The organism is Ferrimicrobium acidiphilum DSM 19497 (assembly GCF_000949255.1).
GTDB classification, from domain to species: Bacteria; Actinomycetota; Acidimicrobiia; order Acidimicrobiales; family Acidimicrobiaceae; genus Ferrimicrobium; species Ferrimicrobium acidiphilum.
In genome coordinates this window covers 1-53790 of the sequence record NZ_JXUW01000020.1, presented here as the reverse complement: position 1 = coordinate 53790, position 53790 = coordinate 1, and the positions used below count along the sequence as shown (strand labels likewise).

Below are 53790 nucleotides of genomic sequence, written 5' to 3'. Positions count from 1 at the left end.
GGTTCCCCGCACCAAGCTCTTGGCGCAGTTCGACCTCGGCTCCTCGACGATGAGCCAAGACACCCTTGCTTGGCTTGCGCGTGGCGACTTCGTAGAGAGTGCTACCTCTGTCGTACTTATCGGTGGACCAGGAACAGGAAAGACCCATCTCCTTATTGGAACCCTTATCGCCCTTGCGGGTATAGGGAGACGGGTGCGCTACGTCAATGCGAGTGCCCTGGTCAACGAGTTAGCTGAGGCAGAAGACGAGAGGAGGCTGAGCCGACTGCTTGAACGCTACGCCCGTTATGACGTATTGGCAATCGATGAGCTCGGTTACCTCCATCTAGATCGTCGCGGAGCAGAGCTTCTCTTTCAGGTGATCACCGATCGAGAGGAGTCCTCCTCGCTCATGGTAGCTACGAATCTACCCTTTGGGGAGTGGGCCAGTATCTTCACCGATGCTCGTTTGGCAGCAGCTGTGGTGGACCGTATCACCTACCGATCCAAGATCATCGAGACAGGTATAGAGTCCTACCGATTGAGGTCGACTACCAATGCAACCTGAACCACTGGAACACTCCGCGAGGTCGGGACCGACAAACCCCGTGCGTTACGATAGCGTTACGATATGAGTGTTATCGCCTGTGCATGGTGTGGCCTTCCCTTCGAATCCTCTGGCCGAGGCAAGTTTCACTCAAATAGCTGTCGCCAGGCGGCCTATCGGGCTCGCCAGAGTTCGGGTACTCCCAGCTCTGAGCCCAGTGCCCGACGCATTGAGATCGTGTATGAGTGTCCACGCTGTGAGAGCCGTTACCTCGGTATTCGCAGATGTCCGGATTGCAATCTGTTCTGCGCTCGGATTGGACCCGGCGGGATGTGTCCACATTGTGACGAACCGGTCGCCCTCAGAGACCTTGAGAGTTGACGTACCTGGTGTGCTCAACACAGGCACTGCTTTCTGCTGATGTCCGGTGACATTGGTTGGCCGTGCTGGCTCACAGGGACCAAATGGTTCTGGGTGTAGTACACGACTGGTGACACTCAGCTGAGCTCACATTGGGCCGGGCGCGAAGCAACCTTGCCTAAACCTGTCTGACAGGTACCGGAGGTGGACCAAAGGACCCTCATCGAGGTTACGAGTCTTCACCGAAGCCCGGACGGTCATAACCCCTTCCAATATGTGCGAACTCAAGGACCAACCAGGTTATGATGCACGACTGAGGGTGGGGCCAAATACCTCAACTGCACTGGGGCCAAATAGGTCGATTGTTTTCACCCGGGCCTCCGTAGGACCTGGGGCGGTTGAGCCGACCACAATAGACCCCTAATCAAAGCAACATTCAATGAATGATGCACGCCCAGGAGCAAGTGATCACAAGACTCGCCACGGTCGAAGTGAACACAGATATCAAGCTCCCGGTTAGAAGACCACTGCGGCGTTGATCTCTTCGGCGACGAGCTTCACCCGACTGAGAGTTGGTACCTCATTGTCCAACGCCCAGGACTCCACCAGTATTGACTGAGGCCGAGTGATCATCACCACTGCTCGTGACGCAGAATTCGTTGCCTTCCGGGTCGCTCATCACAACCCACCCATCTCCCCCTGCATCGCGATGGTCATCAACCAATCGAGCGCCAAGTCCGTGAATCCGGCCGATCTCCTCGTCGTGTCGGCTATTCGCCGGAACCACGTCGAGGTGGACACGATTCTTGGCTTGTTTGGGCTCTAGTGTCCCTAGCCAAAGTTTCGCTATGAAACGGGAATTGTCAATATTTGGCCTCTGTTGAGCCCATTGTACGTCTACTCTCTTCGGAAGCCGTCAGCACACTTGATGGAAGGAGCTGTTATGGACCCTAGTAACTATCCATCGTCTTGGGAGTCAGTTAGGCACAGGTAATCGCAATTCATTTGCTTGTTTGTAGTGCCTCCCCTCCGAAGAGGTCGTTGATGGCGATTGGTTCGTCACACGAGGGACAGTATCCCCCTATTCCTACTCGGGTCATGAAGATGTGACAATCCTCGCAGCGTTGTTCTCCAAGCGAGCGGCTACCGCAGCGGTTGCACTCATAGACGGTGAACTCTCGACCCTAGGTCTCAGTATCAGTGTGTGCGCGAGGAGTGAAGAGAGTTTAAGTTAATGGAATGAGGGCCGTAAACTGGGTCTTTCTAGATAAGTGGTATTCCGGTACCAAGTTCGGCCAGGAATCGGCGAGCCGTTGAGCGTTTTGAGGAGCTTGGCCGGATTGTAGCCATTATTCGGAGAGGTCTAGGCGGGTCGCCCCGGGTTTTACGGAACGCCGGGGCGGTTCAGGAGCTCAACAGGTCGATTCTCGCCATGAGCTGGGGTATGTTGCGCCAGCACCTTAGCAAGGCAGCTACCGCTATCGAGCCATTACAGGTCACAATCACCAGCTGTGCATACACAAGCCTGGGTTGCTCTGATTGTGAACACGGACAGGAGAAATCGCGAGAACCAAGCCAACTTTTGTTGTATCTCGTGTGTGCATACAACCAATGTAGCCAACAATATATTTGCTGCAGGACTTGCGGTTATAGGACGTGGAGGTACACCGCACGCTTGGTCTAACAACACACCGGACAGCGAACCATGAAGCGCCAGCCACCAGATGCCGCGTAAGCGACTCAGGAAGCTACGTTCGTAAGGACAGGTAGGAAGTCGCGCTGAGTCCCATTATGGGAAGGGCACTGTAGCGGCTCTTTTAGACAAGTGGCCAAGGATAGGGGCGTTCGTCGACGTCTAGATCCATGAGCGTGCCCATTGAACATAGGACACGGAGGCGGTGTACTAGCGTTCTACGTTCTCGATCGGATAGAAGTTCGCGAAATTCGGGATCCAAGCTATCGGCCGCTCCGGCCATGGCAACAAGGAGCGATTCGCTGATTGAGGCACCACCGAACTCCCAGATGACGGTTCGCAACTTGGGTTCATAGTGGAAACAGAGCGCGTTGTCGATCCCCCAGAGGTGGCGCTCGCGGTCGATCAGGATGTGGCCCGCTTTACGGTCGGCGTTGTTGGCAACCATATCGAAGGCGGCTATTTCTATGAAGCTCTCCTGCAGATCCGGCTCTTCAAATAGATCGAAGTAGTGGCGGTTGAAGTCTGCGTCGATGAAGCTTTGAAGTGATCCCCTGCCAAATGGGAGGTCGTTCCTGATGACGATCGGAGGGATGAAGTCGAGTCCTAGCTGGCGTGCAAGCAGGTAGCTTGCCCGTTCTCGACGGTAGAGGCCAGCGCTAAAGTCCCACAGCGGCCGCTCTAGCGACTCTGGTTTGTAGATACCGAGGCCGCCTTCCTCGAGCTCCACCAGCAGCGCACCATTTGAACTCGCCTCGATCCGTCCGAGGACTGTTACCTTGCAGGTGGAGAGCTCGTACTCGTCTGCTATAGGCTCGGGGCTCGATGGCCGTTGGTTCTCGGGCATGAGTGTCCTTCTGGATCGAGTGGGTAGCCACACAGTGGGCACGGCGGACGCCCTCGCTCCACCAATCGAGTGGCGGTTATGGCGAACTGTGCGGCTTGCTCGCGCGTGATAATAAAGCGTGCCGAGTCCGGCTCCTCGTCTTCGGCGACAAGTTCCTCAAGCTCCACTTCGATGAGCTCGGTAATCGAATCCACCTCGATTTCAATCGATCCGACGACCCATTGCGGAGTTAAATCCCCGATGAGCACTTGATCTCCGGCGAGTTCGTGTGGACGGGGTAACTCCTCCACCGCCGCTGCGAGTCCCTGTATTAGAGCAAGCACCTGGGTCTTCTCAACCTTGACGGTTAGAATCAAGCTCCCAGAGCCAGCCTGCAAGAGGAAGACGCGATGGCCAGGCTCTCCCAGTGTCCCTACGGTAAAGTGGGTTACGGAACCGAAGTCGATCGATTCGCTCAAGCTGGGTCTCCTCCAATCATCGATCCTGTGTTGAGAGAGTCTAGGCTAAGCCCAGACTGGCTGATGACGAAGGTCGTCATCGACGCAGTGGCTACTGAGATGCGATGCATCTGATCTACATGCATTCCGAGCGCGTCGGTGGCGAGGATCTTGATAGGGTCAGCATGTGTGAAGCCAACTACGGTTTCTCCGGCATGTTCGCTGCGGATGGTGTCAATCAGGTTAGTCATGCGCTCCAGAACCTCGCGAATCGATTCGCCCCCAGGAAAACGGAAGTTGCCGGCTTGGGCCATGAGATCACGCCATGCGGGTTTACGATATAGCTTGGTGAGTGTTGCGCCGGTCCACTCCCCAAAGTCGCATTCGATCAGGCGTGGCTCAATTACTGCAGCTTGCTTGAGACGCTGGCTAAGAGGTTGAGCGGTCTCTTGTGCACGTTCTAAAGGTGATGTGAAGATTGCGGAGACTGTTCCGAAACGCGCTGGGAGTTGTTCAGCAACTGCATTCGCCTGTTGGCGGCCGTAGTCGGAGAGGTGGAGCCCAGCAGCTCTACCGGGAAGGATCTTCCCGGTAGTAGGTGTGGTGCCATGGCGTACAAGAATCAGTCGAGTTGGGTTGGTAGCCAGTTTCTATAACCTCTCCACGATCATCGCCATACCCTGGCCGCCACCGACACACATGGTCTCAAGACCGTAACGTCCGTTGGAGGTGGCTAGGCCGTTCAACAAGGTGGTCATGATCCGCGCTCCGGTCATTCCGAAAGGGTGCCCAAGTGCAATAGCGCCACCATGTGGATTGAGCTGGTCTTCGATCGAGATATGAGCCTCGCGTGCCACCGGGAGTACCTGTGCAGCAAAGGCCTCATTCAATTCAACGATATCCATCTGCTCGATGGTCAGGCCGGTGAGTCTGAGCACCTTAGCGATCGCCTCAATCGGTCCAACACCCATAATCTCTGGTGCCAATCCCGATACGGCGCTCCCAACGATCCGAGCAAGAGGAGTGAGACCGAGCTCATTGGCGACCCTATCGGACATGACGACGACCGCAGCGGCGCCGTCGTTGAGAGGACATGCGTTGCCCGCGGTCACCGTTCCGTCGGGTAAGAACACCGGTTTGAGGCTGGATAGTTTTTCAAGCGTAGTGTCTGGCCGCGGACCGTCGTCACGGGTGAGCACCGTCTGGTCGGCCAAGGTAATTGGGAGGATCTCTCGGTCAAAGAAACCTGATGCCAGGGCGGCCGCTGCACGATCCTGAGAAAGTTTAGCGTACTCATCCATGGCTTCGCGGGTGACGTTGTACTGCTTGGCAACGTTTTCAGCGGTCAGTCCCATCGGGATGTACATCTCGTTGATATAGTCCGGGCGCGACTGGTCGGTAAAACGAGGATTCATATCCTCGGGGTCAAAACCCTTCAGCGAGCATCTCGTTGTACTCTCCACCCCGCCGGCTATGAAAACCTCCCCCTCCTCAGCCTTGATAGCGTGGAAAGCCATGCGAATCGACTGCAGCGAAGATGCGCAAAACCGATTGACCGTGGTCCCTGGTACAGTATCGGGTAGGCCGCCGAGCGCCGCCACGTTACGGCCCAGATTCATGCTTTGCTCGCCGTGTTGAAGTGCGGCACCCCAGATCACATCGTCGATCCGGCTTGGATCGAGTGACGGTAGTCTTCTCATTAGCTCGGCTATGACGAGTCCAGAGAGGTCATCGGGTCGTTCACCTACCAGTGATCCCTTGAAGGCTCTCCCGATTGGTGTTCGTACGGCTGCGACGATGACGGCTTCTGACATGGTTCTATGCTCCTTTTTTGTAGCGATTCAGTTTTGCTAGGCCCAGACCGTCTGTGCCATAGCTAAAGAGTGAATCTCCAATGACGGCCATTATGCTTCGATCAGTGCGATGCTGCCATCGCCTCACATAACCGAAGGATGCGAGTGGCGTGTCCAGTTGCCTTGACCGAGTATAAGGCATGGGCGATGGTTAGGTCGGGGTTGAGAATAAAGGTCGAACGGATTACTCCTATCACCTTGCGTCCGTAGTTCACCTTTTCTCCGTAGGCACCCCATCGAGTCATCACGTCCTTGGTTGGATCCGAAAGTATGTCAAAACCAAGCTGGAAACGCTCGGCAAAAATGCGGTGACTGTCAATACTGTCTGGAGAGATACCTAGTAGTCCAATGTTGAGACTCTGAAGTTCGCCACCGATCTCGTTGAGATCAGTGGCCTCAAGCGTACATCCAGGGGTCATATCCTTGGGATAGAAGTAGACGATACTGACCTTGCCGGCTAGGGACTCGAGACATATCTGTGATGAGTATTGGTTTGGTAGGCAAAATGAAGGTGCTCTGTCACCAGCTGCGAGTCTCACGGAGGCGGTCATAGCTCCAGGCTAGCGCAAGCTGAGCTGTTCGTGTATTCGGGATCTAGGCCACTGCCCGGCCAGAGAAGATTCATCGCTGCTTGTTGACAACATGCTGGGATCGTCGGAGAAGTCGGCTACTATTCTCTCATGAGTGCGCTCTACCTAATTCCAGGAGTTCTGGTGATTTGCTTCTATCTCCTCGCTGTAGGAGTATTCGAAGGCCGCCGCAGGAAGACAAGTTTCGCGGTCACTCTCCGTGAGTATTCACCGTCTGAGCGGCGCCAGTGGCGCAGATCGGTGCGGGAGTTTGGTAGACAGAGTGTTTCAGCGCCTCACTCCCATCTAGGGATTGATGACGTGCCTACGGTTTTCTTACTTGCTGAGAAAATGCGACTCGAATCCGCTGAACGGATGAGACCATTTGTTCTCGTCATGACATTGGTGTTGCTCGCTGGTGAGGCTTCTATCATGCTAGCACAGGGTCTTTGGGGGTTTGGAGTTGCTGATCTTGTGGGAGGGGGAGTTATCTGTTTGGTGGCGTTGACAAGAACATCGCGAGAGCGCCATCGCCAGAGCTCCCGACGGGTACCAAAGTCGATCAGAACCTATAAGCAGGCGTTGGCGTTACGAGGTAGATAGAGACAGTTGCGAAACGCTGAGCTTGGCTTTCAGACTCTGCTCTACTAACAGAACAAGGTTTGCGACGGAGAGAACCACGTCACAAGATAGCCACTCGGCCGAGTGCGCTGCTTTAACTAGGACCGTCTTTGAGTCCGTCTTAGCGCGCCACCACCATGGCGTTGTCTTACCGCGATAGGGCGTTAAGTTGTTGCGATCGTTGTCGTCTCCGGTGGCGATCGAGGGCGACGGTAGGATGGAGGAAGAAAAGATGGAGGTTCCTCATGTCCTTAGCGTTACTTGAACCAGTAAAGTCAGTATTGGTGGTGACAGCGCATCCAGATGACGTCGATTTTGGTGTCGCCGGCTCAATCGCCGCATGGCGCAGGCAGGGGACAGAGGTAGCGTATTGCATCGTCACCGATGGAGATGCCGGTGGCTTTGACCCTAATATCCCGCGATCTGAAATCCCAATGATACGGCGGCGTGAACAGCAGGCTGCCGCGAAGGCCGTCGGTGTTGACACCGTCGAGTTTCTCGGCTTTCATGATGGTTCGCTCGAGGTGTCGATGCGACTGCGACACGATATAACCGCGATGATCCGCCGCTTCCAGCCTGAACGGGTACTCTGCCAGTCCCCGACACGTAATTATGCACGCATTGGGTCATCGCATCCGGATCATCTGGCAGCTGGCGAAGCAGCTTTGTGCGCCGTGTACCCGGATGCACGTAATCCATTCACCCACCAAGATCTGCTCGCCAAAGGCCTTGAGGCGCATACTGTTCTCGACGTAGCGCTGATGGCCTATCCTGATCCAACACATTATGTTGATGTGACTGATACCTTTGACGCCAAGATCGAAGCCATTGAGCAGCATAAGAGTCAGCTGCCTGATCCGGCAGGTATGCGCGATATGGTTCGTGGATGGCTCGCAGCTGGTGCTGAGACCGCAGGACTCAATGACGGGCGGTTGGCTGAGCTTTTCTTTTTGGTGAAGACGGCGTAGCGCGAAAAGGGGGAATAGGTCAATGACGACACAGCTCAAGCCAGATCTCTTGGCTCATATTGGATCGACTCCACTTGTTGAAGTCGAGGAGGGGATTTACGCAAAACTTGAGTACCTCAACCCATCGGGATCTATCAAGGCTCGTATCGCTAAGTATATGGTGGAACGCGCTGAAGAGTCTGGCCAGCTTCAGCCTGGTATGACGATCGTAGAGGCATCTAGTGGCAACACTGGCAATGCGTTGAGCATGGTAGCGGCGGTCAAGGGTTACAAGATGATCGTAGTAATGCCAGCGGGCCTTAGTAGTGAGCGTATAGCTATCTCGCGAGGTTTCGGTGCCGAAGTTCGCGAAGTGGGCGATTTTCATGTAAACGGTGCCCTGGAGGAGGCTCGTACTCTGGGTGCCCAACCTGGCTATTACTTTCCAGGGCAGTTCGATTCGGAGGCGAATATTGAGGAGAATCGAGAGGTTTTCGGGCCCGAGATTCTAGCTGACCTTGGCGTTGGGCGTCTCCCAGATGCCTTCGTAATGGGCGTGGGTACCGGCGGTACCTTGATTGGCGTCGGTCAGTGTCTACACGCCGCCAATCCGGCCTGCTGGCTTGTCGGTATGGAGCCGGATGAATCGTGCACGATTCTCTGCGGGGAGGTCCACCATCACAAGATCGAAGGGATCGCTGACGGCTTTGTCCCCGGAATATTCCAGCGACATCGTGAAGAGGTTGATGAGTTGGTGGCGGTTACGAGCCTCGACGCCATCACCGAGATGTATGCGTTGGCAAGACGTGGATTCTTCGTTGGCCCAAGCTCGGGAGCGAATGTGGTGGCTGCCAGACGGCTTAAAGCGCGTCATCCCGAGTTTGCTACAATTGTGACCGTACTCTGCGATGAGGGTGAGAAGTACCTAAGCGAATACTATCGGATCTTCGGAAATCAGCGGTAATCCGGCACCAAGATCGACCAGGAATCGATAAGTCGTTGAGCGCATCTGAGGTGATTGGCCAGATTGGGACCGTCATGTGGAGAGTTCTAAACTACACAACCCGTGAACGGGCAAGAGGGGACAAGGGGTTCTCCCTGGTGTCTTACTTATTGGGTTAGTTGGTTCCGGTTACGAACCAAGTGCGCTAGAGATATGCGTTGTCACCGGGGTAACCGTAGCTAGCAGTGACCAGTCAGGCTTACCAGCGCTAAGGAGTACTCGAATGCGAAAGTTCGCAAAGTTCGTCATTCCAAAGGCGATGCGCTTGATCCGCTTAATGAGGTTGTTCATCGACTCTGTCGGTCCATTGGTCACAAAGGACCTATGCCAGGCCAGGATCTCATCATGCCAGCTTTTCAAGGTTCTCCCAAGTAGCTGGACCTCGGGTGGTCGTTGGTTGTCGGTGAAGTCACTGATGAGCGCATCGAGGTGGTCTCTGGCGAGATCTGGGTCACGATAGGTATAGAGCTCTCGTAGGGACTCCTTGGCTCGCCAGCTGGTAGCTACCTCGTTATCTGGATCTCCAGCCTCAAGGAAGCGAGTAAGTTTATCGTTGGCACCCTCGGTGAGCTTCTCCTTGGCCATATTAAGGAGTCGCCGGATGCGATAGAGCGGATCCCCACCTCTGCCTCTGTGACCAAGGATGTTCTGTTGTACTCGTCTCCTCGTCTCATCAAGGCGAGTGTTGGCGATCTTTATGAGGTGGAATGGATCGGCGACCAGGACAGCATTGGGTAACGCCTCTTTAAATACCGCCCTATAGGAACCAGCCAGGTCAAGGGTTCCCCACTTGATATCATCACGCCACTCCCTGGGCTGGCTGGCTATCCACTTCTTTGGCTCCGCACCTCCTTTACCAGGAACTACATCGAGAAGGGTTGCGCTCATAACGTCCACGATTGAGGTAGACCACTTCTGGGTCCGATAGCGACCCTCGCGATAGAACAGGGTCTCATCTAATCCAAGTGCACGAACCTCACCAAAGCGATTTGGATCCTCAACGAGGGGAGTCCCATAGGCAATTACAGCATCATTGATCGTGTGCCAGTCACAATCGAGCTCTCTGGCTACCGATGACACCGATCGTCCGTCTCTACCAACCACCCGGGTTGCGAATCTAGCTGCCCTATCGGTGAGCTTTAGCCTTGGGGCTGCGATCCTAGTGTCCACATCACTCCATGACGGGGCGATGCAGGTCTCATCCTTGCACACCCACCTGCGTTTGTGCCAGATGAGCCTTACGGGACGGCCAAAGCTTTGTAGATCAATCAGCTCTACTAGTGAGCTTCCTTTGGAATAGCTCATCCCATTACAGACTGGGCATTTTGGCCGCTCACCCAGACACTCGATATGGACCCGAAGGGGTGTCTTTGAATCTTCGTCACCCAGATCCTCGACACCAATCAAATTGACGTCCTTTAGACCGAGCAAGATCTCTGCAATGCGGATAGGATTTTGTTCCACAGGGGTCCTCCAGTGATGAGTTGTTACTAATCCCATTCTGGCAGAGCCCCTGTGACCCTCCCAAACTCACCCCTAGTGCGTGGCTATACCCGACTAATTTCCCCACTTAAATCCGAAGTCCCGCTTATCCTCGACGATCGCGGCCACGAGCTCCTCAGCTGATGCTGTGGTGGCATCCACGCCACCTGCCTTTCTCCAACGCTCATAGGTGCTCTCACAGATCCCTACCTCGCGTACTGCGACAGAGAGGCTAACGCCAGCGCTGTTGGCCTCCGCGATGAGGGTTACGGCTTGTTGGCGCTCTGGGAGAGGGATTAGTCGTCCCTGTCCCCCCAGAACGCCTGGGCTTTTCCCCGCAGCACCAGCAGAGCTGCCGTTTCTGCTAGAGCTTTCTCCTTACGGGCAAGCTCTCGTTCCAAGACGATCACCTTTGCCCGTTGGGCTGCCAAGTTCGCACGGTACTCCTTGGCAGCGATGCTCGAGCGGTCATTGGCCTCTTGACAGGCCACCTTCCAGCGCATCAGATCCTCCGCTAAGATCCCCTGCTCTCGCAGGTAGGTACCGAGCTCGAGTTCGGTCATGGACTCGGTTCTAAGAACAATCTCGTACTTTGCCTTCGACGAGAGCGTAACCGAGGGGTTACCAGACGCAGAGAACTTGCCAACGGCACCGGTTCGCTTCAGTGACGCGTTCCACGTGTAGAGCGTGTTGGGTGGAATCCCTTCAGCATTCGAAAGCTTGGTGATCGCACCTTCGGGAGCATCCCCACCGTCACCTAACTCTAGGAGCTTCCTCAGTACTCGTTCCTTCTGATCCCTTGGGTATACCTTCTTCATGACTCCTCTATCCTCGCCCTATGTATGACTGTAGTGGACCTACCAGCAAGGGGTCTGATGGCTAGGGGTGACTATAGGGAAATGGTTACCAAACGACCAGCTGAACTATTCGGACCCCTCTTAGAGGGAATGCTCGCTTCCGTAAAGGAGCAAGAAGCTGAGCGGCTACGTAAACATCGTGAACGACTGCGCGTGACAGTTGCCCCTCCGCTGGCTCCACAAGATCAGAATCCGCACCTACCAGGAGATAGTCAAACAGACTCGACAGGAGCGGTCACAGGAGCGGTCAAAGAAGAACCCGAGGGGTCCGACCACCCCTAGCCGACAGAGTTGCTCAGTAGTACTCATCGGCTGAGGGTGTTGAAAATCTAGCAGTTATGCCGAGTCGGGCGATTGAACTTGGATCGGGCGATGGCCAAACAAAAGATGGCCGGCGCCGTGCTTTTATCGGCGTAGATGATATCCTTGCGGAGGTTACGGATCGACCAATGCCTACCCTTTGGATACCCTCGCATAACCGGCGGAGTTCGCTGGCCCATCTTGCCTCAGTGATTGGGATACGGCTCGGCTCGCTGGTTGCCCTCCTGCGGCGAAACAATCACAAGAGCCAGGTGTGTCGCGTCTATCGTAGCTATATGGCACGCGACCAGTTCACTCCGACCTTCGGAGTCTCGCCTCCGTTATTGGTTGGAAGGGACGATCTCATCGCCGAATTCACTGCGTCGTTGGCCGATGATCGAGGATCATCAACCAGAGCAACCATCTATACCGGCAGCCGTGGCATCGGCAAAACAGTGATGCTAAATGAGGTCGAACGAGTTGCCAGAGCGCATGGGTGGCTGGTGATCTCAGAGACTGCTTACGCTGGGTTTGTTGACCGGCTCACCAACATTACCCTCCCAGGGCTGCTGACAAGCCATGGATACAGCAACACAACGGCGTCTACACAAAGTTTTGGTGATCAGCTCAAGCTTGTAAGCGATCACCTTCGCTCCCTTCATTCCGGTCTGCTCATCACCCTCGATGAGCTCAATGTCGCACAGTTCGATGAGTTACGAGAGTTTGGGGCTGCGTTGTACCAGGCGTTCTCCGACAATGGGGCGGTAGCATTCGTCGGTGCTGGTCTACCACGGTCAGTAAATCTCATTCTCGCCGATCCGGCTCTTTCTAGCCTCCAACTAGCCGATCTCCATGTCCTTAGCCCAATTAACCTAAATGATGCCAAACACGCACTGAGGGTTCCTATCGAAGGCAGCGATCGCGAGATCGAGCCTCTTGCGCTCGATGACGCTGTGCAAGCAACCGGGGGCTATCCATTCCGTATCCAGCTTCTCGGTCACCTGATATCCCATGAACACCCCGACGAGCGGGTGATCACCCGAGATGATGTGGCATCTGGAGTACTGGAGGTACGCGAACGTATAGGTTCATGGCAGCTCGAATCAGAATTAACAGAGCTGCCCGAGAATGATCGAGCGTTGTTAGTGGCTATGGCAACAGATCATGGGCCGTCAAAAACCTCTGCAATCGCCTCTCGGTTAACTATCGGCCAGAGCTCCGTTGATAAGTGGCTGGCCCACCTGATCGAGGGAGGGGTGATCCACCAGACCCGACATGGAGAAGTAGATTTCGTTCAACCGCTGCTGCGTGAATGTCTCCGTGTCCACCCGGTTTCGCCATCTTTGGAGCCAAACGCATCTTGACGTAGTCAATAGGGGTGGGGCCAAATACCTCAACTGGGCCGGGGTGATGGTTTTCGTAACGAGATCGCTCGCCCTTCAATCGCGCTAGCCCAGCCACGAGGGGGCAACCAAGCCGGTGGCCAAGCTCCTAGACGGTGGGTAGCTAGATCCCAAGAGTCGGCCCCCATGAACTCTCCGTGTCCGACTCTTCGCATCCGAAGTCGCTGCGTCTCAACCCTCTGTGGCTAAACCATTTGTGTCGAGAGCAAGTAATTAATCCAGCCCTCCATCAGCCTCGTTCAACGCAATCTTGCGCCGTGAAATGTCTCGCCCCAGATGGTGACGGACATGGTCTGCCAAGATCTCAAGGTCCTGGTCTCGCACACTCGGGGCAGCTAGGTCCTTGATCCACTGGGGTACGCGCTCGAGTGTGGTGTGACCACGCCAGAAGACCCCAACTAGCAGGAGTGCCTTTGCGTGCTCTCGACCAAGCACTGGTCGAATTGGGAGTCGCGAGCGAACATGGGGCCAACACGCCTGGGCGAAGATCTGGCGAAGACGGGTTGGCCAATCTTGTGGCGATACTCCGTTCTCCCATAGATCGACCATCTGGCGCAGAACCTCGTCTCGCTCGGCTATGGATGATGGACTGGTCATCTCTATCTCAACCTTACCTCATATGGACAGCGTCAATGGTTACTCGTATTAAATCGACACTCATTCCTCTCGTGAGATCGCCACCTGTAGAGGGGCTTCGATTCCGATTCTCACCGAGCCTCGTTTTGATTCGACCACGGTAATCACGATGTCATCGTCGATGACGATCCTCTCGCCTTCCTCGCGGGTTATGACAAGCATCCATGCCTCCCTCTCTTGTACTCAGAGTATCAGAGAGGGAGTTCTCGGATCAAGCCATAGCCGAGCTAAGAGAGATGCGGACTGAGCACGACGAGCACCGAATTTAGCACATGGATTCGCCGCTCAATTCGCCCACGAAAGATGAGCACGGTCGGATTGTAGGCCGTACTGGCGACGTTCTGGCTTCCTCGATCGCCACAATCCAAGACTTCCGCGATCACGTTAGAGGCAACGTCGCGCTACTGCCTCGCTGGTGGAACACCCCATACGGAGATAAGCAGCGCCATGGACTGAGAAGGGGAGAGACTATAAGTGCAGTACAATCACCGAACTATCACCACTGGCGACGAGATTGAGAGTCTATGTCCTCGGCCAAGGTTGCTATCATTCAGATCTGTCTTGGCGACGAAGGACAACGGTAAACTTGGATTCGTTTCCGAAGTGGCGTACCGGATTAATAGCAGACAACGATGCCCGTCTTGAGCACTCAACGGTCCAGGAACGTCCTTCCGACTCATGGGTCCGCCTCATGACCATGTGACAGCACCTGGGTTTGGGAAGTCCCCGATGACCGAGATCGCATACAAAGTGCGTTAGTCGCACCTTCGGTCTCGGCAAGGTTATGTGCACAGTGCTGAGGCAATCGCCTTCGAACGAATGGGTGTCGGGGTCGTCTTCTAGTCTCACTAGAGCGTGGACGGCCCCTTGAGCTCGGTCCACTTCCTTTGTGAGACGACTACGTTCAATTCTACTTCTCTCGTGCGGGGATGGCAATTGGAATGTATCCAGGCATGGGGGATGCCGCCAGCGAGGTCTATCGGATCTTGGTAGATCATCTCCGGGACGGCCATCCCGAGGAGTTCATCGAGGGGCTGAAGGAGTTCATGTCAACTATGCAGATCGCGGATTCAAACCATGTTGTTGACAAGATCCTCGTGTCTATCGACAGAGAACTAGATCAATGTGAGATACGCCGCAGATGAAGTTGTCTCTCAAGATCACGGGGGCAAAGGAGAGTCAACAATGTGACGCCGCGTCACTTTTTAGCGGATTCTGGAAGGCAAAGACCCTGGTAGATATGCATCATTATGTTTGGGTCAACGCGCCAGCGGTTCGGCGCTTCCCGGCGAGCAGACCATGCAGTGGCAGGGACGCCAGGTAACTGGCGGACTGACAGGCTTCAACGCATGGATCGTTCGAGTCTTGCGCATCGATCCGGTGAAATCGCAGCAGAAATCGCTCGACCGTCTCAAAGTCACAACCGAAGATGTCGCCCGCATTTCACTGAAGAAATACAACGCAAAGTGGTTCCGGGAGTTTTTCGCCTACGACCCGGCTCCGGATTTCGCTCGCATTCGCGTACCGGTGCTGGCAATCACCGGCGAAAAGGACATCCAAGTCAACCCTGCGGACCTCGAACGGATGCTTGAACTCATCCCCGGCGATATCGAGACGCACCGCCTACCTGGCGTGACGCACCTCATGCGCTCCGAAGGTACCAAGCCCAGCTTGAGAGGCCACAAGGAGCAGGTGCGCCGCCTCGTCGACCCGCGCCTCATCGAACTGGTCGCCAATTGGTTGGAAAAGGGAAAGTCATCATGGTAACACTCACTAGAGACGGCGACGACCTCGTCATTACCCTTTCGACCTCAGAGCGGGTCGAGGCGGTGGGTCTCAATGCCGAGATCCATCTCTCGGTAGCGACCGTACGTGATGTTGCAGTCATCGAGAATCCGATCCACGAGATCCACGGACTCCGCCCGCGCCACTTCAAGATCACCGGGACACACATTCCTGGCAGGACCGCCGTCGGAACCTTCCTCGACGCATCACTAAACACACGACTTTTCGCGGCCGTCCACAGCAACCAGCGCGGCCTACGCATACACCTCGACGAGGGGACGCGCTTCAACGACGTCATGCTCACCCTCGACGACCCTGAGGGCGTCGCCGTTAGGGTCCGTCTGCCCGCGAGGAGTGAAGGTGAACACTGCGGTGGTGGTTGCGATCGTGGTGGTTGCGATCGTGGTGGTGGCGGTCTGCTCGGTGGCGTTCTGCCAGAGCGACCCCTACCGCGCCGAAGCGGTGCTATGCCTGCCGAAGTGGGCGGCTCTCGTTATCCACACGATCTAGCGAGGAGTCCTATATCATACCGGGATTGCCGGCTAAGGAATCCGAGGTCACATCCGCGAATTCAGATTCCTAGACGTAAGAGCTGTATTCTCAGCAAGCTCGTCGGCCGCTGTTGGAACGATACGCTGACATAGAGTGGTGCTAGCAATGGGGAAAGCAAAGCCCTCCATAGTGGCTGCCTTAGTCAGACCACAAGTAGACCACAAAATAGTGGTCTGTAACGGTTCGTAGCGGATATTAGTGGACTATCTATTCTCCGTCTCACCTGGACATCTTCTGAAAACATGCTGGTCAGGAGTGCACGAAAATTACGCTCACATCAGCTTCCCAAGCTGAGAACGCGGGTTCGATTCCCGTCGCCCGCTCCAGACATCGGAGCTGTTTTAGGTGCCAACCTAGTTCGCATTGCTTCCGCAGGCTATTGTTAGGGCACAGTGCACACATTTTTACGGACAGAGTAAGGGCGGCTGATCGGCGGGATTGATATCAGAAGCATCGATCCAAGGAAGTAAGCCGAAACCGAACGACCGTCTGCGAACTGGTCAGCCACGGTGATGAGGTCGTTCTGAAGCTGGCTGAGTTGGTTCTCGCCCCAGGAGTAGGTGCGTCGGTAGAGCGGAACCTGATACTGGGCAGGAGCGTCAAGGAACTGGTCAAGGGTGGCCTCGTGAGCCTTCACCAACTCTGGTTCCTCAGGCGATGGCCATGGTAGCCCTGGCACTACAGAATGTGGGAGTCCAATGGGTCGAACGTAGTGCTGACCCGAAAGATCGAGGCCGCCATGACTCGATGATGCCACAGGGCTACTCAGCTAGAGCGAGTCCAAGCTCACGGCGCCCGCGGAGGACGAGGAGTGCTCACGGCACCGGTTGCATGCTGCGGCGATGACACCAAAGAAGTAGTCGTCTTCAAAGGTGCTTGGAGCGCCGTAGCGACGGTAGTGGGCGCGGACAAAAGTGCTAGACCGGCACGTTTGCTTCCCGAGGGTGATCGCTAGGGCTTGAGCGGACATGCAAGCCGCGTGCACCACGCTAAAAGTGAGGATGGCGGTGCCGGAAGAAGCGTTGCCTGTCGTCGAGGTGGGGCGCCTTTATGATGCCCTGTTGACGCTTGTGAGAAGGGTCTCGGGCGAGTTTGGGCTGCTAGCGACAAACTGCTGTGGCATATCGACGAATGCCTCAGAGGCAACGTTGGGGTTGCGTTGTAGTTTTCCTGCCCATAGATAGTGGTGGCACGAGGAGACTCGTGAGTGTCGTTGAGTAAGAGCGGCCCGGAGCCACAGGTAGGCCCACAGACAGTGTGGCTCTACCAGGTACCTCGAGCAATACCTACCACCTTGGCCAGGATGCTAGCGACATTAGTTGTGGGTAATCGAGGCCGGACATTTCGTTAATGCGTTAGAGGTCAACGTCTCGGTGATTGTACTACGTCGTCCCTCCCGAGAGAAACGCCACCAGTACACACAACGGCTCGGTCGCAAGAGTCCCCCATATTGTCCAGTTGGACTAAGCGCCGCACTCGGATCTGGGAATAATCTAGTTGAGTATGTCCAGTTCAGACTGGTTGGCAGAGCTGGGTCTGGAGCTTAATCCAGATAAGACGGCAATCGTGTACTGCAAGGATGCAAACCGCAAAGGCTCCTATGAGCACGAGCAGTTTGACTTCCTTGGGTACCGCTTCCGTCCCCGGCTAGCCAAGAATCGCAGGGGTCAGTTCTTCGTCGGCTTCGCACCGGCGATCAGCGACACCGCCGCCAAGGAGATACGCCACCAGATCAAACGATGGCGTCTTCATCTCCACAGTGATATGGAGCTTGAGGAACTCGCAACTTTTGTCAATCCGATAGTGCGAGGATGGATCAATTATTATGGGCGCTTCTATCCGTCCCGGTTGGTCCAGTCTGGTCGACAAATCGACGAATATCTCATTCGTTGGGCCCGACAGAAGTACAAGCGACTGCGCACCAACACTCGTTGCCCATTGATCACATACGCGCACGGCATTGCCAGCTAGATGACACACGCCAGATGGCGGGAGACTGAAACGTCTGGAATCTGTGAGGACCCCGGGGGGGGTGAGGCTTTCCCCCCCCCCCGCCACTTAAGTTCGAAGTCCCCTTTAGGCGTATGGCTCACTCGGTTACTTGAGACCCCATGAGTTCCTGGCTATCGATGTGGCGACCCAGAGAATGGTTCTCACTCGGTCGCGCAAACTCCGTGGCCACCACGTTCGAGAAGTGCTTCAGCTCTTGAGCCCATAGGAGCGAGGCAAGTAGACCGTGGCCCTCTCCTCGCAAACGAAGTAGACCGTGTTCTAGGAGCCGTCTAATCTGGCGTGTGGGAGAATTTCTGCACAGAAAAGGGTTCCCCCTGACTGGTTGTTTTGGATGCTTTCAAGCGACTATTCTGCCAGTTCAAAGGGCATTGTCTTTAGTTTTGGAGGACAAATTCAACAGTGTTGGTCGGTGCCTCTAGGCTCAACCTTAGTGACTAGCCATTGACTCTAGTATTGTAAAGAGCTATAGTCGATGTGTTGAGTTTGTCTTTCCCTACCAGATTACTAGTGCCAGGGGGATAATTATGAGCATAACGCTGCGGGAGTCGATTCGAAGGCAACCATCCACCGCTGAATCAGCAAAGAAGGCTGCTGCGGTTGGTCATTCCAAAAATGCACCGGAGGTGCAACGGATCCTTGATTTGCAAGGCAGTGTAGGGAACCATGGGGTAGTGGTGCTTTTAGCTGCTGCTCAGCCTAAGTTGAAAGTTGGTTCGGCCAATGATCGCTACGAGAGGGAGGCAGATGATGTGGCCGACCGGGTTATGGCACACCTCGGACCTAACGCTAGATTCAAGGTGCTGGCAGGCACTTTGGGCGATACAGATGGTGTAATGACCAGTGACCTGCAACGGCGGACTGTGGCCGATGCTCCGGCGTTGGGGAGAAGTGGTGGCGAAGTTGATGCCGAAACGGAGACACAGATCGGTGCTTTGCGCGCTGGTGGAAGCTCGCTTCCTTCACGGCTACGTTCACCCATGGAGGGGGCGTTCGGGGTAAACTTTGACAAAGTGCGAATTCATCGGGGCCGAACCCCAAAGATGCTCTGTCGTAAGATGAGTGCGCTTGCCTTTACCGTAGGAAGTGATGTCTTCCTCGGTTCAGGTGCGCCATCGCTGGAACATCCTGCTGGTCAGCATCTCCTTGCCCACGAATTGGTGCACACCATTCAGCAAGGGGCGATTGGAAGGATAGGTAAGCCTGCAGTCCGTCGTAGCGTTAATCCTTCTGGTCTGATCCAGAGATTGTACGGTACTGATCCTAGTAAGTTGATAACTGAGGACAGTTATGATCTCTTGTATGGGAATAATGATCCTAGGGCGGCAACCAAAAGCAGACTGGACGATAGACAAAAGAACAAGTTGCGCACCATCGATGAGTACAACCGGGTTATAGGTATTAATAGTTTAATTACTTCGACGTTTGCTGCAATTGGTTTGTTCTATCTGCGTGAACAGCTCGACTCCACTGGTGAATGGGGATTGCGTGCTTGGAAGGAAAGGAGCAAGGATGCAACCAAGGATGAGGCTCCAGAGAAGTGGATCGCGTTTTTACGTAAACACAAGACAACAGTTGGTCTTGTAGATCTTGGCCAAAAGGGGGGCCTGTTCAGCAAGGCCAAAATTGATCAAAAGAACCGATTCAAGAAGAATCGTGCGTTTTCACAGGCCAACCAAGCAAAAAATGACCAGCTCACATCGAAGGAGATCAGACAATTTCTTGGGCTTCCTACTGTAGCAGATGCTCAGAAGGTTTATAATGCGATGAGTTCCAATAAGCAGGATGCACTCAATGCATGGATCTACAGAGCGTTATTTCGTCGAACCAGTAAACTAGGACAGGACTTTGCAGTCAAAGAGTTAGGTGCAATGGTCCACTTCAATGTCGCTAGTGATCCAAATTATAAGCCACCAAGGTTTAAGTCAACTAATTCTGGAAGCATGCCAAAACCAAATTGGAACGAGAAGGGAGTGATCGTCCAGGGTGGCCAAAAAATAAATAAGAATAGGCCCATAACGGTGAGCGAATATCGGCACATGAAAAAGCTGCAAAAGGATCACCCAAATCAATTTAATGTCTATGGAGAAAAGCCTTTATAGGCTCAGTCTGTTATCGTTTGAGCAAGCTTGCTTATAAACTTCAATGGGCAGAGTTGTTGATATGTCGAGGGAGCGTATTTTCGATCGCATGGACTCCTCTCCGCTAGGCTCCGTCTCTTACCGGGTAAAGCCTTTAAACAAAATGCCTCTATCGAGATTCATGTATTTTGATTTGGTTCTGATCTGATCCATGGCGCCAGTTCATGGTAGGTATGTGGGGCCCAAAAGACACTATAAGAAATGCACACGGTTCCTGAACTCTGAATGTTGTGGTAACAATGCATCACAAAGGAGTTCAGAGCCGTGCGTGCTACCTGTGTAGTGTCCCTGGTCGGAAATGTGCTACAGAACAGGAGTTTTCAGTATTTGGCCCCTGTTGAACCCATTGTACATCTACTCTCTTGGAGGAAGAGGCAATGACAATGGTCAAGCAAATCTTCACAGCAACCCAGGCGGCGAAAGATTCACAAGGGACCAAGAAACGTACCGGACGTAGACCAACCTAAGTAGTCAGGTTGAGCGACGAGGACAAAGAGTTCCTAACCTCCGCCATTGCCAAGTGTAATGCCCCGGCTGTTCAAGTCATGTGAGGAGAGATCGTCCTCCTCTTGGCCAACGAACATGTCAGACTTCGAGACATCGCCGATGAGCGCGATATCTCTAATGGTAGCACAGCAAGGCAAGACTTGCTGTGGCAGCAAGACGCTAAAACGATCCACTGCATCGGCGTGGCTAGTTGACATGAGCATTCGGTTGTAGATTACCATAAGTTCCTATGACGTTGCAGAATCAGCCGAATAATGTAAGGCTAGTGATCGAGGCTGTCAGGAGTAGTAGCTGTCTTGTCTTGTGGTCGCGAGCGCGCCACAAGTTTGGCGCGGAACCGTTGAGGGCCAAAGAATGCACCTCCTCGGGTATCCGTAAAACCTGGGGCGATTCGTCCAGCCTAGTTGAACGGCTGTGTGTATAACAAGGAGCCACTCGTCGAGGCGTGTGGCTTTAGGATTCTGGGACCCGATTGGACATCTGTCTCTACCTAGGCCGATCCTCTATGCCAGGTCTTGTATGAGCGCATCACACACGGCCCACCGACTTCAGCCGTTGTCTCCGTTCCTGGCTGCACCAAGTCAATGCCATGGCATCGACGCGGACAACCGAGAGTGTCACCTCAATAGCTAATCTGCTAAATCTTTCAGATAAGCAGACCGAAGCTATCAAATGTGTTGACCTGCTTTACTAACCTCCATAAACTCATCGTTGTGTACTCGTCAAAACAGTGCATTCGTCAGCAAAGGGTGTCGCGGTGGAATATAGAGGCAGACCCGCAATAGTATGGCCACGGTTCACGAGGTTAGGCTGGATCGCAATCGCCGTTGGAGGCTCGGCCTCAATAGCGAGCTTCTCTTTCTTTGGCCAAGGCGCCTTTCCGGCTCCAGCGAGCCAGTTTGCGAGCGCATCGGTCGGCATCAGTCTTACTAACGGGAGCCTCCAAGCGACCAACCTCCTCCCGGGTGTACCAACCAACACGGTTCCACTCACACTGTCTAATACGGGTGACCTACCGGAGAATTTTGATCTCCAGTTCACCGGAGTTACAGATACGCTGAAGGTGTTTGGAGACCTTGGGCAACTCGAATTCTTGGTGACCACCCCCAAGGGGACGATCACCTACCGTCTCGATCCCGGCTCGTCCAACAGTCTTGGTCTATCCTCGCCACTCACACTACCATCACTTGAGAACATCACGCTGCCCATCGCGAATGATGTCGCCCCAAACCAGCAGGTTTCCATACCCCTCGCGGTCGAGTTGGCCAGTGGAGAGGGCTTTGGCAACGCCTGGAATGGCAAGTCGGCGACCATCAGCTATAGAATCGTGGCGAGCCAGAGTGCACCCACATCCAGTCACCGACCTAACACGACACCGCTTGTCGTGACTCCTTCAACACCATTGTCTAAAACTGGCCGCATCCCAGGCTCTTACATCTCGCCGACGGGTCATCGGGTCGTCGCACCGGTGAGTGCGTCCCAAAGCTCGGCACCCACTCCGGTGTGACTCGTCACCGGTCCACCACAAGCGCCACTCGATAACGGCTGGGACATTGAACTCGGAGGTGGTTTGGTGGGGCTGGGACTCGCCGGATTAGGTATCGCCGGCATCAGCGTCATGGAAGTCCGTCAGCGCTATAAGAGGCGCAGAGTCGCCCCGTAACCTATTCCAGTCCAGCAGCTCGAACTTGAAGGGTTCATCCGCTTGACGATGGTAGGCCTGGGAGTGTCGTGGTTGGATGGACCAGGAGTTCCCGGCGCTTGTGGATCCACCGACCAACCCGGTTTCGGGGTGCATCGGTGGCCCTCAGGCTGTGACTTTGTGCCGTTGAGTTAACCCGGGGTTCTGGATCGGTTCTGACCCAGAGTTAGGCGTGGTGGGTTAAGGATCTGATTTGGTGTTTCATTTGTGGGGCGCATGGAGAGTGTTGCCCGACCGCGCTTTCGAGTCGGAAGTAGTTCCCTAGATGGGAACTGGTTCGAGTGTTCGGAGGGTGATGAGTGCTCTTATGAAGGCCTTGGCCCATGGCCAACGAGCCGGAGTGCGCAGTATCATCTTTCCCGATCGGTTGACAAGGCGCCCGACAAGCGAGATGAAGTGGTTGCGAAAAGTACGGGCTATGACCATGGACTCTCGAGGGGTAATGGTACCAAGGTAGCTCACCTGACGGGTGAGGTTATGGGCGATCACCGCATGGGCTAGCCATGCTCCATTGGCATGAAACTTACCAGAGGGGATGTGTTCTAGTCCTGCTCCCTCTTTGAGATCTTTGATGGAGAGTTCAATCCGTGCTCGGTTCCGATGGAACTGATCCAGCTCAATGGCTGGACCTTCCAAGTCGGTCACAAACCCGAAGTATCTCCAGTTAGGAAAGAGCTCTGCCTGGTCACCAATGAGGCGGGTACGACGGATAATGAGTCGTCTGCCCTTATAGGTGGTCTCGGCTACTTGGGCCTCACCGTTCTCGGTGTAGTCAATAGCTACCCAGGAGTCCTTACTGATCTCCTCTACCAGCGACTTTATCCCCTTGGCGTTGGCACGAACCGCCATGGTGTAAGAGATGCCTAGACGTTCTAACTCTTTCAAGGTCGCCTCTGATTGATACCCAGGGTCAAAGCGGATGGTGATCTTGCCTGTTGCACCGATGCGTCGACACCTAGCGATGAGTTCTTGAACAAAGCGTTTGCTTCCCCGTTGTGTATTGGCTGAACCCTTTCGCATTCGACAATGAAGTACCTCACCAGTATCAGAGCGAACCGCCAAGAGTGGGTGATAGCCAAGCTTCTTGGTATAGCCATAGGCTGCTCCCTGCTTGTGATACCCATATACCTCACAGATAGTGGAGTCGATGTCAATCACCAGGGGATCGTCTCCCGGGGCCAGGCCCATTGTCCAAGCACGGGTGAGCTCTTCCTCGATCACCTCGTCTAACTGACGAACGTGACATGAGGTAAAGGAGCGCAAGTAGGTACCAAGGGTAGAGGGAGCTACTACCCGAAACGGAAGCAGCTTCGAAGATGCCCCGGCTCTCAACATATCTATATGGTCGATATGCGAGGCTCCCGCCACCATCGCATGAATGAGGGTCAATGACTTACTCGCCGGATTGGCTCCACCCACTCGACCGGTGAGATCGACCCGCTCGGAGATGAGAGCATCTAGGCCAAGCTTGGAAGCAAGGGTGGAGACTAGAAGGAGTCCAGCATTAGCGACCAGATTCTCATCGTCAAATGCAACCTCGATAGCCTCTGGCGTGTGGTAAGATTGTGTCACAGAAAGTGTTCTCCTTGGTTGGTCGTTTTGGATGCTTCTATACACCTATTCTACCAGCTCAGGGGGCACTTTCTTCAGTTTTGGGGGACCAATTCTCCGGGTGCGTCGGTGCTTCTAGGTTTAGTTTCTTGAACAGCGAACGAGCCAAGGTGGTCTCTCCCGTAGAGCATGCGCCGATCTCAGCACCGATAATCGCGTGCGTTCCACATTCGACGAGTGCTACCACCCGAGCCTGGGGGAAGGCCCCTTGCATCTCACCCCGACTACTCCCCGGTCGACCGAAGTGAGCCGAGTTCGCCTCGGTGTCTGGTAGGTCAAACACGGTCCCATCGATCGCTACGAGCCGTAAGCCCCGCCACCACGAGCCGACCGAGGACTCGGTACCCGTCGGTGAGGCAATCCGCTCAAACAACATCTTCATCACCTCACCACCGAGCCGGGCACGCGCCTGGGTGAGTGCCCCAGAGCTCGGCACTTGCCAGTCTCCTCGCCAGCGGGCCATATGCTTTAAGCCACCGACGGGTAGCCGGGCAACCTCCTCATAACCCTCATCGGCCCATAGGCACATCGCAAGGGTGAAATACACGACCACCCGCGCTGGGAGCAACCGATGACGTTGCTCTACCCTCCCAGCCCTCTGGATTACCTCGTCGATGAGCGTTGGCGGAAACATCGAGGTCAATACCCCGATGGCTATCCGATCCGTGAGACGCTCGCCATCGGGAACCTTGACCTGACCGACTCTTGGCATGAACCAAGTTCATGCACAAGATGACCTTAACTAAGTGATATTGCACTTAGACCACACTTCAATTTGTACGGCTGTGTGTCATTGAAGAAGCCCGCTGCGCCTGGTCTTGCATGGTGGCGGCGTGGGATTCTAGGGTCCCTTTACCACGCGGCGTTTTGGCCAATTTCGGCAACCGGATGCCCGGATCCAACCAGTGGAACGCTACTGCGCAGACTACGGTGTCGAACTTCGCGTCGGGTGGCAGCCAGTCTTCGCATTTGTCCATTTCGACTCGGGAGTTGGGGAACGGAGTGAGGTTCTTCTACGCGATCTGGGCGAGATCCGGACCGATCGAGGCCGCCACCAGCTCACCTCCACTCTTGGAAGTCGACGCTGAGTGGTCCTGTGTTGTAACCGACCTTGAGCATACGGTTGCCGGAGTCAGGGTTCCCGGCAGATTGGAGGACTGTAACGAAGTCTTGTAGGTAGGGCAGAGGGCAAGCGTGGCAGTCTCAGGCCGCATCGTCAGAGGACGAAGGTCGACGCAGACTCTACTGCCTTCAGAGCCCATCGTTGGGGTCTCAGCGTTTTGCAGTTACCACAGCGTTTGTTCACGCGCTGCCGCAGGAAGGGAGCCAGTACAGATCGCATGGCCTCTATATCACTCGGCTACATTACCCAGGCCATGTCGCGGAGGCACCTGACCGGCGTGACGGTCTTGATGCACTTGATGGCGGGTGGGGACGGCTACAAGTATCTCCTCCAGTCGATCGCCGCTGGCACCGGACACCGGCCGTTGGTCACTGTCCTGATCTGCTACTGCACCGAGAAAGGTACGCCGGGAGACGGCAAACGCAGCTGCATCGGGCTTTGCGCGCTGACGGGCAACTCTAGCCCGTCGAGCCTGCATTTAACTGCGATTAGGGCGCGAGAGCACTCAGTGGGGCGATTACGGTGCCATCGTCCGCGATGAGGACCGGACCGGTGCCGGTGACGACAAGACGGAAGGTTGGTTCGCCAACGGCGTCAGTGTCGATCTGGTCGATGACGTCGCGCAACGACTTGATCCCAGCCAGCATCTGTGCCCCGCCGAGCTTGACCTCGACTGCTCCCCAACGTCCATCGGTAAGTGTGACGATCGCGTCGATCTCCTTGCCGTTCGAGTCTCGGTAGTGGCGGACTTCGCCGCCGATTGCAGACGCGAACACCATCAGGTCATGGATCACCGCACTCTCGAAGAGCATTCCTAATGTTTCCAGATCACTACGCAACTGTCCCGGTCCTGCTCCGAGTGCCGCCGCTGCGAGCGATGCATCGACCAAGTGAAGCTTCGGCGAGACACGCAGCCGAGCCCGGGATCGTAGCTTTGGCGCCCAGGGCTGTTGGGGTTCGACGATGAACAGTCGCTGCAACAGTTTGATGTAGCCGCTGATGGTCTCGACGTCGATCGTCGGCGCTACCGCTCGCACGTCGGCGGCAAGGGTTCTGTTGGTTACCTCGGAAGCGATGGACCGGGCCAGCGCAGCAATCAGTTGTTTGATCACGTCCGGCTCATGCCGCACGTCGGCCAGTCGTCTGATATCCGTGCGTGCAACGTCGTCGATGTAGGCCCTAAGGCGGTCTGCGGACTGTTCGAGCCCGAGCGCCGTCATGGCGGGGAAACCAGGCCGCAGGATATTCTCGATTACCTCGTCGAGTTCGATGCTGGCCTTCATATCCGTGGCCGGTCGCTCACCCTCAAACAGTCTGGCGATACTTACCTGACAAGCAGCTCCATCCAACTTCTCCGACCAGGTCATCGTCCGTTGGCGAAGTCGGATGAACCTGCCTGCCCCCGTGTGGCGGGTGATGTCGTCGGCGGGTATAGCAGACCCGGTAAGAATGAACCTCCCAGGTTCCGCGGTCGCATCGACGGCGCGTCGAACCAGGTTCCAGAGCTCGGGGTTGACTTGCCATTCGTCGAGCAGTCGTGGAGCGTCCCCCTCGAGCACCGAGCGTGGCGCGATCTCCAGGGTGCGTTGTACGTCAGCATCGTCGATGAATGTATAGGAATTTGCGGCATGCAGGGTGGTCATTGTCTTGCCGCTGGCCCTGGCACCTTCGACTACCACAGCACCGGCCGCGCTCAGCGCGCGAAGTAGCGCCATGTCGATCACTCGCGACCGGTACGCACGTCCGAGTACTGCAACGGTATCCATGACTGCTATCATAGCTCTACACCGATGATTGCAAGGATGCTATCCCGAATTATGCAGCCTTAATTGGCCGATGAATGCAGTGATCGTGAGCCGAATTCCGCAGATCCTCGGCCGGACACCGTTATGCGAACCCCGTCAAGGAACGCACTTGGACGAATGTGGAGTTACGCCGAGAAGAGAACCCCTTTGGACTACAAATGCATTGGGTGTGGCTCTCCTGGAGGGACCTGTGATTAGGGGTTTCTCCGTCAATGAGCCGTTGATCCTCTTGCAGGCACCCCCCGATTCTTTGCATAATCCACCATCCGAGGCCTTTTGGGGTGTAGGTCTGTTAGGCTGGCACTAACAGACTGGAGGTGGCATGATGTCGCGCTTGGCCAAAACGAAAAGCTCCGAGGGTGTTGCCCGGCTCGCTCATCACGCTGCGACGAAAGTGCGGCAAGCCGAGCTGCCGGTGTGCCGCGGGTGACCCCCACGAGAGTCCTGCGCTCTCCTATAGCGTCGCAGGTCGAACCAAGATGCTCACCTTGCGTCCCGAGGAGGTCGAAGAGGTGGCCCAGGCGGTGGCCCGCTACCGAAAGAGCGTCAACGATCTCGCAGCCGAGGCCCAGGTCGAGCTGGACGAGCTTGTCGCCCGGGTGCGGGCCACCAGAGCGAGCGATCGACGGTGAACGGGACAGTTGGGATCCTGGGTGATGCGAATTTCTGCTCGTCGCGCGAGCACTTCGAGTCGGTTGTCGATTTCTTGGACGGAGAGGAGGCCTTCGTATTGGACCACGGTTCCCTCGAAGCCCGGCTCGAGGTGTCGAGCCGTGAGCTGTTTCGCCGGTTGTTCCAGGACCACCTCGATCTGCGGGCACAGCGCGAGGCCCGTGTCGAAGGTGTTGTCGACTCCGCGGGGACTCCACGGGACAGCATCGAGGTTGGACACCACCGAGCCCTTTGCACCGTCTTTGGCGAGGTACGTGTCAGACGGTTCGCCTACCGCCAGCGCGGCGAGGAGAACCTTCATCTAGTCGACGCCTCGTTGAACCTGCCCGAAGAGAAGCACTCGCATGGCCTCAGGCGATGGTCGGCGATCGAGGCGTCACGTGGCTCCTATGACGAGGCAACCGCCGCGATTGAGCGAGGAACCGGCCAAAAGGTCGGCAAGCGCCAGGTGGAGTCCTTGGCCAAACGTGGCGCCTCAGACGTCGACGCCTTCTATGCCGAGCGCTCAGTACCCGAGTGCGCTCCCGGTGACGTCCTAGTGCTCTCGGTCGATGACAAGGGTATCGTGATGCGTCCCGAGGCACTTAAGAGGGGCGACAAAGAAGGCAGCTGATGATGCCTCCTCTAAGCTCAAGGGTCGCCTGTCTAGGGGCGAGAAGCGTGGAAGAAAACGCATGGCTGAGATTGGGGCGGTCTACGATGTGACTCCAGTTCCCCGTAAGCCGACCGATGTCATGGCATCGAGGGACGATGAGCAGGTCAAAGGACCAGAGGCTAACCACAAGTGGTTGTGCGCCAGCGTGCTCGAAGATGCAGCCCCGGTGATCAGAGACGTCTTCGACGAGGCAGAGCGAAGGGACCCAGAGCATCTCCGTACCTGGGTTGCACTCGTCGATGGGAACAATCACCAGATCGACTGCATCAAGGCACAAGCACTCAAGCGAAAGATCAACGTGACGATCATCATCGATCTGATCCACGTACTGGAGTATCTCTGGACAGCCACGTGGTGCTTCTTTGACGAGGGGGATCCACGAGCTGAGGCCTGGGTGCGCACGAGAGTATTGGCGATCCTCGATGGAGGGGCACGCAACGTAGCGGCAGGGATCCGCAGACGTGCCTCGAGCGAAGGCCTGATGGCCTCGGATCGCAAAGGCGCCGATGCCTGTGCCAGATACCTTACCAACAAGGCCGCCTACCTCGACTACCCGACAGCACTCGCAGGGGGTTGGCCGATCAATACCGGTATTATCGAAGGCGCGTGCCGACACATCGTGAAGGACAGATTCGACGTGACCGGCGCACGCTGGTCGGTCGACGGCGCAGAAGCGATCCTCAAGTTACGCGTCGTTCGCTCCAACGGCGACTTCGACGACTACTGGCGCTTCCACCTGTCCCGCGAGCACGAACGCGTCCACCGTTCCCGTTACGCAAACAACGTCATTCCCAGGGCTGCATGACGTCCCTTGAGGAGAGCCACACCCAAATGCATTAGCGGCCCTTCCGTGTGCTCAGATCAGCTGAGTCTCCCAGAACAGCGAATTGTTTGCCCGTTACGGCCTTGAGGATGTCGCTGGGGTTAGCATGTCACTGAGCAGCTGGTTGTGGTGTTCGCTGCTCCCGCATCCGCGCGAGAGTTTGAGGTAGGTTCGATCGATTGGATGTCCCCACGATCTGGCCCAAGGGGTTGCAACAGTTGACGTACGGATGTACTGTAATACGATATAATGAACTCGCGTCAGTGGGCACTTTCCCAGGGCATACACCCTCAAACGGATACAAGTGTTGTCGTACCAGGAATTCTCCTGTACCTGCGCACAAGGTAGATCAACTTGTACTGGTAGGAGACTTAGAGCCACCACCTGCCCCTAAGTTTGCGGTCATATATGCATCGGTATCTTTTGTGGATCGAAAACCTGAACCGCTCTTGGTCTCCGTAGACCCCGAGGCGGTTCAATGTATATGTAATTTGGAGCGGATTCAGGCATGAACAACACTAAGGCCTACAAAACGGTTGAGGCACATCTCGACTGTATGTAGAGAGTAGAGGTGACCGATAACACGACAGCTCACCAGGCACTTGCACACGCAACGGCTGTTGTCACCACAATTAACCAAGGTTTACGCCATCCGCGAAAGTACGATTTTATCAGATCTCGGGGCCCGGTTGAGGACATCGTGGACAGGCTACAGGGTTGAGTCACACGCCTTCTTGACAAGCTAGATGAAATTGTAGCAAAGCTCGCTAAGGGATCAACCTTTTCGCTAACGGTCGGGAGCACCATTGCGATAACCATTAATTTTCCACCGGTCGCATAACGCAGTTGGAGGTTATTTAAGAGTTACATCCACCAACAATCTTTCGACGTATCTAAACGCATAAGTGCACGTCATAGCGTTGTGAGTCGACCGCCCAACACATCTTCACATAGCTTAACGCGTGAAAATGTGGGCAGAAATGTGGGCAAGGATTGGACGGCGGCAGGGTGGAAATGTACATTGGCAAAACTGTTCTCTAGTCCAATACCGCTAACCTAGTAACACCCCTGTGCTGCACTGCGTCTCGGGTGGTGCTTATGCCAAGACCCGGGTGGAGAGATCAGCCAGAAGGGGAATGACTGACCGATCATCTCTCTATCGGAGTAATTCAGTACCAGATCACCGAAGGGGAGGACCCGGATCTCCTCTACCGACTATCTTGCACCATCACCGATCCCGAGATAGCACCGGCTCATGAACTAGCGGCACTCCACTCCAAACGTTGAGAGATCGAATCAGCCTTTGACGAACTAAAAAGACCCACCAGCAAGAGGCACGAAGGGTACTCCGGTCTCGGTATCGGGATCTCGTCTACCAGGAGATCTCAGGGATGCTAGCGCCCCACTTTGGCATCAGGGAACTCATGTATGACGTATCGGCATCTTCACGAGGGGACCCGGTGGCGCTCTCATTTGTTGGTTTTCTCCGGGCTCGTGCACCAGTGCTATGACCAGTCCGGGTTTTGCCCCTCAGGTCGTGCTGTAAGCATTCAGCTGCGCAAGCTATCAAATCCCTGACCAGGTACTCCCAAGACGACGCTCCAACACCTGTATACCCAACGCCGCAAACCGGAATACCGCTTATTTCCGAAGATCCTTCAATTTGGCCATACACCTCAGAACGCTCAACAACTTGCCGATTCCTGGTCGATCTTGGTACCGGAATACCGCTTATTTCCGAAGATCCTCTTTCCCGGTGGCATCTGGCCTCGCAGTCGATCTGGATGTCGGTGGTCCGACCGGGCTGGACCCCGATGGTGCTTCCGACAGCCGGGTCACAGACCGCAGCGCCGCCCTGGTAACGCGGGCTACACGAGGTGACCTCGTAGATGCCGGCGGGGAGATTGACGCTGAAGGCGCCGTCTACTGCGGTGTTCCCCTATGACGGGCGTATGCCCAGAACGGCGGATGGTGACCGTTGCAGGCCCGGCATGTCGGGAGCCGGACGTTGGACAACCGACGATCTCAACGACGACGCCAAGGATGCCAGCCAACACCGGCGCTGCGTTTTGGAGCGCCCCGTGCCCCGGAACCCTAGGGGCCTCCGGCTATGCGACCCGTCTGGAGGACGCTAACCGGGCCGGTCGGGCCGTGACCAAGGGTTGGATGTGACGGGACAGCCGGGGCGCTAGGTGGAGCTGGGGATGGAAACAGCCTGATGTTGGTCGTGTGCGTAGTGGTCGGGCAGCTGGCGTGGTCGAAGGGGACGGTGACTTCCACAGTGAGGGTGTACTTGCCCACACCCATGTTGCCGCTGCTTGCGGTTGAGAACAGCGTGGCGCAGCTCGGCGCCCGGTAGGTTACGCGAACCGACCCGTTGTGCAGCGGTGTCGTCTGCTTCCACGGTACTGACAGCACTTCCCGGGCTGCTGTGACGGTTGGTCCGGTTTGCGGGCCGCCACACGATGGGGTCCCCCGACTGGTGTAGACGATCGTACCGTCACCGCCTTGGCCGTAGATCACCACCGCAGTGAAGATCTGGCGGTAGGAAGCCCTGCTCGACGAGGAACCTCTTGGTGGGACGGTCGCGGCGGGGCAGCTGGTGGTCCCACCCCAGGTGATCCCCACCCAGGCGCCGCGGCGATCAAGAGGCGACGTCCCACTCGGAAGCGTCGAGCCGCTGAGGGTCACGAGCCCGTAGCCGAGGATCGCCTGCGCGTGGGACCCTTGGACCGCGGAGGTCGCCGCGAACACCGTTGCCGCCTGGGCCCAGGTGAGCCCGAGATGTTCCGAGGTGGCCGAAGCGGTCGGGGGTGAGACTTGCAGTCCGCTCATCGCCACGATCGAGGTGTAGCGGCCGCCGGCCACTGCACTCGCTGACGGGGATGGCGCCGAGACCGCCGGGCTGGTGACATAGGCGACCCCGGCGCCAGCTGGCCCACATGCGGCCAAGCCCAGCGCGGCTGCGCCGAGCGCAACTCCGGCGACCAGGGCTCTCGAGGGCCTGCTCATCCTCGGAACGTGCGTGACGGCGGCACTAGTTATCTCTTCCATTATACCCCCCTTAACTCCCATTTTAACTGAGCAAACCATCGCAACGATGGCCTCTATGAGCGACGATTGCCCAACAACATGGCCTGCCGTCTGGGACCGCCCCCATGTGCCTGGCGGACAGCACGGTTACTTGGAGATGCTCGCGATCGAACCAGGACTATAGCCGCCGATGTGAAGGCAACAGAGCCTTTGAAGCCCAGTGTGTGTGTGTTCAGGCCGACTCCCCGCGCCATATCAACTCCGAGATTGGAAACCGCGGTATCCCGACCCCAAACTTTACCCGCGCCTCTCTTGGTCGTTCGAGTCTAAAGAGCACACTCAATCCCAGCACGACAGTCCTATCTATTCGACTCTCTCACCCTCAAGCTGGATCGGTGGCCTCAATAAAGTTCCCATAATCGATGCTGCCTCTTGGCCCTTGGCGCCGTGTCGTTGATCTGATTCTCGCATCTCTAGACCAAGACGTAGACCAAAGTGAGTTACACCGAAGATGAATTCGTCGCTCAAGATCAAGGGGGGCAAAGGAGAGTCAACAGTGTGACGCTGCGTCACTTTTTGGTGGGTTCTGGAAGGCAAAGACCCTGATGGATATGCATCATTATGTTTGGGTCAGGTGCTGGTCCGCTCGGCTGTGACGCTCGCCGCTTGTGGCCAAGCAGCGAGCAGGCCAAACAATACACAAAAGGCGACCACCTCCACCAAGGCTCGCACTCCCAGGACGGCGTTGTCAATCAAGGAACAAGCCATCGTGACTGCGATCGCTAATCTTCCTGTCAATACTACATATCCAAACTTCGTACCCGCCAAGACAGCTGGAGTAAATTCGGGGGCCGGCTGTCCTTCAACCTTGAATGTCGATCGATCTGCCACTTTGACATCCAATGAGGCGGTTGCGTTGGAGAACTCCATCAACGCTGATCTATCTGCTAAGAACTCAAGCTTCGTACGCTACTTTGATAGAGCGTTACTTGATATGCCAAGTAACGGATTTGCGCAGCTATTTGGACAAAACTTTGGCAGTACGGTCAGCGGATCGTACACCTTGGCCGATGTATCCACGGAACCACTCGCTAGCGACGGTTCACTTGCGAACTCAGTGAGTTCTGCCTGCGGATCTTCGGTAATGCGCGCAAGTTGGAGAATTGTGTTTTGCAGCCCGAATACCGCTGTGAACGCTTGTGACCCAGTAATTACTACTACAGAGTTGGCTATAGATAGAAACGGCCAATGGCTCATCTGGTACCTTGGAAGCGGTCTTCAGTAACCTTTATAGTTTCAACGCCACATAAACCCCGACCGGAACGTTTCAGAAACCGTGTACGAAGTGGACCGGGCTCAAGGGGCCGTCCACCTCTGGAGTGGCGAACCCTATGTGATCCACCTCTCATGCGAGAGGACCAACCATAATAGACACGGGAAGTGAAAACCGATCCGATTTCAGAAGCGACCAGTTATGGTGGATGCTAAACATATGCCGGGCCATCTTGGCGCTGGGGAGCAACAGGTGTTGTCCAGTCCGGATGTAGTTGAGAGCCTTGCTGCGATCGACTTGGCTACCAATTCGTGTCACAGAAAATGTCACGGAATTCTGAACAACCATGAATGTTCTCGACAACTGCTGAACACAATACCGACTCTGAACTGCGCTGATGCAAACTCATGACCGTTATTTGAGAGCTCAAGAGCCAACTTTGGATCAGGAGGTTCCAGGTTCGAGCCCTGGCCCGCCAGCAACATTTGCCCATTTCAGAGGCCATATTGCTCCAATGACTCCCAGAGTTGATTGACGGAAATGTCACGAATTAAAGTGTGACGCTCCCAAAGAGACCACAAGGGGATTCATTCCAAACTCAAACGGAAGATCAGAAAACTAGGAAAGAGAAGGCTCATCGACACTCGAGCATCTAGTATCTGTCGCCGATTGGCGCCCTAATAAACCGATCCGCTACAAGCGGCATAGGTAAGTGGGGTTCAGTGTCCGATTTGGTGAGCAATTCCATCTCCTTGGACCGGACTCTCATTGGCTAGCTATCGCGAGCTTATAGCTCGGTCTATGCCATCGACCTCCTTGTTTGCTGCGACATACGTCCGGGCTTCTGGACGCACATGGATCCAGGGTTAGGCAGCTAGTCCATGAGGACATGGTCGTAAACATTCCGGACTCATGGCTAGCGCGGCGCTCAGTTTTGGCCTCGAACGGGCCTGAGACACGCTAGTTAGGCCGTCCTGCGCCATTGGGGTTACAGGGAACCTGTCCTCGGGCGATCTTTGGCCATAGCGCTGTTGCGCGAGTACCGCAAAGCTAATTTCTCCCTACGACCGACGGGCGGAAAGCTCCGGAAGCATACCTAGCTCAGCCGTTGATAGTAGCCAAAGCCTCCCAACCCAACGTTCAAATGAGCGCTTAGTCAGTTATAACGGAGTCGCGCCCGGCGTCCCAAGACTTGGGTGCCTGGGATCAGACGGTTCCGGATTCTTGAGGCGCTGTAGGAGAGCGGGAACCGACTTAAAGCCTACCGGTCGACTCCAGAGGTAACCCTGGCCACTGTCACAGCCGAGGGAACGCACGGCAGCCGCCTGAGCAGTAGTCTCCACTCCTTCGGCAACTGCATTGAGACCGATGGTGTGGGCAAGTTCGATGATGCTTGTCACGATGGCAGCGTCTGCTTCGGTACCTGCTAGGCGTTGTACGAAGGCACGATCGATCTTCAATTCGTCGACTGGGAGTTCCTGGAGCTGTGCCAGGGAGGAGAAGCCGGTGCCGAAGTCGTCCACCGAAATTCGGATACCGATCTCGCGCAGTCGCTCGAGCACCGAGACGTTGGCAATGGCGACCACTGCGCTCTCAGTCACCTCGAGTACGAGCTGACTGGGTGACAGATCAGAGGCCGCCAGCGCGGACTGGACATGGACGATCAGCTCTTCGGTGATCTGGTGTGGGGATACGTTAACGCTGATCGATAGCCCACTGTAATCTTGGGTCCATCTGGCCGTCTGAGAGCACGCCTCAAGGAGTACCCAAGCCCCTATGGCCGGCATGAGACCAGCATCTTCGGCCACAGTGATGAACTCCTCAGGGAAGAGCATTCCCTCGATAGGGTGCTCCCAGCGAAGCAGCGCCTCGAAGGCGATGACTTCGCCGCTAGCAAGCGAAAGAAGTGGCTGGTAGAACACGCGCAGTTCATTTCGCTCAAGTGCCCCGTGCAACTCAGAGGCTCGGCGCAGATGCCGGCTGGTCTGCTCGTGCAGGCCCGGGTGGAAGGCAGTGCACCGGTTTCTCCCAGACTTCTTAGCTTGATACATCGCCGTATCCGCGTCTCGCAAGAAGGTATCCGGGTCAGTTGCAGGGGTGGTGGCAACACCGATGCTGGCAGAGATGAACAACTGGTGGCCTGCTATGTCGAAGGGGTCGGCCAGTGCTTCTTGAAGGCGTTCGGCCATCTGCATATCCATCGTATGACGACAGGGGGTACGTCTATTTGACACGAATCTATTGTCTGAGTCGTCATCGTGAGCGTTCGCTACGGTACCAGGCAAGCAGTAGTTCGCAAAAACTGGTCGCGTCTTAGAATTCGCCGTCAAAGGCGTGCGTTCACCAGGCTTTCTGCACGAGTGTTGTCGCCAGCAACCCCCACTCGCGTGGGGCATCTCATCTCGCTCGTCAACCCAGAAAAACTCCTCGGGCTCACCCCCACTCGCGTGGGGCAGTCTCTTGCTTGTGATTCCTCCTCTCATAGCCCAAGGGCGCACCTGATCATCGACGGCCGATGACCAGGTGCGCGGGCTGTTCTAAACTGTCGCGTGGCTATTCGCTACGGGTTGCCCACACGTCTCACAGACTTGCGTAGCCGCAGGTGAGGGCACCAAAAGCGGATCGCAGAGCCCACGTGGCCGCCTCCGGAGCTTCATCACAACACCCTTGGCTGCGAAGACCTCGTTCAGCGCGGTTCTCCAGACTCCTGCCACGGTAAGTCCACCTTCGTCCCATATGCTCATCGCTCGCGAATTCGCTTCTGCCCGGTCATCCTCGCCCAACGCCCTGAACCGCAAGCGGTCGTGATCGTTGGCGGGCCCATTGAAGAACAGTCCGTCCTTCATGCTCTCGGAAAACTCATACCATCCGTAATGCTCCAGCATCTGAATCTCCTTCTCTTTCTCATTCCCCCTGCTCACCAGGGCTACAGGAAATATATGCACTCGATTTACTCCCGCACCAGCACAAAACGCGGAGCCTCGACAGGCGCAACTCGTTCGGGATCGCTTCAACAAGCGAAGGAACTGGGAGTGAAAACCCTTGCATATACCCAGGTGAAACGGGGTGACTGTTACCTTTTAGGGCAAATACGGGGTGACTGTGGAAAAAGTGAGAACAATCGGCCTATCTATATAAGTAGAGAGCAAAAGGAGTTTGAACAATGAAGAATCCAGAATCCCCCACCCAGTTCATCCGATCCCACCTCGACGAGATGATCGAGTGACGTTCTCGGGGATTGACGTGGAAAGAAATCGCTAGTCAACTCACGCGCGATGGCACGTCTGCGAACACCAGCTTGGTTGTCTCCACTTACAATGACGAACTCCGCCTCCGCTCATCCCCTAGTCGTATCGCCGCTGTGCGCTGGGCGATTGACAACGAACGCGCAATAGCCGATCTACGCAATCGCGGGTATGGATGGGCAACTATCGCGGGACTACTGCCTCCGGTGGCGATAAAACAGGGCAGCATCCCTGAACTTGATGTACTCGTTGCGGAATACACTGCAGTCATTGCCCCAGCAAACTCCACCTCGACTAAGCGCGATCAAGAGTTGATTCTGAAGTGGATTAATCGCAAGGGATTAAAGACGTTTACAACTCGCGATGCGATGCTCTCTAACCGGAGACGCTTCAGCACTAGTAACACAACGCAAGCAACGCTCCATGCGTTAGTCGATCGCGGGTACATTCGAGTTGGGAAGCACGCAGATGCACCCACCCATAAACGGTCAGGTTCTCCCATTTGGGAAGTAATCTCCCACGCTAGTGACGCAACATCGCCAGCGACTCATCCGCAAGTTGGAGAGAACAATGCCAATTAAACCCACACCGATCCAACTCATCCGAGCCCGTTTCATCGAGATCACAGAGTGGCGTTCTCGGGGTGTTACTTGGGCAGAGATATGCAACCAGCTCCAGAGTGCTGGGTTAAAGATAAGCACAAGAACGCTCACTGCTGTCTATCAACGTGAATTCAAGCGACGCAACTCTCCCCCGTACATCGCTGCCGCTCAGTGGGCACTCACGAACAACGTCAAAGTCACAAACCTTCGTGAACAGGGTGCTAGCTGGTTGGCGATTCTAGATAGCGTTCCTCCTCAACCTGCTAATGACGGCGCAATCCCTACCCTCAACATGCTGATCACGGAGTATGAACTTGTTGCCAGTCGAAGGATCATCTCCATGGGGGACCCACTTCCGCAACGGGTCTCATACACCGACCAGTCAACCAGTGTCAACGCCGCACCCGTTCCTCAGCCATCACTCACGATGCCCGAGGTCACCCCCGCGCCCCAGCCTGCCACCACTCAGAGCCAAGAGGCGAAGGGTCCCTTCACGGGACAGCTCAAGGACTACAACGCCGAGATCAAGGCGCTCGCCGCGAAGGAGAAAGCCGAAGAGGAAAAGATGAGGCAGAAGAGGGAGCGCCAGGCGTCCAGAAAGAGCGTCTTCTGCGTTGAGGACGATCCTGGTGTGAGCGTTGCCGAGCTTAGAGCGCAATACGACGAGTGGATCGCGATATATCGTGAACGTGCCAAACTCTACAGGGAGATCCCCGAAGACGATGAAGGCCGTAGCGATGAGAAGTCCCAGCGCGAACGACTGCGAGCTGAGGCCAATGACATGACAAACGGCTATTACAAGCTCATCAACGCTCGCCCCAGCCACCGCCTCACAACCCGATCGAAGCTGTGTGTGCTTGCGACTGCTGCTCTCGCCTGTGGTGCCTACGTCCTTGCCGAGACAGATGCACCCGATGCGATAAGGCTGTGCGGATTCGATCGTCCAGACAGCATCGCCGGCCTAACCGAGATCCCCGACCCCGTAATAATCCGACCCAACCTCACCCAAGACGAAATCTCACGCCGAGAGGCCGCCTACCACAACGACATGCAGGCTGGCATCGAGGCTCCAACGTTAAACGCAACCTCGCACAAGAGGCTCCTTGCTGAGGCTCTCATCCTCCGTGGAGCCTACGAGTTCCGGCATAACGGTTGGATCCGCTATGACGAAATCGTAGTGCTCTCTGGCGACGATATCCCATCACCTGCACTATATGGGCAGCCACCCAGCCGTACCGAACTCACGCTTGCACCACCGTTGTCCGCTAGCGATCCCAAAAAGGACGACTATCCAAGCGACCACCAGTGCGATCTTGCGCGCGAGCAACTTAAAGGAGATTGGCTATGATGCCAAGAGACCAAGCACTACAACAACTGACCGATTTTCATCAGCGCCAAGTGGTCGAGACCCTTGCAGATGTGCAGGGTCTACCCGACGACCACCCGATATGGGCCACAGTCGCACTACTCGGTACGGTCATCGCCAAGGCAGGGGAGGGGAGTGACGTACACGCCGAACTCGAAGCCACCGCACAGCTCAACCGTCAGATGCCCGACTTCCTTGCCAGGCTCGAAGAGGTGCTGGCCTCTACCCAGAGGACACTCACCTCAATCGAGGCCCGTCTGGGTAGACTTGAGGCCCGGCCCCAAAGCCCCGCACGCTGAAACTCTGGCGAATCCATCTCCCGTGTCCTCCAAACGGATGACATACCAACAGCATTTGTCGAAAACTCATTGCAACCTTTGGTGAGATGCGCTACGTTGAGACGTAGTTGCCGACCACAAGAACAGCAACTCCAGAACATCGGAGGGGAAGATCAAAGTATGGAACATGGTTCGAGGTGGGGCGATTGTAGCCGTCAGTCTCGGACTCACTAGCTTGGGAACTGGCATGGGGTTGACGGTGAGTCACAAAGGTGAAGAATCGAGACCGGCGTTGGGTAGTTGGACACTGCATGGAGCCGCGTCGGCTGCCGTCCGTCCAGAAGATGTCGATGCAAACGAAGGTGGGCTTCGAGCTCCTACGTATAGTCTCCTTGCTAGTGCTGCTATGCCGCGTGGGATCGACGCACTCATGGGATCAAGTCCAACCGTGACGGCGCCCGCAACCTCACTACCTGCTGTCAGCACTGGCATGATCGTGTCAGGAAGTGTAGCTCGACCTGAAACCGCCTACGGTTGTGACGCAGAGAGTGCGTCCGTTGGGGTAACGTGCATCAACATCGAGGGCAGTGGTAACTACGTGAAATATATTGCAGCATCGATCCTTGTGGAGGAGGATTTTGTTGGATATCAACACATCTATGGCCCAGGCGGTGTTAATAAGTACTCAGGCATATTTTATTATCCGGCTGGTGAGCAAGGGATTTATACGTGGGCGCCAAATGGCGACGTGGTCCCTGGGAAGTATTGCGCCCAAACGTTCGAAGAAAATGGCGATAGCCTCGGCATAGCTTGCGAAAATGTCGATTAGTTATCCCTTAGCATTGCTGGATTTGTTGGCTTTTGCTGATAGTAGCACTGCGGATAATACTCTAGCGTCACGCGCGGTCAGCGAGTGTGTCCATAAGGGAATTATCTATGCGCGTAATTATTCATATGAAGGTGGTCTGTACTCATCAACAGTAGCGATCTCGGCTATCAAACTTCGGAGGGCCCTACTCTCGTTGCTTTCACAATGGGGTGACACTTAAGATGCCTACGAACTTTTCTAGCCCGTTTATCGGGAGAGTCGAGGCCCCGTCATTACGGGTGCTTTGGTTGGGTGACGAGTTTCGGATGGCGCAAGAGTCGCCTTTCTCGGAGGCGTTCCTGTTGTCCGGCCTCATGAACATCGATTTACTCGAATTGTTCTATCTCGAGGATTCGTCACAGGTCCCTGGTACTTGGAGCACCTGTCCTAGTCACCGTCGGGTGGTTGTGGAAAACGAGGAAGATCGGCCAGAGCGTCTCGCGGTGAGTTCTCGTGATGAGAGATATAACTTGCCCATGCGGGCAACAGAGATAGCGCCAGAAATAATGCCGGGCGCTACTCTCCAACCCGATGCACGGATAATCCAGCTACTCCAGGTTGGGGATTCTATTGGTGCTGACATTATCGTTTCCCAGCAAACCGAACGGCTCGAGTACCCGTACGGCGTGATCGAACATGTGCATCGGGCGTCGGCTACAACTGGGGTCGCCGACGCGCTCATCCTGGTGGGACTGTACCTCAGATCGAGAGGTCGCTATGTGTGGTCGCACTTCCCGAAGGATTGCAACAGCGGATCGTCGGATAAGTTGGGCAAAGTCGCATTCTATGACCTCGCGGGGCGCTACCTCGTCAAAGACGATACTAGGTGGGTGATCATGTTGGGGAAGTGGGATATTCAAAATAAGCTCAGCAGAGGTGGGGATCGGCTCTCGCCCATTTGGAACCGCATGGTCCGTGCTTTGGGCAACAGCTTGGAAGCGCGGGATCGAGTTCATGTGAGCCTTGCCGAGGCAGCCGCGCAGCAAGACTTGCCTGCCGCGTCAACGTGCCACAGCCATGCTGTGAATGCATTCGACCTGTTCCTTGGTCAAGTCGGCGAAGCGATCCAAATTCAGTGGAACCTCCTACAGACTGTCATTGCCGAGACGACCCTGACCGGGCTTGCTCGGGATGAAGTAGGGTCAAGTAAGGGTGATCCCTATAGTGAAATGAAAACGTCGTTACCCCATTGGCATGAGATGTCGGTGATATGGGGCCAACTTCGTGAGTCTCTTGACCTTCGTAGTGGGCTAACGAAGGACGTCTTTGAGGCGATGAAGAACGCCGTGAAAAGTGGACATGCGACAACTATGGATCTAGCACTTATAAACTCACTAAGGGGTTCATGCAAGGGTCCAGGTGTTACGGAGTTAGTCGATAATCTGCGCCGACTAGAAGTAGCAGAGGCCTTCGGAATCGCGAACGAGGGGCACGAACAGATCAACTTTGAGGTAGGACGGCTGACCGAGGCATTGCTCAAACTCGCCATTCGTTACTTAAACGATGTCATGGAAGTAATTCCCACAGCTGGATTGCCTCAACCCAGCGGCTCCGGTAAACCGCAGGAGATGGTTGCTCAGGTTGGCACCTCGATAACTTACGGGCCGGAGGCTTTTGCCTGGATGCTTGGGACTTATTGAAAGTTCTCTCCAACGAGGTATCCTCCTCACCGCGTAATGCATAAGAGCACGTCAGAGGGGTCGACATGCTTTGCTTGACACACTGCAAGATAGCTCAAGGCGCCAAAATGTGGGCAAGAATTCAAATGAACAGATGGAGTGGTGACCCGTAGCTGATCCACCTCTAATGCGGGATGACCGACCAAGATAGATACGGTAGGAAAGCTCATGTTGAGCAAGAGACACTCTCCGATGCCCTCACTCATCCCCAGCCTCACCGCTGTCTCGGGTACCCAGTAATTGCTGCATAATCCCACCCTCACCGAAAATCTTCTCGCGCTCGGGGAGTGACACCCAAGTTGCCCTCGAAGCCACCGCACAGCTCAACCGTCAGATGCCCGACTTCCTTGCCAGGCTCGAAGAGGTCCTGGCCTCTACCCAGAGGACACTCACCTCAATCGTGGCCCGTCTGGGTAGATTCGAGGCCCGGACCCAAAGCCCCGTGCGCTGAAACTCTGGTGAATCCATCTCCCGTGTCCACCAAACGGATGACATACCAACACTATTTGGCTGAAAGTTGTTGCAACCGTCGGTGAGATGCGCTACGTTAAGACGTAGTTGCCGACCACAAGAACAGCAACTCCAGAACTTCGGAGGGGAAGATGAAAATACGGAACATGGTTTGAGGTGGGGCGATTGTAGTCGTCAGTCTTGGACTCGCTAGTGTCGGAACTGGCATGGGGTTGTTGGCGAGCCACAGTAGTGTAGTAACGCATTCTGCCATTACCACCGTTGCTACTTCAGCGGCTTCGATAAAGCCGCAATTGATCTGCGACCCAGGTTACGGGTGTGGGACCAAGGAATACTTCCTGTACACCACAGATCAGGCTGGTCAGACTCTATATAACGAGACTATTGTAAATGCTAGCACCGGGGCAATAGAGGGTTGCGTTGTGGCAGTGGCTGGCGGAGTGGTCATCGCTACATTGACGTCAGGATTTGGATTGGCGGCTGTCGGCCTTGTCGACGGGGGTACGGTCCTAGCATCGTGTGCGGGTGGAGTCGTAAGCTCGGCAATTAAGTGGGTAAGTAATCTGTTTTCAATCCAGCGCGGAGGCAACTACGCTCTCCCGATGGCAAACAGCAATGTAACTCGTCTCGCTGGGTCATGACCACCGTGATATCGAACACCTCGAGCAATCAAAAGTCCAGGACGCACCTGCCTGCTATAGGTGGTGTTACGTTTGAGGAGAAGGGCTATCATCGATCATGCGGTCTGACTTAACCCGGTCCAGTCTGGAGTTCGGGTTCTTAAAGCTCGTCGGATCTCAAGGTTGTCCCGGACATAGGTATTCGGAGGTGTTGGCATGCGTTTTGTCCCCCTGATGGTTCTGGAGTTGATTTCGTCAGCTATCGGGTTCATGCTGTTTCATCAGGTACTCGAGGCACTCGGTGTCGCGAGTTGCCTCTCGCTTGTCGCGCTTATCATCCTGATGGCCCTGAGAGGAGTGGGTGGTCACCTCTCGATGCTTGCAGCCTGGTTTATCGACCCTGCCGATGCTCTCTACTTGGGCGTCTTCCCGGTTCCGCTTTGGTTGGTAGTCGTTGCAGGCGCTAGTGTCTCCTTTGCATTCGTGTCAGTGGTGGGGGTCCAAGGAATGTCCGTGCTAGCAAAGATGGGGGTCGTTGTCTCGACGTTAATGCTCTTCGTTGACCTTGGGTGCTTACGCCTTTCCATGAAAGCGAAGGTCCGCTAGCGAGCAGACGTCCTGGGCTGTCGCGGTAGCCCCCCAATGAGCCTGGATGCCGTATTAGGCTTATCCCTGGGACTACAACAACGCTGGCGTCTCAACGGATGACCCCCACTCGCGTGGGGCACCGAGAAAGGCGTTAGTCGTTGCCCTTTGCATCATTGGCCTTCTCATCCGCCAACTGCTGCAGAATCCCACCTGCACCGAAAATCTTCTCGCGCTTTGGAAGCGACAGGGGCGGCGGGATGAGATTAACCGCAGCTCCGTCTAGCACCGTCGCTGCCAACGCGGTCTTGATGCGATGCCAGGTAACTAGCAACGCCGCACTCAGGATTGGATCACTCTGCGCAGCCACCTCAGAGACGGACAGTGGAGTTCGGTGGATCGCTTCAAGCGTTGGCATGGGAATCCTAGGAATGTCCATGATGCGCATCCCCACACGTTTCATCAAATCACCCCGATCATCGCACCAGAACGGTTCACCACGATAGGAACATTGAAAGAGCGGGCGCACCACTGTGACACGGGTTGATGCGATGCCAGAGAGCATCTCACCGTCGATACTCGTAAAGAGGCCGTCGTCATCTGCTCCGTCCTTGATGCGATCAGCGGTGATCGCTAAGGACCAGGTAGCTCGGGGTTCACGCCCAAGAGATGTCAAAACCAGTGGGAGCTCGTCAAAGACCCGCACTCCGCTCGCGGGGGTGTTCACAACCACGTACTGTGCGTCCAATGATTCAACTGCCTTGCCGAGCATCGCCAAGCCAGCATCGGGTGTAAGGCTTGACAGGTCAACATTGGCCACGCGAACCTCTGGATGAGAGCCGTACTTAGCCCCAAGCGACGCAGAACGCTCGTCGCCCTCCAAGCAGGCAACCGTAGCCTCTCCCTCTAGCAGTGCTTCCACCATCAGGATCGCCAGTGTGGACTTGCCAACCCCACCCTTTGCGCCCGTTGAAAAGATCAGCTTCTTGTCCGTATCCATGTTCGTGTTCTCCTCCTCTAAGGTCTTACTAACACATATAGGCAACATGGAGACGAATCTCACCAAGTGCGCCGGGAAGCCTCGTCCTTCAGGGCGGGGAGGGATATCTAAAGAAACTAAACCGTCTAAACGAATCTAAAACGACTCGTGGTAAACTGGCTGTATGACAAGGAATCCCTTCAGCCCAACCTTCGGTGTATCCCCACCTCTGCTCGTGGGAAGAGACGACCTTATCGGAGAATTCGCTTCCGGCCTAGGTGATGGCCCAGGGTCCCCATCGCGAGCCACGCTTTATACCGGTGCTCGGGGTACCGGCAAAACGGTCATACTAAACGCAGTTCAGGAGGTCGCTAAGGAGCAAGCCTGGCTGGTGATCTCTGAAACGGCAACCCCGGGATTTATCACTCGCCTCGCCACAATTCACCTTCCGGGTATCCTATCCAGCCAACGTGTCGAACGTAAAATGACGCGATTGACCGGCGTGTCCCTTCCATTCGGAGCTGGTGGAGCAACCTGGGATACCACGAACGTTCATCCCACCCCTCTGACCTTTCGGAACCAACTTGAGTTGGTGACCGACACGCTTGCTGAACACGGCACAGGCGTGCTCATCACTCTCGACGAACTGCACTATCGACAGATAGACGAACTGCGCGAGTTTGGAGCAACATTACAACATGCCTTCCGTGAAGAAAGGGAGGTGGCATTTGCTGGCGCTGGTCTCCCGAGTGCGGTAAGCGCCGTCCTCAACGATAACGTGTTGACGTTCCTCCAGCGAGCGGATCGTTACGTTCTTGGTCCAGTCGACTTTGCCGACGTGGAACGGGCAATTCGCGAACCAATCGAAGCCAACGGTCGCACAATTGCTCCCGCAGCCCTTGATGAGGCCGCACACGCGACGGGTGGATATCCGTTTCTGATCCAGCTCGTGGGCCGCTATAGCTGGCGTCAGCATCCCAGCGAGGAAGAGATAACCTTGGCGGATGTCACCATGGGGGTGACTGAGGCTCGCAAACGCATGGGATCGTTGATATTTGAACCAGCGCTAGCTGATCTGTCCGATATTGATCGAACGTTTCTGACCGTCATGGCACAAGACGACGGTCCTTCGAGGATGTCTGACATTTGTGTTCGCCTCAACGTCACCGCGAACTTCGGGAGTCAGTATCGGCTCCGTCTAATTGAGGCGGGCCTAATTGAAGGAGTACGCCATGGAGAAGTCGACTTTGTGCAACCACTTCTGCGCGAGTACCTCAGAGAACACGCTATCGTATCGGCCCTCCGTTCCGGCAATCCTAAGATTCTTGGCGAACAAACGCTAACATTCAAACCGCCTAAAGGAGGCGGCCTTCGTAGGTAGGTGGATCTCTTGGCTAGCTGTTAACCGCGAGCATTGTGGTGACATCCTCCCCGCCCTTACGGACGGGGTTTGTCGGCGCACTTGATCAACTCGATCCACTCATGCAGATCTCGCACGGCGTCGAAAGACAGGTTGTGCAGGGCAAAAGCGCTGTCCGCTCGCACCACGATCTCGCTGGCGTGCTCAAGCGTCCACGCATCGCAGTCCCTGATACAGCTTCTTCGCCACCTGGTTACGTCCGCGATTAACGCGAGCAAGGCATCAAAAAGGTCTTCCTTGAGTGCGGCAAATTGTGCGCACCGTGGCCCGACGATCTCCCCGCCATCGGCCGCAAAGCCCTCTATAGTCCCGAATAGATCCACTGCGTGAGAGACAAAGCCCGCCCAATCCGGGCTCACCCAGGTCGCGTCCACGGTCACCAACCACCCAAGACTTCTGTCGATGCTGGGTCTACAGTTCAGATGGGTGGCTAGGATGTCGAGGGCTCGGGCGAGATCGCGCTGGTCGATAATCTCATCCATCAGTGGGTATTGTCGACAGACCTGAGTAACTCGATAGCGCTCCCATGCAAGCAGACACTTAAGGGAGCAGCACCCACGTTCGTGATGCCATTCCTGCGCGAACATGCCAGTACCGATCTCATTTCCACATTAAACGCAATGCAATACGTTACCTCCGTATGCGAACGCATGTTCGTATTCTACCTACTATCGACAGAACCGGTAGCGGGTGTAATTCCGCTACAGGCCCGATCTTTAGTCCGAACTTACGACCGCTCCTGACCCCAATATCACCTATGAAGTGGGTAGATAGTTAAGAACGGGCTGAAAGTGTAGACACGAGTGCCTTGACAGGGTGGAATTGGTGTGATACGATACTCTGGTTAAACGCTTTAGCGGTGCCATGCATGTTGCCACTACTCGTCGCCAGCACAAGGACAAGATCTATGAAACCCATCTCCTTAGACGCTCTTATCGTGAAGATGGCAAGGTAAAGAACGAGACGCTGGCTAATCTCTCCTATCTCCCCGAAGAGACGATCCAGGTAATCCGTGAGTCCTTGGCTGGTAAGCACCATGTGGTGGCCGGGGAGGGCTTTGAGATCAAGCGAAGTCTGCCTCATGGACATGTGGCAGCTATAGCTGCGATGGCGAACAAGTTAAAGTTTCCCGCCCTCCTTGGACCCGCCTGTCGCGAGCGAGATATCATCTATGCGCTGATCTTGGCCGGAGCCATTCGCCCAGCCTCCAAGCTCGCCACCTCCCGGTGGTTCAAAGACTCCACCCTCGGGCTGACCTAGGGCTAATGGGTATCTCAACCGATGAGATCTACTCCGCAATGGACTGGCTGTATGCGCGCCAAGGCACTATAGAAGCCCAACTCGCCAAACGTCACCTCAAAGAGGGCTCACGGGCGGAAGCGGTCTTCAGTAACCTTTATAGTTTCAACGCCACATAAGCCCCACCGGAACGTTTCAGAAACCGTCTACGAAGTGGACCGGCTCAAGGGGCCGTCCAACTTTGTGAACTTTCGTATCAGAGCGCTAACAAGAGGAGAAGCGGATTACTTGCTCCTATGCCCTTGCCATGAACTACGCTCCAGTCGGACTTCATAGTTCTGAATACCCCGTTCGACTCTCGCGCCTCATTTCAGAGTTACTTCACGGCTAGCCGGCCAATGAGTTCATCATATGACTCGGTGGAAAGCTTGTTTGAGGGGTTACTGGCGGCAAGACTCCAACAACGTTGTAAGTAACCACTGATGATGGCGAACTCGTCGGGCATGCCTGCGGTGCAGCTACCGACAATGGACTCCCCTGAGAACTGGGAATAGCCAGTTTGAAATAGCAAGTTTCCCTGCTGTTTGCGTCTTGTTGGGCCAGTGACGAACCCTTTGCAGGTGGATTAGATGGGTCCTGGGTCGTCGTTATGATCCACACTTGCGCCTTGGCCCGAGGTGCTAGCACGATCGCCGAGGAGCTAACGGTAGCAGGTGTTCTAGTCATACGTATGTCGGTTGCTCGCTTGGCGGTAGTTGAGAACGCGGCGGTTGTAGACGCTCCAAGCCACGGGCCAGTGATCCCCATTGACCCAGCACCACCGATGGCGCAGGACCGGCTGCCGGAATTTGTGAGGACGTCAGAGAATGCAACCTTAAAGCCCCCGAGGGGAGCAACTGGTCCAACTGTGGCCGTAAGTATCCGTGGGTCACAAGGAAGTGTAGACGTGGAAGCAGTTGGAGATGCTTTCGATTCGACCTGGTTGCCAGAACGGGACCCCGATGTCGCAACTTTGGGAGAAGATGCAGAGGCGATTCCGCTCAATCCGTAAACACCCGCCAGCACTACGACGACTACACCTCCGGCAACCATTGCTTTCATCGATGTTCGCATCAATACCTGCCTTTGCTGATGGCCACCACGTACTCAACCCCTGAATGCACCGGAAACCTATGGTCCCAACCAATAAATCTCGATCAACCAAACGCGCATATAGTACCAAACTCGAACAACCCGGAGCTTACACCATTTAGCTAAGAAACGGCACCGCCCACTCGACAGCGACTCTTGAAGATAGGGCGTGCGGAGGCAGGTCGGTGGCGCTTACTGCGCACATGTGCCCGCTTGGCTCACTTGTATATAATAGAGGTATGTACACCTCCAAAATCAGACCCGCGATTGAGAAGTACCTAGAGGACCGTCCGAACGAGGCTGCCTTCTTGCGCTCCGAATTTAACGGATTGGGCAAGACCCGCTCTGGGGTGGATAAAGCACTACGAGCTATGGTGAAAGATGGGAAGCTTGTACGAGTGGGTTATGGGGCTTACGTAAAGGCTGAAACCATCATCAGCCCCATCACAGGCGACCCAATAGTAGTTCCGATCGCTTTCCGAGAACAATGGGGTGCACAGATATTGCGCAAACTAGGTGTGGACCCAAAGCAGAACAGTGCCCTTCGGGCCTATAACGAGAACCGGTCAACCCAAGTACCGGCATGGTTCGCCTTCGATGTCGGGAACTCCCGCATTAGACGACAGATCGGGTTCGGGAAGGGGCGGCTGGTCTATGAGAGGTCTAAATGAACGCGACCACTCGCTAATCCAAGCTCTCACCGCAGCTCAGATAGTGAACTTATCCGCAGCCATGCTCGAGAAGGACATTCTTGTCCGAGAAGCGATCTTGGCCATTAGGGACGCTGGACAAGACGAAGGTTGCCAGTTGGTGTTTTGTGGTGGCACTTCGCTCAGCCCAGCCCACCAGCTCATCGAGCGTATGTCCGAGGACGCAGACTTTCGCATAGTCGTTCCGGATGGCTTGAGCCGGGGACGAACTCGTAAGCTACTTTCGACCGTCAAGACCGCGATCGTAGCCCTCCTGGAGGATACCGGGTTCCCATTAGTAGGCGAGATGCGGGGCCGCAACAACAACTCGTACATGATGGGTGAGTTCGCCTACCAAAGTCGATTCTCCAGACAGGATGCTGCAATGCGTGAACATCTCAAACTCGAGATGACCGCGTTTGCTCCAATTAGTCCGGTATCACAATTGCCCTTGGCCACCATCGTAGACAGGGTGACAGGTACCGTGTCGGACGCAGATGCCATTCCAACCATCTCTGTCATGGACACTCTGGCCGACAAGGTGGTCGGTTATCTACGCCGCACCTCTCAGGAACGTGCCGGACTAACGCGCGGGGATTACGATGATCGCCAGGTGCGCCACCTGTACGACACCCACTGCGTGCTTGAGCGACTGTCGAACTCGCCAGACTTTGACGTGCTCCAGTTCGCAGACCGGATTAGCGACCTAGTTTCCCAGACCGTTACTCGCGATGTCGAAACCTATGGACACCAGCACGAGGTCTTTGCTGGCGATCCTTACGCAGTACTCCGCGACGAGCTTGGCCGCGTTCGTGATGGTGATACGCGAACTCGGTACGAGCAGTTCTGTCAGACCATGATATGGGGCGAGACGCCGAGCTTCGATGATGTCACTGAGACCTTTATCAACTTGGCTCGCGGCACACTGGGTGGGTAGTAAGGTGATGACGACAGTGGCGACCAGGCTCAGCCGTTAAGCAGACGGACCTTCCGTTCAAGCTAGTAAGAGTGGAGAGGTAGAGTGACATGGATCTTTTTGAAGCACTTGGTTTCGGCTGGGATAGGGCTATCGTGCCTAACGACCTTCCTGTGCATTCCGTCCAACGTGCGTGTTTCCGGTTTCAGAAGATGCTTCCCGAGTTCGTTTGAGATGTAGGCGTGCTTGAAGGGAACCCCTTTACCTTTCCAGAAGTGCAAACACTACTCGATGGCGTGACGGTTGGCGGCCATAGGCTTTCAGATCAAGAACAGATCATGAATCTTGCTGAAAGTGCCAAGCTGCTTCTGACTCGGATGAAATCAGAGTATTTCAAACTCGATAAAGCTATTTTCTGCGATCTACATGAGATCGTCGCTAGGAATGGGGTCATTTCCGTGGTGAGGGACAAGAAACACACTACACGCCTGACGTGAGCTTGGGGGAGTTTGGCCGACATACACCATTGCCAACTATTGCAGGTGCTCTCGAGTTGAACAGGGTGTTTTCCTATGGCGTGAATGCACTGAAGAAGAGTGATTTACAGCCACTCGAGAAGGGTCTCATATTCTTTCTATTTGGAGCCTTTCAGCAATTCTCCTTTGATGGCAAGCGTACTTCCCGCTTCATGATGAACGGCGTTCTCATGTCGAGTGGCATTGATGCGATTAGCGTTCCTGCAGCTCAGGCTCAAAGCTTCAATGCAAACATGGTCAGGTTTCTATTGGACGGCCCCTTGAGCCCGGTCCACATCTCTCATGTGAGGGGACCGACCATAACAAATACGGGAAGCGTGTTTTGAAGTGAAAACCAAACCGACTTCAGAAGCGACCAGTTATGGTGGACGCTAGACGTTTGCCGGGCCATCTTGACGCTAGACAGCATCAGGTGTTGTCCAGCCCGGATGGTTGGGAGCTTTGCCCCGATTGACGTGGCTTCCAATTCGTGTCACAGAAAATGTCACGGAATTTCGAACAACCATGAATGTTCTCGACAACTCCTGAACACAATGCCTACTCCTAGCTGCGCTGATGAGAACTTGTGACTTTTATTGAAGAGCTCTAGAGCCAACTACGGGTCCGAAGCGATCGGTAGCCGCACCATCGGGGCGAGATAGTGTGCCGGCCCAGGACCGCCTGCCGACGCCAAAGCCACGTTGCGTAGGTGGATCCTGGCTCAAGCGATGTCTCTCGACATGGACGCCAAACGGATGCTGAGAATCGTTCGAACCAAGCGACCTGTCGCGACAGTAGCACTCCCATGACCCGAGCACTAAAGCCCTGTTAGGAGATAAACTTTCGTAAAAGGTCGAAGATGCCGTGCAAGCGTCGTCATGATGTGTTAGGTTCGTGCTAGTACCAGATGATAGTTCTGGTAGTGACGATTACCAAAATGAGGTAATGGTGAAGGTAAGAAACATCGTTGTATGGGGGGGCAGTTCTAGCTGCCAGTCTCGGAGTTACCAGCTTGGGGGCCGGGATGGGGTTGACGGCGAGTCAATCTGAGCCTTGCTCAGGCACATTCGGGGCTGACTGTCAGAGGTACCGAGAGTCCTGGTCTGAATGGGTGCGACCCAAGTTCTGGGATTTGCTTCCTCGTGAAGGGCTCCCCGCAGTGAGCGTAGCGATCAATAGAGTAGGTCGGGATGGTTTAGCGAGTGGGCAATCGACTCTAATGAGTAGGTTAGGTTAACCCCGTGGATGGTTCTGGTGCCCGTGACCATGAATTTGCCATAGTATTGCGGTCCAGGCACCAGACCTTTTTGAGGTGGTTTCGGTGTTACCTTGCTGTCCTGAAGCGATCTTGGGTCGCTCACGGTGGAGTTCAGGCTGGGTCGTGGTATTAGTGCATCCGAGCGCTGAAATGTGGTATTAATGAGGGGAGTTTACAAACTCGTTGCGTTGTGCGGGAACTGAACGAATCCTTTGTCATTCGATCTTTTGGATCATGAGCAAATGATTACCACGAAGATTGGCCTCTTCCTGCGAGGGTTGCGGTTTCGCCTTGGAGCTCTCATTTTCCTCTTGGTCGCTGCAGTCGTTGCGATTGCTGGCGCAACCGTGGGACCGATTTACTTGGGATCCGCCCAGGACTCAGTCCTGGTAGGGAGCTTGCGCTTTGCTCCTGAGGTCAAGGCAGGTCTGAAAGTGGTGTCGGTCCAAGCGTTAGCAAAGAGCCGCCTCATAGCAGCGAGAGATCAGCTCCCTGCCTTGGATGGTAGGGCACTCTTTGGTAATCCGATCTACACGGCGCAGGTTCCAGCCATGGTCGCGGCAACTCCGGCCGTGAAAGGGGAGTTACTTGCGACGACTCTCCTGGAGCGTTCAGGCGTGTGTGCCCACCTGAAGCTCGATGCTGGACGCTGTCCGACCTCAAGGGACCAAGTCCTCGTCTCACAGCGTACAGCCACCTATTTGGGGGTGAAGGTCGGGGCAGTACTCACTGTCACGGCAGGACTCATTGCCCGAGGACTCCCTGGAGCGGGGGCAAGTGCACGGCCTTTTCATAGTCGAAGCCCTATGGCTGTGACCTGCAGTGTTATGTGTCGATTGGCGCGTTCGTCCTGGTAATGCTAAGTTCATCGGATGCGAGATGAGTGGTTTGTGGGATTGAGCGTTGCTCCGATAAGCGTCGGTGACGCCAATAGGTTCGATGCGGAACTCGACGAGCATCACTGGCTTGGCCACCGGATGGTCGGTGAGACGATGCGCTATGTAGCGACGGACTCCTGTGGCGGGTGGGTAGCACTGCTCGGGTTCGCGTCACCCGCACTATCGTGTGGACCTCGTGATCGGTTCATCGGCTGGACGAGAGATCTCCAGCAACGCAGGTTACGTTTCGTCGCATCAAACCAACGATTCTGTATTCTGCCTGCTGGTAGGCGTCCCAACACTGCATCCGCTGTGATGTCGAAGACGCTGCGACGTTTGAGTGCAGACTGGGTTGATACGTGGGGACACCGGGTGCTCTTGGTTGAGACGTTTGTCGATCCCTCCCGCCACATCGGGACTTGTTATGGTGCTTCTTCGTTCCTTTACGTCGGTGAGACCGCAGGATATGGACGTAAGTCTGGCCGTTACGTCGAGCACGGCCAGATCAAAGACGTCTACATCAGGCAGTTGCATCGCAAGGCCAGGCAGGTGCTCGTCGGTGCATTCGACCATCCGTTGTTGACAGACCAAAGGAGCCAAGTGGCGCAGATAGATTTCAACACCGCAGACCTAACGAGTCTGATCGAACGCATTGAGGCAATTACCGATCCCCGTGACCCACGGGGAGTGCGCCACAGTTTTGCCTCAACGCTGGTACTCATAGCTTGTGCGACTCTCGCTGGGAACAAGAGCCTGGTAGCTTTGAGCGAATGGAGCGATGCTGCGTCCCAAGAGGCACTTTCCCGCCTCGGTGCAAGGATCTCCCCATCCACAGGGCTTCGGATCCCACCGAGCTACGCTACTATTCGCAGAGCTGCGATGTCGGTTGATCCAGACGAGTTCGACCTGATCATCAATACCTGGGCGCTACAGCAGGCAGATCGTAGACATCCGATACCTGTGTCTAGCAGCTCCACAGGTTCAAAGATGGAGAATGAATCTGAGACTGGTGACTCTGACACCGAGGGCAGCAATAGCATCGGTGCAGGAGAAGACCTTGTTGGAGTAGCTGTTGACGGCAAGACAGTTCGAGGAGCCAGGCGACCTGACGGCACCCAGGTTCAGTTGCTCTCAGCGCTTCGTCATGATACTGGAATGGTTATTGGTCAACGCAATGTAGAAAACGATAAGACGAACGAGATTCTCGCCTTTGCTCCATTGCTCGAACCTCTCGAGATCGTCGGCACGGTCATCACCGCTGATGCACTGCATGCCCAGAGAAAGGCTGCTAGCTTCATCGTCGAATCCAAGAAGGCTCACTACATCTTCGGTGTCAAGGGTAATCAGCCACGGTTGCACAATGCTGCAGTCATCGTAGGCGATGAGATCGATCGCGATCACCCAGAGTACGAGACATGCACACGCGGTCATGGCCGCATCGACCGTCATCGGGTCTGGAGTGCCCCGGTTCCTGCTTCGACAGAGTTTCCTCATGCGAATCTCTACATCATCGTCGAACGCGAGTCATCCACCCTCAATGACGTTCGCACCAGCATCGAGACCCGTTACTACGTCACAGACCTTACCGCAGACGACGCAGACCCTGAGCATCTCCTTCGACTCGTGAGAGACCACTGGTCGATCGAAAGCCTCCATTGGGTCCGCGACAACACCTTTGACGAGGACCGCTCACAAGTCCGTACCGGAACACTTCCTCGCATCCTTGCAACACTACGCAATCTAGCTATCGGAATCATACGTTATGCCGCGCCCCTAAGGGTCAACATCGCAGCGGCAACCCGCCAGCTTGCCCGTCAACCCGACA

The 53790-nt window shown here is 55.4% G+C and carries 48 protein-coding genes and 3 pseudogenes; 29 read left to right on the top strand and 22 right to left on the bottom strand.

All coding sequences use genetic code 11. The features are described 5' to 3' along the window. Window positions 1-547, top strand: a 547-nt coding sequence (locus FEAC_RS09835; RefSeq protein ID WP_152623182.1) for an ATP-binding protein, incomplete at its 5' end; no start/stop codon positions are given. A gap of 919 nt (window positions 548-1466) precedes the next feature. Here FEAC_RS09835 and FEAC_RS16425 read toward each other — a convergent pair. The 6 genes from FEAC_RS16425 to FEAC_RS09805 all read right to left on the bottom strand — a co-directional run bounded on the left by FEAC_RS16425 (window position 1467) and on the right by FEAC_RS09805 (window position 6267). Then, the gene (locus FEAC_RS16425; protein WP_419195367.1) at window positions 1467-1736 is read right to left on the bottom strand and encodes a VOC family protein; all 270 of its coding nucleotides are present in this window, start codon (window positions 1734-1736) and stop codon (window positions 1467-1469) included. Window positions 1737-2703: 967 nt separating this feature from the next. After that, the gene (locus tag FEAC_RS09825) at window positions 2704-3426 is read right to left on the bottom strand and encodes an SCO1664 family protein (RefSeq protein ID WP_052566184.1); all 723 of its coding nucleotides are present in this window, start codon (window positions 3424-3426) and stop codon (window positions 2704-2706) included. After that, on the bottom strand, window positions 3387-3884 hold the full coding sequence (locus FEAC_RS09820) for a DUF3090 family protein (protein ID WP_052566183.1): 498 nt from the start codon (window positions 3882-3884) through the stop codon (window positions 3387-3389). Before FEAC_RS09820 ends, FEAC_RS09825 begins: the two co-directional genes overlap by 40 nt. Continuing rightward, entirely contained in the window at window positions 3881-4486 is a 606-nt protein-coding gene (locus FEAC_RS09815; protein WP_269078265.1) for a histidine phosphatase family protein, read from the bottom strand. Before FEAC_RS09815 ends, FEAC_RS09820 begins: the two co-directional genes overlap by 4 nt. Before the next feature lie 27 nt (window positions 4487-4513). After that, window positions 4514-5677 carry an acetyl-CoA C-acyltransferase gene (locus FEAC_RS09810; RefSeq protein WP_035392000.1) on the bottom strand — a complete coding sequence of 388 codons (1164 nt, stop codon included), beginning with the start codon at window positions 5675-5677 and terminating at the stop codon, window positions 4514-4516. 101 nt (window positions 5678-5778) lie between these two features. Then, a complete protein-coding gene (locus FEAC_RS09805; protein WP_035392003.1) occupies window positions 5779-6267 on the bottom strand; it encodes a peroxiredoxin in 489 nt (162 codons plus the stop codon). A 129-nt stretch (window positions 6268-6396) separates the two neighbouring features. Between FEAC_RS09805 and FEAC_RS09800 the strand changes: the two genes are divergently transcribed. The 3 genes from FEAC_RS09800 (at window position 6397) to FEAC_RS09790 (ending at window position 8817) form a co-directional block, all read left to right on the top strand. Beyond that, entirely contained in the window at window positions 6397-6888 is a 492-nt protein-coding gene (locus tag FEAC_RS09800) for a hypothetical protein (RefSeq protein WP_152623181.1), read from the top strand. A 263-nt stretch (window positions 6889-7151) separates the two neighbouring features. Next, on the top strand, window positions 7152-7874 hold the full coding sequence (locus FEAC_RS09795; protein WP_035392009.1) for a PIG-L deacetylase family protein: 723 nt from the start codon (window positions 7152-7154) through the stop codon (window positions 7872-7874). 22 nt (window positions 7875-7896) lie between these two features. Then, a complete protein-coding gene (locus tag FEAC_RS09790) occupies window positions 7897-8817 on the top strand; it encodes a PLP-dependent cysteine synthase family protein (protein ID WP_035392012.1) in 921 nt (306 codons plus the stop codon). A gap of 168 nt (window positions 8818-8985) precedes the next feature. On the opposite strand, the gene FEAC_RS09785 is transcribed toward FEAC_RS09790, so the two are convergent. The 3 genes from FEAC_RS09785 to FEAC_RS09780 are packed head-to-tail and all read right to left on the bottom strand — an operon-like array spanning window position 8986 to window position 11156. Beyond that, a complete protein-coding gene (locus FEAC_RS09785; protein ID WP_082055642.1) occupies window positions 8986-10356 on the bottom strand; it encodes an ISL3 family transposase in 1371 nt (456 codons plus the stop codon). A 57-nt stretch (window positions 10357-10413) separates the two neighbouring features. Next, window positions 10414-10635, bottom strand: a complete 222-nt coding sequence (locus FEAC_RS16420; protein WP_419195366.1) for a helix-turn-helix domain-containing protein — start codon at window positions 10633-10635, stop codon at window positions 10414-10416. Beyond that, complete coding sequence (locus FEAC_RS09780) at window positions 10635-11156, bottom strand: hypothetical protein (RefSeq protein WP_035391728.1); 522 nt, start codon at window positions 11154-11156, stop codon at window positions 10635-10637. Before FEAC_RS09780 ends, FEAC_RS16420 begins: the two co-directional genes overlap by 1 nt. 488 nt (window positions 11157-11644) lie before the next feature. Between FEAC_RS09780 and FEAC_RS09770 the strand changes: the two genes are divergently transcribed. Beyond that, a complete protein-coding gene (locus tag FEAC_RS09770) occupies window positions 11645-12859 on the top strand; it encodes an ATP-binding protein (RefSeq protein WP_152623180.1) in 1215 nt (404 codons plus the stop codon). A gap of 252 nt (window positions 12860-13111) precedes the next feature. On the opposite strand, the gene FEAC_RS09765 is transcribed toward FEAC_RS09770, so the two are convergent. Both FEAC_RS09765 and FEAC_RS14780 read right to left on the bottom strand, forming a co-directional pair. Further along, the gene (locus FEAC_RS09765) at window positions 13112-13495 is read right to left on the bottom strand and encodes a hypothetical protein (RefSeq protein ID WP_035391732.1); all 384 of its coding nucleotides are present in this window, start codon (window positions 13493-13495) and stop codon (window positions 13112-13114) included. A gap of 63 nt (window positions 13496-13558) precedes the next feature. Further along, window positions 13559-13696 (bottom strand): annotated as a pseudogene (locus FEAC_RS14780) (carbon storage regulator); the annotation flags it as partial. A 767-nt stretch (window positions 13697-14463) separates the two neighbouring features. Between FEAC_RS14780 and FEAC_RS09760 the strand changes: the two are divergent. From FEAC_RS09760 to FEAC_RS09750, 3 genes are all read left to right on the top strand, one after another. Further along, window positions 14464-14679: a hypothetical protein gene (locus FEAC_RS09760; RefSeq protein ID WP_152623179.1), complete on the top strand. Its 216-nt coding sequence runs from the start codon at window positions 14464-14466 to the stop codon at window positions 14677-14679. A gap of 109 nt (window positions 14680-14788) precedes the next feature. After that, window positions 14789-15301, top strand: coding sequence for an alpha/beta hydrolase (locus FEAC_RS09755; protein WP_052566179.1), 513 nt, complete (start codon window positions 14789-14791; stop codon window positions 15299-15301). Further along, window positions 15295-15963, top strand: coding sequence for a hypothetical protein (locus FEAC_RS09750; protein ID WP_035391736.1), 669 nt, complete (start codon window positions 15295-15297; stop codon window positions 15961-15963). The genes FEAC_RS09755 and FEAC_RS09750 overlap by 7 nt, the downstream gene beginning before the upstream one ends. A 290-nt stretch (window positions 15964-16253) precedes the next feature. On the opposite strand, the gene FEAC_RS09745 is transcribed toward FEAC_RS09750, so the two are convergent. Continuing rightward, a complete protein-coding gene (locus FEAC_RS09745; RefSeq protein WP_035391739.1) occupies window positions 16254-16628 on the bottom strand; it encodes a DUF262 domain-containing protein in 375 nt (124 codons plus the stop codon). 746 nt (window positions 16629-17374) lie between these two features. Between FEAC_RS09745 and FEAC_RS09740 the strand changes: the two genes are divergently transcribed. Continuing rightward, window positions 17375-17842, top strand: coding sequence for a group II intron maturase-specific domain-containing protein (locus FEAC_RS09740; protein ID WP_052566178.1), 468 nt, complete (start codon window positions 17375-17377; stop codon window positions 17840-17842). A 566-nt stretch (window positions 17843-18408) separates the two neighbouring features. Continuing rightward, on the top strand, window positions 18409-19983 hold the full coding sequence (locus FEAC_RS09735; protein ID WP_035391742.1) for an eCIS core domain-containing protein: 1575 nt from the start codon (window positions 18409-18411) through the stop codon (window positions 19981-19983). A 539-nt stretch (window positions 19984-20522) separates the two neighbouring features. Here FEAC_RS09735 and FEAC_RS09730 read toward each other — a convergent pair. Beyond that, window positions 20523-20750 carry a hypothetical protein gene (locus tag FEAC_RS09730; RefSeq protein ID WP_035391744.1) on the bottom strand — a complete coding sequence of 76 codons (228 nt, stop codon included), beginning with the start codon at window positions 20748-20750 and terminating at the stop codon, window positions 20523-20525. A gap of 536 nt (window positions 20751-21286) precedes the next feature. On the opposite strand from FEAC_RS09730, the gene FEAC_RS09725 reads away from it, so the two are divergent. After that, window positions 21287-22036, top strand: coding sequence for a hypothetical protein (locus FEAC_RS09725; RefSeq protein ID WP_035391746.1), 750 nt, complete (start codon window positions 21287-21289; stop codon window positions 22034-22036). 456 nt (window positions 22037-22492) lie between these two features. Here FEAC_RS09725 and FEAC_RS09720 read toward each other — a convergent pair whose 3' ends face one another. From FEAC_RS09720 to FEAC_RS09705, 4 genes are all read right to left on the bottom strand, one after another. Continuing rightward, entirely contained in the window at window positions 22493-23803 is a 1311-nt protein-coding gene (locus FEAC_RS09720; RefSeq protein WP_052566177.1) for an IS1380 family transposase, read from the bottom strand. Window positions 23804-23861: 58 nt separating this feature from the next. Continuing rightward, entirely contained in the window at window positions 23862-24554 is a 693-nt protein-coding gene (locus tag FEAC_RS09715; RefSeq protein WP_052566176.1) for an IS4 family transposase, read from the bottom strand. A 640-nt stretch (window positions 24555-25194) separates the two neighbouring features. Further along, on the bottom strand, window positions 25195-25443 hold the full coding sequence (locus tag FEAC_RS09710; RefSeq protein ID WP_052566175.1) for a hypothetical protein: 249 nt from the start codon (window positions 25441-25443) through the stop codon (window positions 25195-25197). 10 nt (window positions 25444-25453) lie between these two features. Beyond that, window positions 25454-26731 (bottom strand): ATP-binding protein, encoded by a 1278-nt coding sequence (locus FEAC_RS09705; protein WP_035392463.1) that lies wholly within the window; start codon window positions 26729-26731, stop codon window positions 25454-25456. A 398-nt stretch (window positions 26732-27129) separates the two neighbouring features. On the opposite strand from FEAC_RS09705, the gene FEAC_RS09700 reads away from it, so the two are divergent. From FEAC_RS09700 to FEAC_RS09690, 3 genes and pseudogenes are all read left to right on the top strand, one after another. Then, window positions 27130-27402 carry a DUF6788 family protein gene (locus FEAC_RS09700; RefSeq protein ID WP_052566174.1) on the top strand — a complete coding sequence of 91 codons (273 nt, stop codon included), beginning with the start codon at window positions 27130-27132 and terminating at the stop codon, window positions 27400-27402. 14 nt (window positions 27403-27416) lie between these two features. Continuing rightward, a pseudogene (locus tag FEAC_RS16415) lies at window positions 27417-28902 on the top strand (ISKra4 family transposase). 1681 nt (window positions 28903-30583) lie between these two features. Continuing rightward, on the top strand, window positions 30584-30865 hold the full coding sequence (locus FEAC_RS09690; RefSeq protein WP_152623176.1) for a hypothetical protein: 282 nt from the start codon (window positions 30584-30586) through the stop codon (window positions 30863-30865). Window positions 30866-31014: 149 nt separating this feature from the next. Here FEAC_RS09690 and FEAC_RS09685 read toward each other — a convergent pair whose 3' ends face one another. Then, window positions 31015-31974: a hypothetical protein gene (locus FEAC_RS09685; protein ID WP_035391282.1), complete on the bottom strand. Its 960-nt coding sequence runs from the start codon at window positions 31972-31974 to the stop codon at window positions 31015-31017. A gap of 613 nt (window positions 31975-32587) precedes the next feature. Between FEAC_RS09685 and FEAC_RS15245 the strand changes: the two genes are divergently transcribed. Further along, window positions 32588-33238: a hypothetical protein gene (locus FEAC_RS15245; protein WP_160290373.1), complete on the top strand. Its 651-nt coding sequence runs from the start codon at window positions 32588-32590 to the stop codon at window positions 33236-33238. Between the two features lie 1148 nt (window positions 33239-34386). Here FEAC_RS15245 and FEAC_RS09665 read toward each other — a convergent pair. Together FEAC_RS09665 and FEAC_RS09660 are read right to left on the bottom strand one after the other, a co-directional pair. Further along, window positions 34387-35415, bottom strand: a complete 1029-nt coding sequence (locus FEAC_RS09665; RefSeq protein ID WP_052566171.1) for a putative bifunctional diguanylate cyclase/phosphodiesterase — start codon at window positions 35413-35415, stop codon at window positions 34387-34389. 348 nt (window positions 35416-35763) lie between these two features. Further along, window positions 35764-36111, bottom strand: coding sequence for a hypothetical protein (locus tag FEAC_RS09660; protein WP_035391275.1), 348 nt, complete (start codon window positions 36109-36111; stop codon window positions 35764-35766). 353 nt (window positions 36112-36464) lie between these two features. Here FEAC_RS09660 and FEAC_RS09655 point away from each other — a divergent pair, with 353 nt between their 5' ends. From FEAC_RS09655 to FEAC_RS09625, 6 genes are all read left to right on the top strand, one after another. Further along, complete coding sequence (locus FEAC_RS09655; RefSeq protein ID WP_035391274.1) at window positions 36465-37052, top strand: hypothetical protein; 588 nt, start codon at window positions 36465-36467, stop codon at window positions 37050-37052. Further along, window positions 37042-38421 carry a hypothetical protein gene (locus tag FEAC_RS09650; protein ID WP_035391272.1) on the top strand — a complete coding sequence of 460 codons (1380 nt, stop codon included), beginning with the start codon at window positions 37042-37044 and terminating at the stop codon, window positions 38419-38421. The genes FEAC_RS09655 and FEAC_RS09650 overlap by 11 nt, the downstream gene beginning before the upstream one ends. Then, window positions 38418-38738, top strand: a complete 321-nt coding sequence (locus FEAC_RS09645; RefSeq protein ID WP_035391270.1) for a hypothetical protein — start codon at window positions 38418-38420, stop codon at window positions 38736-38738. The genes FEAC_RS09650 and FEAC_RS09645 overlap by 4 nt, the downstream gene beginning before the upstream one ends. A gap of 166 nt (window positions 38739-38904) precedes the next feature. Continuing rightward, entirely contained in the window at window positions 38905-39546 is a 642-nt protein-coding gene (locus tag FEAC_RS09640; protein ID WP_035391268.1) for a hypothetical protein, read from the top strand. 221 nt (window positions 39547-39767) lie between these two features. Further along, window positions 39768-41225: a hypothetical protein gene (locus FEAC_RS09635; protein WP_052566170.1), complete on the top strand. Its 1458-nt coding sequence runs from the start codon at window positions 39768-39770 to the stop codon at window positions 41223-41225. A gap of 1346 nt (window positions 41226-42571) precedes the next feature. Continuing rightward, complete coding sequence (locus tag FEAC_RS09625; protein ID WP_035391261.1) at window positions 42572-42961, top strand: hypothetical protein; 390 nt, start codon at window positions 42572-42574, stop codon at window positions 42959-42961. A 133-nt stretch (window positions 42962-43094) separates the two neighbouring features. On the opposite strand, the gene FEAC_RS09620 is transcribed toward FEAC_RS09625, so the two are convergent. Further along, window positions 43095-43940, bottom strand: a complete 846-nt coding sequence (locus FEAC_RS09620) for a P-loop NTPase family protein (RefSeq protein WP_035391260.1) — start codon at window positions 43938-43940, stop codon at window positions 43095-43097. A gap of 163 nt (window positions 43941-44103) precedes the next feature. On the opposite strand from FEAC_RS09620, the gene FEAC_RS09615 reads away from it, so the two are divergent. Beyond that, entirely contained in the window at window positions 44104-45300 is a 1197-nt protein-coding gene (locus FEAC_RS09615; RefSeq protein ID WP_201773891.1) for an ATP-binding protein, read from the top strand. A 56-nt stretch (window positions 45301-45356) separates the two neighbouring features. Here FEAC_RS09615 and FEAC_RS09610 read toward each other — a convergent pair whose 3' ends face one another. Further along, window positions 45357-45821, bottom strand: coding sequence for a hypothetical protein (locus tag FEAC_RS09610; RefSeq protein ID WP_035391258.1), 465 nt, complete (start codon window positions 45819-45821; stop codon window positions 45357-45359). Window positions 45822-46203: 382 nt separating this feature from the next. Here FEAC_RS09610 and FEAC_RS09605 point away from each other — a divergent pair, with 382 nt between their 5' ends. The 7 genes and pseudogenes from FEAC_RS09605 to FEAC_RS09575 all read left to right on the top strand — a co-directional run. After that, window positions 46204-46599, top strand: coding sequence for a hypothetical protein (locus FEAC_RS09605; RefSeq protein WP_035391256.1), 396 nt, complete (start codon window positions 46204-46206; stop codon window positions 46597-46599). A 628-nt stretch (window positions 46600-47227) separates the two neighbouring features. Then, window positions 47228-47629 (top strand): hypothetical protein, encoded by a 402-nt coding sequence (locus tag FEAC_RS09600; RefSeq protein ID WP_035391254.1) that lies wholly within the window; start codon window positions 47228-47230, stop codon window positions 47627-47629. Between the two features lie 265 nt (window positions 47630-47894). Then, window positions 47895-48380: a hypothetical protein gene (locus tag FEAC_RS09595; RefSeq protein WP_081901232.1), complete on the top strand. Its 486-nt coding sequence runs from the start codon at window positions 47895-47897 to the stop codon at window positions 48378-48380. After that, window positions 48364-49335: a nucleotidyl transferase AbiEii/AbiGii toxin family protein gene (locus tag FEAC_RS09590; protein WP_035391253.1), complete on the top strand. Its 972-nt coding sequence runs from the start codon at window positions 48364-48366 to the stop codon at window positions 49333-49335. The genes FEAC_RS09595 and FEAC_RS09590 overlap by 17 nt, the downstream gene beginning before the upstream one ends. An 89-nt stretch (window positions 49336-49424) precedes the next feature. Continuing rightward, window positions 49425-50176 (top strand): annotated as a pseudogene (locus FEAC_RS16410) (Fic family protein). Window positions 50177-51329: 1153 nt separating this feature from the next. Continuing rightward, window positions 51330-51944, top strand: coding sequence for a hypothetical protein (locus tag FEAC_RS09580; RefSeq protein WP_035391252.1), 615 nt, complete (start codon window positions 51330-51332; stop codon window positions 51942-51944). Window positions 51945-51959: 15 nt separating this feature from the next. Beyond that, a partial coding sequence (locus tag FEAC_RS09575) for an ISAs1 family transposase (RefSeq protein ID WP_052566168.1) occupies window positions 51960-53790 on the top strand: 1831 nt, incomplete at its 3' end.

Coding starts and splice junctions, on each gene's coding strand:
- FEAC_RS09825 (WP_052566184.1), bottom strand. CDS start 3,426: ATGCCCGAGAACCAACGGCCATCGAGCCCCGAGCCTATAGCAGACGAG.
- FEAC_RS09810 (WP_035392000.1), bottom strand. CDS start 5,677: ATGTCAGAAGCCGTCATCGTCGCAGCCGTACGAACACCAATCGGGAGA.
- FEAC_RS09805 (WP_035392003.1), bottom strand. CDS start 6,267: ATGACCGCCTCCGTGAGACTCGCAGCTGGTGACAGAGCACCTTCATTT.
- FEAC_RS09800 (WP_152623181.1), top strand. CDS start 6,397: ATGAGTGCGCTCTACCTAATTCCAGGAGTTCTGGTGATTTGCTTCTAT.
- FEAC_RS09795 (WP_035392009.1), top strand. CDS start 7,152: ATGTCCTTAGCGTTACTTGAACCAGTAAAGTCAGTATTGGTGGTGACA.
- FEAC_RS09790 (WP_035392012.1), top strand. CDS start 7,897: ATGACGACACAGCTCAAGCCAGATCTCTTGGCTCATATTGGATCGACT.
- FEAC_RS09785 (WP_082055642.1), bottom strand. CDS start 10,356: ATGGGATTAGTAACAACTCATCACTGGAGGACCCCTGTGGAACAAAAT.
- FEAC_RS09780 (WP_035391728.1), bottom strand. CDS start 11,156: ATGAAGAAGGTATACCCAAGGGATCAGAAGGAACGAGTACTGAGGAAG.
- FEAC_RS09770 (WP_152623180.1), top strand. CDS start 11,645: ATGCCTACCCTTTGGATACCCTCGCATAACCGGCGGAGTTCGCTGGCC.
- FEAC_RS09765 (WP_035391732.1), bottom strand. CDS start 13,495: ATGACCAGTCCATCATCCATAGCCGAGCGAGACGAGGTTCTGCGCCAG.
- FEAC_RS09760 (WP_152623179.1), top strand. CDS start 14,464: ATGGCAATTGGAATGTATCCAGGCATGGGGGATGCCGCCAGCGAGGTC.
- FEAC_RS09750 (WP_035391736.1), top strand. CDS start 15,295: ATGGTAACACTCACTAGAGACGGCGACGACCTCGTCATTACCCTTTCG.
- FEAC_RS09740 (WP_052566178.1), top strand. CDS start 17,375: ATGTCCAGTTCAGACTGGTTGGCAGAGCTGGGTCTGGAGCTTAATCCA.
- FEAC_RS09735 (WP_035391742.1), top strand. CDS start 18,409: ATGAGCATAACGCTGCGGGAGTCGATTCGAAGGCAACCATCCACCGCT.
- FEAC_RS09730 (WP_035391744.1), bottom strand. CDS start 20,750: ATGGTAATCTACAACCGAATGCTCATGTCAACTAGCCACGCCGATGCA.
- FEAC_RS09715 (WP_052566176.1), bottom strand. CDS start 24,554: ATGCCAAGAGTCGGTCAGGTCAAGGTTCCCGATGGCGAGCGTCTCACG.
- FEAC_RS09710 (WP_052566175.1), bottom strand. CDS start 25,443: ATGCAGGCTCGACGGGCTAGAGTTGCCCGTCAGCGCGCAAAGCCCGAT.
- FEAC_RS09705 (WP_035392463.1), bottom strand. CDS start 26,731: ATGGATACCGTTGCAGTACTCGGACGTGCGTACCGGTCGCGAGTGATC.
- FEAC_RS09685 (WP_035391282.1), bottom strand. CDS start 31,974: ATGGAAGAGATAACTAGTGCCGCCGTCACGCACGTTCCGAGGATGAGC.
- FEAC_RS09665 (WP_052566171.1), bottom strand. CDS start 35,415: ATGGCCGAACGCCTTCAAGAAGCACTGGCCGACCCCTTCGACATAGCA.
- FEAC_RS09660 (WP_035391275.1), bottom strand. CDS start 36,111: ATGCTGGAGCATTACGGATGGTATGAGTTTTCCGAGAGCATGAAGGAC.
- FEAC_RS09650 (WP_035391272.1), top strand. CDS start 37,042: ATGCCAATTAAACCCACACCGATCCAACTCATCCGAGCCCGTTTCATC.
- FEAC_RS09645 (WP_035391270.1), top strand. CDS start 38,418: ATGATGCCAAGAGACCAAGCACTACAACAACTGACCGATTTTCATCAG.
- FEAC_RS09640 (WP_035391268.1), top strand. CDS start 38,905: ATGGTTCGAGGTGGGGCGATTGTAGCCGTCAGTCTCGGACTCACTAGC.
- FEAC_RS09635 (WP_052566170.1), top strand. CDS start 39,768: ATGCCTACGAACTTTTCTAGCCCGTTTATCGGGAGAGTCGAGGCCCCG.
- FEAC_RS09625 (WP_035391261.1), top strand. CDS start 42,572: ATGCGTTTTGTCCCCCTGATGGTTCTGGAGTTGATTTCGTCAGCTATC.
- FEAC_RS09620 (WP_035391260.1), bottom strand. CDS start 43,940: ATGGATACGGACAAGAAGCTGATCTTTTCAACGGGCGCAAAGGGTGGG.
- FEAC_RS09615 (WP_201773891.1), top strand. CDS start 44,104: ATGACAAGGAATCCCTTCAGCCCAACCTTCGGTGTATCCCCACCTCTG.
- FEAC_RS09610 (WP_035391258.1), bottom strand. CDS start 45,821: ATGGATGAGATTATCGACCAGCGCGATCTCGCCCGAGCCCTCGACATC.
- FEAC_RS09605 (WP_035391256.1), top strand. CDS start 46,204: ATGCATGTTGCCACTACTCGTCGCCAGCACAAGGACAAGATCTATGAA.
- FEAC_RS09600 (WP_035391254.1), top strand. CDS start 47,228: ATGATCCACACTTGCGCCTTGGCCCGAGGTGCTAGCACGATCGCCGAG.
- FEAC_RS09590 (WP_035391253.1), top strand. CDS start 48,364: ATGAGAGGTCTAAATGAACGCGACCACTCGCTAATCCAAGCTCTCACC.
- FEAC_RS09580 (WP_035391252.1), top strand. CDS start 51,330: ATGATTACCACGAAGATTGGCCTCTTCCTGCGAGGGTTGCGGTTTCGC.